Source organism: Clostridium frigidicarnis, from assembly GCF_900111985.1.
GTDB lineage: Bacteria > Bacillota > Clostridia > Clostridiales > Clostridiaceae > Clostridium_Z > Clostridium_Z frigidicarnis.
The window spans coordinates 1-52904 of record NZ_FOKI01000024.1 but is presented as its reverse complement, the minus strand read 5'-3'; the positions used below and the strand labels follow the sequence as shown (position 1 = coordinate 52904).

The following is a 52904-nucleotide window of genomic DNA, read 5'->3' as shown; positions in this document are numbered from 1 at the left end:
ATTCTGACCAAGGATGGCAATATCAAATGTTCAGTTATCAAAATATGTTGAAGAAGAAAGGCATTAGACAGAGTATGTCTCGTAAAGGTAACTGTCTCGATAACTCAGTTGTGGAAAATTTCTTTGGCTTACTGAAAACAGAATTGCTATATTTACAGGAATTCGATAACATAGAACATTTCATTAAAGAATTAGTAGCTTACATAGATTACTATAACAATAAACGAATCAAGAGCAAATTGAAAGGACTGAGTCCTGTCCAGTACAGGATCCAGTCCCTGGAAGTAGCGTAATTATACTTTGTCTAACTTTTTGGGTTCATTTCAAAAAAGAATTCCCTTAAGAAATATTATATTATTAAATATATTATCTTTTTCTTAATCTCAACATTTTAAAACTTAAATTGTTCTCTTTTCCTTTAAAAGTCCTTATTGTAAAAATATCATCAATTATTAAAGCTAACAATAAAATAGGACATACTATTAACCATAATGATTTTATTGGTAAGTAAAAATTATTTACTATATGTGTTTGGAGATATCTTACTCCAATAAAGGTTAAAAAAGTCCAATAAATAGAAAATTTTATACATACTATTCCCTGAAAATTGTGTTTTAATTTTGAATAATCCCAATAATCTTTATGAAAATTTTTTCTCATAATCACACCTGTTGTATATTCAACAAGAGTTGGAATTATAAAACATATTAAAATTAATGAATATGTATTTTGATTAGTTATATCTGAAATTGCTATTATAAATGACATGGCAATTCCATACATTGGCTTAAATGGATTGTTTAAAAATCCATCCTTTTGGAAATGTCCCTTAATATGATAACTATAAAGATTTTCGATTATCCATCCAATAAAGCCATATAGAAAAAAGTTAAATGTAAAATATAATATAAATTCCTTATTAAGCATAACTCCACCTCCCTGCCTATATAAATATCTTTACCATACTTAAGGAATTTATACTTATTTAAATACTTATCTATATGAATCTTTTTAAAGTTTATCTAGTGACTCCCATCTGTACCTCCCTTGCCTTAAGTATACAATGTTATACTTCCATAAATTAATTCATCTAACATTTAGATATTACAAAGAACATCACCTAAATAAAAATTCGTTGTATTTCTTATAAAAATAAAGAACTATAAAATTATGACATTTTATTTATCATAATTTCTAGGTACATATTTTAATGTGATCAAGAAAAAAGAGTATTCTCTTAAGCTTAAAGCCTAGAAAATACTCTTTTCTCATTTAATGTGTTTAGGATATTGTTTAGTTTTGTGATGCCCAGTCTGCTGGGTATGTTACATATATAAATCTTGCGTAATCTGGTACTGAGAATTGTATACTACTTCCCTTTGGAATTAATATTAATTCTCCTGCATCTGCTGATACTTTTCTACCATCTATGATTACGTCTAAGTGGCCTTCTATTACATAGTCTATTTCATCATAGTTTAAAGTCCAGTCAAAAGTTGTTTCTTTCATTTCCATAACTCCACAACCTAATCTTGGGCTTTCATTTAAATCAAATAAGTCTTTTGTATAAACAACATCTCTTGGATTTCCTGTGTCTAATCTATTTGACTCATCAACTTTAACTGTTGGAAGCTTAACTGATGTTATTCCGCTTATATCTTTATTTCTTACGAAATCAACTGAATCTGTAGCTCCTTGAATTTTTTCTTCTATTATTTTTCTTACTAATTGCTCTAAAACTTGTGGATCTAAGTTTTTCATATTACTTTGCCTCCTTAGCTTTTCCAAACATCTTATTAGCTATTATCATTGCAAGAATAACAGCTGCTATTCCACCTACTAGTTTACCAACTATCATAGGGAATATCATTTCCTTAGCAACTCCAGCAACATATCCTAAATGGTCTCCAAATACAAATGATGCTGACACTGCAAATGCAACGTTTATTATCTTACCTCTATCATCCATATCTTTCATCATTCCGAACATTGGTATTGAGTTAGCTAAACTTGCAACCATTCCAGCTGCTGAAACATCGTTCATTCCTAACAATTTACCAACACTCATTAATGGTTTCTTAAATACTTTAGTTATAACATAAACTAGTGGGAATGCTCCAGCAAGCACTAAAGCTATATCTCCAACTACTCCTATACCTTCTTCTATTGGTGCCATTCCTGGTATTACTACTAAACCTGTAAGTTTTTCTATTACAGCTGCACCAAGACCTATTGTTATTACTATTACTACAAATTTACCGAATATAGAGAAGCCTTTTACCATTTTATCAGGTATCTTAGCAAGTCCTAATCCTATTATTGCAGCAAATATTATTATTGGAACTAAGTTCTTTATTATAGTTAGTACTGGTAATCCTGCTATAAGGCCTCCAACAAATGCTCCTATTGGTATTGTTATTATACCAGCAAGTACACCTGTTGCTAAAAATCTTTGATCTTCTTTCTTTATTATTCCTAAAGCTACTGGAATAGTAAATACTATTGTAGGTCCCATCATTGCACCAAGAATTGTACCTGCAAATAATCCAACTTGTGGATCATTAGCTAATTGTTGAGCTAGTGGGAAACCACCCATATCACAAGCAAGTAATGTAGTTGCAAACATTGATGGATCCGCTCCTAATGCATTAAATACTGGAACTACAACTGGCTTTAATATGTTGGCTAAAACTGGAGCAAGACAGATAACTCCTACCATGGCTAATGCTAATGATCCCATTGCCATAAAACCTTCTTCAAACTGCTCACCTAGTCCAAACTTATTGTCTAAACATTTATCTATAGCACCTAGAACCATAAATACAACCATTATGTAAATGATTATGTCATTTATTCCCATTATTTCATCTCCTTTAATATTTTATTTTGTTAAACTGGAAATTATAAGTTCGTCTGGAGAAGGGATTATGGATGTACTTATTATCTTTTTACTATCTATAGCTTCTCTAGATAATTCCATTCCATACTCCACATCACTTACTTCTCCAGAAATTATATATAATAGCTTTCCTCCTATACCAAAGGCAAGCTGAAGTTTTAGAATCTCAACATTAGATCCCTTTAATGCTTTATCTAATGCCTTTAATCCAGTGCACACATTAGATGTTTCCATAACACCTATGGAACTCTTATTCTTTACTGTGCATTTAGTTTTAAGAGCTTTTATTATACTTTCATGTACTGCATTTATTACGAAACTATCTACTATACTTTTTTGTCCTAATTCTACACCATATTCTATAGCATCTTTTACAGAGTCTTCATTACCACTTATAATTACAAGAAATTTCCCAGGACATATGGTCTTAAAGAATAACAAGTCTACAGGAGATTTTTTCACAATTTTATCTCCTACTTCAATTCCTTGAGCTATGCTTCTAAATTCAAGTGAACCAATGCTTTTATTCATCATCAACCTCTATAGAATCTATTATACCGACAACAGCAGCATCTACTGGTATTGCCTTATCTCCTAAAGAAGTTCTTGCTGAAGCACCCTTAGTTATTAAAACTAAATCTCCGTTACCAGCTCCAACATTATCAGCTGCTACAAAAAATCCTTCTAACTCTTTTTCTTTATCCTTTAATAATCTTACTACTAGAAATTTCTGCCCATTAAGTTTTTCATCTTTTCTAGTAGACCATAATCTTCCCACTACTTTTCCTATAACCATAGTAATAATCCTCCTATACTCTTTTTACCTTTAGGTGATGAATTCTTACAAAATCATTTGCTAAAGGAGTTATTATGCTCTTTTTATCAATAATTACAGCTTTCATTCCGTTCATATATGGTTTTCTTAAATCCGATTCTGTTATAAGTTTTTTATTTCTTATTTCAAAGGTGGAGTTATTTTCTACTTCTACTTCTTCTTTTATAGTAACTACGTTATTTGGGGATATAACGTTAGAAACTGAATTACTTGAAATAGCACAAGGAGAACTTATTATATCTATACCATATTTTATAAGCTCTTTTTCAAAGTCAATGTATCTATTATATAAGGCTTTTGGGGATGTACTTTTATACTTTCTATACTCTAGTCCGTCTTCAAGAACGTAAACCTTTTTTCCTTCCATAAGCATTTTTATTATAAATGCTTCTGACTTTGAAACTCCTGTTAAAGCAGCAAGATTTCCAAGTCCCTTTAAACAAAGTTTTTCTATGATTATAACATCACATTTTTCTAAATTATTTTCATAATTAACAACATCATATTCATTGCCTAAAACTCTTTCATATCTTGTACTATCACTGCCGCCAAATACTACAGCAGTTTTCTTATTCTCATTTACATTGTTAGTTTCCTGTAATTTTTTGTACACTTCTTTTACTATTAAATCTACAAGAGTATCATAATTCATTATATTACCTCCTTTCCTAGAGGTCTATTTTACAATTGTTGCAAGAGTTCCTTTACTGAATCCACATGCATTAGCCTCATCATAGTCTATATGCATTGCAGTGTTAAACTTAGGGCTTACTCTTATTACAACATCATCAAATATTAATGGTCTTTGTCCAAAGACTTTAACCTTTACTATTTCCTTATCTTCAACATCAAACTTTTGTGCATCTTCTGGAGTTATATGTATATGTCTCTTTGCTGCTATAACCCCTTTATCTAATTTAACAGAATTCTTATCACTAGATATTGTAACTCCTGGAGTATTTATAATATCTCCACTTTCTTTAACTGGAGCTCTTAAACCTACTGATAATGCATCTGTTAAAGATACCTCAACTTGAGTTTCAGATCTTTCTGGTCCAAGTACAATAACATTTGACATAGATCCTTTTGGTCCTGTTACTGTAACTCTTTCTTTACATGCATATTGTCCTGGTTGAGATAAATCCTTTGCTTTTGTAAGCTGGTATCCTTCTCCAAAGAGCATATCTATATGTTTTCTACTTAAATGAACGTGTCTTCCTGAAGCTTCAACTTCTAAAAATACTTCGTTCTTAACTCTTCTTATTACTTCTTTTATTACATCTTCTAAGAAAAGATTATCCATTTTTGTCCTCCTCTGTGTTAACTGTACTTTCCTGTTCTATATTTAAACATCATTATCCAGAATACGGATGATAATCTATTCAATGCTCTTATTATATCTTCTCTTTCAACCTGTCCATATTCACCTTTGAAGGCTTCATATGAGGCAATTTCTGTTTCTCTTACAAGAGTTCTACAAGTATTTAGAGCAATAACTACCTCACCCATTGTATAATCTGGATAGAAGTGTCCCATACCAAAGTATTTTTCAGGGTGATGAGATTTTTCTCTTAATTCAGCTGCATTCATTCCTTGAAGAGATATTTCTTGAACTCTTTCATTAAGAACTTCACATCTTAATAGGTTCCTAACAAAGCTTAATATTTCTTCAAGATCATCTACAAGTTTCTTCTTCTCTAACTTATTACAAATTAGTTGAGTTTCTAAAATTTTGGCTTCAAGTGAATCAAACTTTCCTCTAAGAATTATTCTTTTATGGTCCTTGAAAACAAGTAAGTCTCCATATAAATGTGTCATATGTTCAGGTTTCTCATCTAACTGAGCCCCAAAGACTGTTTTATATTTATATTGCTTTTCTTTAAAAACAATTTGCTTTTCTGTTTCTTGCACCTTTGGTTCTTCTTCTTTAAGTTCATCCTTACTATCAACATACTTTAAGGATATGTTATTTTCTGTTAAAAAGGATTTTGCTGAAGGAGTTATTATCTGTCCCTTAACAACTTTGAATTCTTTAAATTCTTTAAAATCCTTTCCCTTCAATCGTTTTCTAACTTCACTTTCTGTTAAAACAGCCATATATTCACATCCCCTATTAGATGTATGAGATGTGCTGCATTAAAACAGCACACCCCTTTAAATCTAAGTTATATTATTCAGTTATAGTTGTCTTTGGTAATATTGCATCTACTTCAAAGTGTGGTCTTGGTATTACATGAACTGATACAAGTTCTCCAACTCTCTCAGCAGCAGCAGCTCCAGCATCTGTAGCAGCTTTAACAGCTCCAACATCTCCTCTTACCATAACTGTTACAAGTCCGCCTCCAACTTGCTCTTTTCCTACTAATTGAACATTTGCAGCCTTAACCATTGCGTCTGCTGCTTCTATAGCACCTACTAAACCTTTAGTTTCGATCATTCCTAATGCATTTGCGTTTGCCATTTTAAAATTCCTCCTAAGAATAAAATTATTTTTTATTTTTTATTTGTTTTGGATATACTTTTGGATTATGCTAATTTACATTTATTTAAAATTATTTTTGACAGCCTTATTTTTGAATATTATTAAATTTTATTGATTATTTTAATTCGCTTATTATTCTCTTAACTAATAAATTAATAAGCTCTTCTTTATCTTCTAAGCTTACAGAAGAAACTGCTGCTTCAGCCTTTGCTGTTCCTCTAATTTCTTCTATTTCTTTAAGACCATAAGCTACTATTTTAGTATTTAAAAGATTCATAGGTCCTATATTGTCAGAAGTTGAACTTCCTCCAACTGCTCCACAACCTAATGTTAATGCTGGCATTAAGTTTGTAGATGCTCCTATTCCACCAAGAGTTGATGGTGTGTTTACTGGTATTCTTGATACCGGCATTCTAAGAGCAAATTTCTTTATAACTTCTTCATCATTTGCATGAATTGAGAATGTATGTCCAGCACCTTCATTTAAAAGTATTGCTCTACATTTCTCACATGCAGCCTCTACATCTTTTTCACTATAGAAAGCTAAGATTGGAGCTAATTTTTCTCTTGAATATGGCACATTATGTCCAACTCTAGTCTCTTCTGCAATTAATACTCTTGCAGTAGATGGAACATTATTAAGACTTGCAAGTTTTGCTATTGCTTCAACACTCTTTCCAACTATTTGTGGATTCATTGAACCATTAGCTCTCATTATGAACTTTGAAAGCCTATTACTTTCTTCTGCATTTAAGAAGTAAGCACCCTGGTTTTTAAGTTCTGCTACAACTTTATCTTTCATAGACTCTTCAACAACTACTGATTGCTCTGATGCACAAATTGTTCCATTATCAAAAGTCTTTGAATCTAATATTCTTTTAACAGCTACTTGAACATTTGCACTCTTATCTATATATGCTGGTCCATTTCCTGGTCCAACTCCTATAGCAGGTGTTCCTGATGAGTAGGCTGCTTTAACCATTGCTGATCCACCAGTTGCAAGTATTATTGCTGTATCTTTATTTTTCATTAATTCATCAGTTCCTTGTATTGTTGGAACTGTCATACATCCTATTGCTCCATCTGGGCATCCAACACTTTTAGCAGCTTCAGATATTATTCTTACTGTTTCAAGTATTGCTTCCTTTGCATTTGGATGTGGTGAAAACACTATTGTGTTTGCTGATTTTAAAGAAATCATAGCTTTATATATAACTGTAGATGTTGGGTTTGTTGAAGGTATTAATCCAGCTACAACTCCCATTGGTACAGCTATTTTCATTGTTTTATTTTCTTTGTTTTCATCTATTATTCCAACAGTTTTTTCATCTTTTATAGTTTCATAAACCATTTTTGATGCGAAAACATTCTTTATTATCTTATCTTCCCATTTTCCAAAGCCTGTCTCTTCATTTGCCATTCTAGCAAGCTTTTCAGCATTATTATATGCTGCATCTGCTATAGCTTTAACTATTTTATCTATTTGTTCTTGAGACATTTCAGCTAATATGCTTTGAGCTTCCTTTGCCTTTTTTATAAGACTTCTAACTTCTTGAATTGACACTAAGTCTTTATCTAAAAGTTCCATTATTTTACACCTTCTTCATAATATTTAGTTATAATGTCTATTAAAACATCCTTCTTAGCAAACTTAATTTGTTTGTTTGTTATGTCTGGTATTTTAAGACTTCTAACTAATTTCCTAAGCTCTTCAACTTTCATAGAGCTATAGTCTTTTTTCTCTAGTTCATTTGATTTTATATTTTCTTCCTGACTTCCTTTATCACAAGTTACTTCCTCAGTTTCTCTTCTCTCTTCTTCAGTTGTAACTTCTGATTTTTTTTCTTTTGAATCTATATTATTTATACATTTTAAGTCATTGGTATCTTGTTTTAAGGTATCTTCTGTTTTGGTATTCATTTCAGGAATTATCTTTAAAACATCATCATGAACTCTTGCTATTACATGAACGTTTCTTAACAATCCAAGAGACTGAGTTGAGACTTCCGCCGCCTCAACCGCTGCTTTCACAGCTCCTACATCTCCTGTTACTTTAACCGTTACAATCCCAGCTGTTACTTTTTCAACTCCAAGCAATGTTACATTTGCAGCCTTTAGTGCAGTATCGGCAGCTTCTATAGCTGCAATATATCCATTTACTTCTATTAGTCCAAGTGCTTTACTCATCTAAGCCTAATCCTAATTAAAAGTTTATTGGGCTTTGTGCTACTGATTTAACTGCCTCTGCAAAAGCATCACATGCAGCCTTACATGCTGATTGAGAACCAGTAAGTAATCCGCCACCAAAGTTTGTTTCTGTTGGAGGTCCAAAGAATTCAACCATTTCAACATCTGCTGCCTTTAACGCTGCATCTAAAGCATACATAGCTTCTAATGGAGGAGCTACTAAGTAAGCTAGTGCCTCTCCCTCTTTTATTCCTGCTACTTTTGAAAGATAAGTTCCTGTTCTTGATACGCAATGTGCATAGTAACAGATTGAGTTATCTTCATTAGCACTTACAAAGTGAGATCCATTTTCCATGAAATCCATAGCTGCGTTTAATCCACTTCTAACTTCTGCTGGGCTTGGACCTGCTAGTATTCCTATAACTTCTCCTACAAGCTTTGTAGATGCATTAGCTGCTCCTGCATACATTGATTTAGCATATACAACATCAACTTCTGCTGATTTTGTTGCTTCATCTAATGCTGTATAAGTTACATCATCAGAATCTGCTGTTATAAGTCCTAAACTTTTATGATGTGGCTCAAGTTCAAGCTTTGCTGCCATTTCTGGACTTACATTTGATATTATCTTAACGCTTAGTACTGTTGGACGTAATGCTTCATTTATCACAATAAAATCCTCCTAGATTATATTTTTAAGTTTATACCAGAAGCTTTCTTTTCTAGCATTGTCTTTATTAATTCTGCTATATGAGCTCCTGCTTCAACTGCTGTTGTACCACCCTTATGGATGTTTGATATAACAGTTCTATTTGCTTCTGGCATGTTAACAGTTGGTTTGTATGCTATGTAAGCACTCATTGATTCAGCTGTAACAAGACCTGGTCTTTCTCCAACTAGAAGACATACAACCTCTGCACCTGTAGCTTCTGCTACAGCATCCATTGCAGGTACTCTACAATGTTTTACAAATAATGCTTCTCCAGTTTCTAATCCATACATTTTTAATCCTTGTTTTATTGATGGCATTATATCTTTTAAGTTAGCTTCTATAGCTGCTGAACTTAATCCGTCTCCTACCATTATTTGAACCTTAGGATTTCTTGCTAATTTATTTTTAATTAGCTCTGTTGTTTCTGCATCAAACTTTCTTCCAAGGTCTGGACGAGTTATATATTCATCCTTATCCTCACACATAGTGTTTACTGAAACAAGGTTATTCTCTTTTACAAATTCCTCTGATACATATGAGAATACTGAGTCTTGTGCTGCAGCATGGTCAGCTCTAACTCTTAAAGCTGTTATAGTCTTGTATCTTGTACCAGCTCTACCTATACCTATTCTTGCTGCAGTTTTTTCCTTCATTTTTAGGTATCCTTCTGCATCATGTGGGTTCTCCACTAAAAGTTGCTTCTTTAAATCTATTTCAGTGATGTCTTCTAAACATCCATCATTATCAATAACTGAACCTACACATTTTTCAACTGTGTTTTCTATAGTTTCTTTACTTACCGCTTTTCCAACCATTTCGCCTAATAGTTTTTCAACCATTGATTTTAATTCTTGTTCGTTCATTACAAAGTCCCTCCTATCCTAAGAATATTGATCCATCTCCAGCTTTCTCTGTTAACTTACCATCTTTACTGAATCCCATTTTTTCCATCCACTCATCAAATTCTTTTACTGGTTTTAAACCAAGTAATTCTCTTAATGTAGCAGTTTCATGATATCCTGTAGTTTGGTAGTTAAGCATTATGTCATCTCCATGAGGTATTCCCATAAAGTATGTGCAACCTGCTGCTGAAAGTAATACTGATAAATTTTCTATATCATTTTGGTCAGCTTTCATGTGGTTTGTATAACAAGCATCACATCCCATTGGAATTCCTGTTAATTTACCCATGAAGTGATCCTCAAGACCTGCTCTTATAACTTGCTTTGCATCATATAAGTATTCTGGTCCTATGAATCCAACAACTGTGTTTACTAAGAATGGATCAAATTTCTTTGCAAATCCATAACATCTAGCTTCCATTGTTACTTGGTCAACACCATGATGTGCTTCTGAAGATAACTCTGAACCTTGTCCAGTTTCAAAGTACATTACGTTTGGACCTGTAGCAGTTCCATGCTTTAATGCAAGTTGTCTAGCATCTTCTATTGTCTGAGCATTAAATCCAAAAGCTTCATTTCCTTTTTCAGATCCAGCTATAGATTGGAATATAAGGTCAGCTGGTGCTCCATTTTTTATAGCTTCCATTTGAGTTGTAACGTGTGCAAGTACACAAGTTTGAGTTGGGATTTCCCACTTTCTCTTAAACTCATCAAATTTCTTTAATACCTTTGTAACACTCTCAACAGAGTCATCAACTGGGTTTAATCCAAGTACAGCATCTCCTATACCATAAGTTAAACCTTCCATAAGTGATGCCATTATTCCATCTGGATCATCTGTTGGGTGGTTTGGTTGTAATCTTGCTGATAAAGTTCCTGTTTCTCCTATTGTAGTGTTACAATGAGCAGTGACCTTTATTTTCTTTGCTCCTGTTACTAAGTCAAGGTTTGACATTATCTTAGCAACTGCAGCTACCATTTCTGAAGTTAATCCTCTAGATATTCTTCTTATGTCAGCTCCTGTTGTTTTACTATCTAATATCCATTCTCTAAATTCAGACACAGTCCAGTTCTTGATTTCTCCATAAATTTTTTCATTTACAGAATCTTGGATTATTCTTGTTACCTCATCTATTTCATAAGGTACAGCTGGATTATTTCTAAGATCAGCTAAAGTTAAGTTTGCTAATACAACCTTTGCCGCAACTCTCTCCTCTGCGGATTCAGCTGCCACTCCTGCTAATTTATCTCCTGATTTTTCTTCGTTTGCCTTTGCCATTACGTCCATAACAGACTTAAATTGATAAGTGTGTTTAAATAATTTAGTTTTTAAAATCACGATAATCCTCCTTCCGGTTAGTTAAATACTAATGTTTTTATAACAACTGGTAATACTTTACCCTCTGCCACTGGCTTCCCTATATCAATGTAATCTCCATTTTCAACTTTAATTCCATCGATACATATTACATGTTTTTTCAATTTTAATAATGAATACATAGCTTGTCCTAAGACTTTTGCCATATCATTTTCAACTATTACTATAAGTGGAAGTTCATTTTTTATAAGCTCTTCCATACCTCTTACAAGTCCTTTAGCTACCTCTTGTATTTCTACAAAAGATGGATTTTTTTTACCACTAATAGCTATGGCAACCTTTTGAAGGTCATTTTCAAGCTTAAACCAGTTTAACTTCTCTTTTATAGATTTTTCTAAAACTTCTGCTCCATTAAATTCATCTTCAAGAGACAGTTTTAGAATAGGAAGATTTTTTATTGGAAATTCTTCCTTTGTATATGTTATTGTGCTTCCACTAATTTCTGTAGTATGAGAACCTGCCCCAACTACTGTAGCTCTAATCGTCTCTAAAGACCTTACAACCTCTAGCTTCTTGCACAAGTCTGACTTTCTTATAGCTTTTCCAAGAAGTATACCTACATCTCCATATTTGAATATGTCATCAACTTCTCCATCATAATAAACATAATCTGCAACCCCCCCTGAGAAGGATATACATTTTATTTCTTCATTTAATCCTATAGACTTATTTGTGACTATAAAATCAAAAATTTCATCTTTTGGTTTTAATCCAACACTTTGTTCTAAACACTTAACCATCTCATCTATAACTGGTGCAAGCATTTCTACTGTGGTTTTATGTCCAAGCTTTATATCAAGATTTTTTTCTTTAATAATTCTTTCTATTTTAGGAGAAATATATGTTACTTCTCTTGTTTCAGTATCTAACTTTATAAGTCGTCCACCTATGTCAAGACATCCTGTTTCTTTTAAATCTCCCCTTGTAAATAGTGCTATATTACTTGTTCCTCCACCAATATCAAGGTTTACAACACTGGTAGAATGTTCTTTTGAGTAAATATGAGCTCCAGCTCCCTTTGCTGAAATAATACTTTCAAGATCGGGGCCTGCTGTTGCAACAACAAAATCTCCTGCAAATCCACTTAGAGTGTGAAGAACATCATTTGCATTTTCTTTTCTTGCAGTTTCACCTGTAATGATTACTGCCCCTATTTTAATGTCTTCTTTGTTTATTCCTGATTTCTTATACTCCATATCAACTATTTCTTTAACCCTTTGGGCATTAATTTCCTTATTTGATAAAAGTGGTGTAAAGTGAACATCGCTTCTATAAATAATTTCCTTATCTACTATTGATATTCTTGGTACAGAAAAGCTTGAGGCCAAATTTTCAATTATTAACTTTGAAAATATAAGTTGAGTAGTGCTAGTTCCAATATCTATTCCAACACTTATTAATTCCTCTCTCACTATAATCACCTCCTAAATAAAAAGGCTTAAAGTTACAGCATGGTTATCTAGTAATTTCTTAACTAGATTTTTTCCATGAATCTATAACCTTAAGCCTCTTTGCTTAATTCAAGCTACTTCTCCGTAGCTCATAGTAGATATTAAATTTTTATTGGGAACTTAAATTGTACCTTTGTTCCTGTATTATTTGATATTATGTTTATATCTCCTCTTAGTTTATCTTTAATATAACTTTTAACTATTGATAATCCTAAGCTAGAGTTACTTTCCTTTGATGTATCGAATCCTTCACCATTATCTTCTACTGATATTATCTTATTTTCCTCATCTCCACTTATTGATATCTCTATTTTACCGCTTTTTAAATTTTTAAAAGCATGATCAAAACAGTTTTGTATAAGTTCATTTATAATTAATGAGATTGAAGTTATTCTATCAGTATCTAAGTAAAAATCTTCTCCATTAACTTCTATGTCAATTTTATGAGATATATTATTAAAATACCTTTTTGCATTATTAGCTACAGCATTTATAACATCCATTATATTAACTTCATCTTTTATTTCCTTTGATAAAAGTTCATGGGTAGCTGCAATTGCTAATATTCTATTAACACTTTCCTCTAATGTAACCTTTGCTTCTTCACTTTTACATCTTCTACTTTGTATTCTTAAAAGTGATGCAACCGTTTGAAGATTATTTTTTACCCTATGGTGTATTTCTCTTATTGCAACTGACTTTGAAATTATTTCAGCCTCTTTATTTTTTATTTCTGTTATATCTTTTATAATTTCTACCACACTTAAATCTTCTTCGTTAGTTAGTACTGTTTTTACTTTAAAGTAAAAATCTCCAACTTTAACTTCTCTTTTCAAAACCTTTTTACCATTACAATACCTTATTTGCTTATTTAAATTGTCAAATTTCTTATTATCTAATGACACTTTATCATAATGAGTTTCCTCTATGTCATTTTTTTTATCCAGCATTTTATATAGTATTGAAGCCTTGTTATTTTTTATTTTTAATTTACCTTCGTTGTCAAATATAAGAATAGCATCATCCAAATTATTGTTTACTATTTGATTTGAATTTATTAAATTCATTAATTTTTGAGATTCAGTATTTGTTTCTATTGATTTATTTAAACCTATCTTAAAATCTTCCTTTATCTCATTACTTATATCTTTTTCAACAATAAGAACTGCAATAACTTTGTTATCATTCTTTATAGGATGTATTTTTTGTTTTACAAATTTATATTCCTGAGTTAATGCTCTTATATCCTTTGAAGGAAGTCCTTTTTCTAAAGCTTTTAAAACCCCTGGTTCATTACTTCTTAATGCCTTCTTCCCTATTACAGAATCATGATAAACTGATTTTTTTGGTTTTGCTTCTGCAACAACGATAGCAACATTTCTACTTTTTGATAAAACATCTATAAAAACATCACTATTCTCAAAATCCGCCATAAAATCCAAGGATTTAGATATATCTATTATTTTACTTATATCATTATTTGAAAGACTTGTGTACTTTTTACAAAGCTCATTAATAGTGTATTTAGTCTTCATAGCCTATTATTATGGTCTTTGCAATGTCAACCATTGAACATCTTTTATCCATGCTTAATTTTCTTATGTTTTTATAAGAATCATCTTCACTTACATTAAGCTCTTTCATTAATATTCCTTTGGCCTTTTCTACAAGTTTTCTTTCATCTAATTTTAAGTTTGCCTTATCTAAATCTTTTCTAAGCTTTTTAAACTCATTTACCTTTGATAAACACATTTCTATAGTTGGTATAAATGATTTCTCATCTAACGGCTTTACTAAATATCCAAAAGCACCTACATTCTTTGCTTTTTCAATAAATCCTGAATCATTAAATGCTGTTAAAAGTAATATCCCACCCGCTAGACTTTCCATAGAAATTCTTTTACTTGCTTTAAGTCCATCTAACACTGGCATTTGAATATCCATTATTACTAAATCTGGGTTAAAACTTTTACAAACTTCAATTGCACTGAAGCCATCGGCTGCCTCACCTACTACGTCGTAGCCTTGCGCCTCTAAGATATCACGAATATCCATTCTAGTAATAGGTTCATCGTCGACTATTACGATTTTTTTATTCATAATGTTTTTTCCACCCCAATTTATTTCACTTTAAATATTGAAGTAATTCTTCTATACCTTCGCTCTTCAAAGTATTAACTTTAAATATTTTTGTAGCTCCAGCTAATTTTAGCCTCTCCTCAGCTTTTATAATGGATTGTTCATCATATGCTAAGTCTACTTTTGTTATTATACCAATTATGTCTTTAGGAAACATTGCTCCAAACCCTGGAGGAATGTAACCCTCTTCCTCTGTACAGTCATATACTAAAGCTATAACGTCCGCATCTGCTGCAGTAACAATTAAAGCTCTATATAAAGATCTATTTTCTATATATTCTCCTGGAGTATCTATAGAATTATCATAAAGTTCAATGGCTTGTGTTTTTCGGTACTGTAAATTCAATTTATTTAGGCTTTGACAAAGAGTTGTTTTTCCACACCCTGTCTTACCTATAAATATCGCTTTTTTCATAACTTAAGTCCTTGTTATTTTTGTTGATGAGAAACCTAAAATATTCTCAAGAACATTTAACACTTCTTTTATAGCCGATTCTACTGAACTTACATCACCTGTTAACACTAAAGAGCCACTAAATCTATCAATAAATCCAAGATTTACTCCTGCTGCTTTAGTAGCAACATCTGCACCTATTATTGCTGCTTCACTAGGAGTTATAGTTAATATTCCAATTGCATCTCTTTTTTCCATAACTAATCCTAATTTTTTGTAAATTTCTTCATTCGGGTTAGCTATTATATGAGCAAGAGTCACCTGTTTACCTGGTACATATTCTTGTATTACTCTTTGTTTAGTTTCATCCATTTAATTCACCCTACTTTACTATAAATTATAAGGTTTTCATACTGGTGCATAGTACCTTTTTTATCCTCAGTAACCTTATTTTTCATTGTCATTCATTAACAAATCAAAATTTATTTTTTTGCACATATACCTAATAAAAGCCCCTTAAAAATACATTAATATATCTTTAAGAAGCTTCTTTGCTTTCAAATCTCACACTCCATTGTGCTTAATTTAATTATATGATTAACCTCATATCTTGTCAATATTTTTGTTAAAGTTTTATGTTTTTATTCCATTATTATTTCTACAATCTTAATTACATCATTTTTAGTTGGGACTTTAGGATTAGTTTTTGTACATTTATCTAAAAGAGCTAACTCTCCTATTTCATCTTTTAAACTTTGTACATCTTTCGTATCAACACCGCATGACTTTAATGTTGTTGACATATTCATTTGTTTTTGCATTTTCTTTATTTCATTTATAAGGCTTCTAACTCCCATTCTAGGATTAGATGAAGGTAATCCTAATATTCTAGCAACATTACAATATCTCTTTGCTGCCTCTGAGAAATTAGTATTACTATATCCTGTTATATCCGCATTATATTCAATTACATGAGGTAATAATAATGCATTAGTTCTTCCATGAGGAATATGGAACTTTCCACCTAAAACATGAGCTATACCATGATTTAATCCTAAAGATGCTGCATTAAATGCTAGTCCAGCTAAGCAAGATGCATTATGCATTTTTTCTCTAGCCTTCATGTTCTCTCCATTTTCATAGGCTTCTAAAAGATTATTAAACACTAAAACTACAGCCTTTTCAGCTAAAGCATCTGAAAAATCAGTAGCATCAGTTGAAACATATGCTTCTAAAGCGTGAGTTAAAACATCCATACCAGTATCTGCTGTTATAACGTTTGGAACAGTTTTTACTAGTTCTGGATCTAGTATAGCAACATCTGGTAACAAATCATCTGAAACTAAAGGATATTTTGTTCCTTTTTTCTTATCAGTTATTACTGAAAAAGATGTTACTTCTGAACCAGTACCACTAGTTGTTGGTATTGCTATGAATTCCATTTTTTCTAAGGATACTATTTTCTTTGAAAAATCCATTATAGCTTTTGCTGCATCTATTGAAGATCCTCCGCCTAAAGCAATAAGAACCCCTGGATTAAACTTGCTTATTTCTTCTATTCCACGAACTACAAGCTCTATTGGTGGGTCTGGAACAATTTCACTAAACACTGTATATTCAACATCTTGTAGCATTTCTGTTACTTTATCTATAGCTCCTGATTTCACCATAAATGGATCAGTAACTATAAATACTCTTTTAGATTTTATTTCCTTTAAGTACTGAAGAGAACCCTCCCCAAAATAAATCCCTGTTTTTATCTTAAAACTTTCCATATCTTTCTCTCCTTTATTTTTTGAGTTGAAAGTGGAGAGTTGAAAGTTATGGCTGATTTTTCTACTAAAAATCCTAAATTAAAAATTTAATTCTTAGGTTTTTGAACACAATCAACAAAACATCCTTCACTCTCAACTTTCAATTTTTAACTATTGTAACGATAAAAACGCAAAAGCTCCATAGGTTCAAACCTATGGAGCTTCACTGCTCTTTCGCACTTCTTTGTGCTATTTTAAATATACTATTTTAGAAAAACATTGTCAACAATCATCTCCATTGATGATTATAAAAATATCTTCATTGATATCTTGTTGACTTTGTTTTTAGGGAAGAGTTTAAGTTATTCTTGAATATTTAATTATTCAAAGAAATAAAAAAACCACAGAACTCTTCTGTGGATAAAGTCGATTCAATAATTCTATATAAATATAGAAAATATTTCTTCTCTTCCCTCCGAAGATAGATCATGTTAGCTTAACTGCAAGTATCCTGGCTTTCACTTCATCCTTAAAACAACCTTCCCAAGGGCATATATCCTTAGTGGTATTTCTGCTTCTCGTCAGTGAATACAGTAGCGGGGGCTGCTGTGGCCTTTAACCACATTCCATAACAGCGTAGCTTTTAATTAAGTATTTAATTTACTTTCATCTTCATTATACTACATTGAACTAAAAAGTAAAGATTTATTTACTTCATTTCTTTTTCTAAAATATCCATTAATACAAAACTACGATAATTTTTTTCAGCATCTATCCATGCATCTCTTCTTATACCTATTTCTTTAAAACCGACTTTTTTATATAAATTTCTAGCTCTTGTGTTTTCAAATAAAGTATCTAATTCAATACGATGCAAGTTAAATTCCTTAAAAAGATATGTTAAAAACGTCCTTAATGTATCTTCACCATAACCTTTTCCTTGATAATCAACCTCGCAAATTTTTATTCCTATTGTACAACTTTTATTTTCTAAATCTAAATCATGAAAGACAAGTTCTCCTATTCTTTCTTCAGTATTTTTATCTAATACAATAAACATTCTTGATTTTCTATATTTATTCATGTCGTTCAATTGATTTTTTATGTTATCTTTAAGACCCTCAATATCTGTTTTAACTCCATTTGTAAACCCAACATGTTTCATTACCTCTCCATTACCCCACCATTTACATAATAAATCTGCATCACTTAAGCTTATTTTTCTTATTCTTACTTTATCTCCTTGTATCATCATTCAGCCTCCTTAAACTAAATTTTTTATTACATTTATCTGCCACTATAAACATATTACTACATTTCAAAAGTAAATTGTTAGATTTTTCAGAAAATTAACATTATATTTCAAATCTTAATTTAATTTAATTCATATTTGCTCCTCATTTATCAAATCATCAGATTATGTACTTGTCTATTTCTTTTCTCCAAAAACCTTATCCAATGCCTACCGTTACTAATTTCTAATCCCTCCTTTATTAAACCTGTATCAACTTCAATCACTCTTAACTCTTCCTTTACTTTCCCAAATCATAATATCTCTCCATACTATTTTTTATTCTATCATATAAAAATTTCATATCCATACAAGGAATTGTTACACTCATGTCAAGCTTTAGAAATGAAGAATAGAAATTTTAGAATGAAGGAGGTCTCAACCTATGGATATTGATATTCTAAAAAAAGCAAAACTTGGGGATGAAAATTCTTTAAATGATGTACTAATAAAATTGGACCCAATGGTTAATAAATTATGCAGGAACGTATTTATTAGAGGATATGAATTTGATGATCTTAAGAGTTTAGCTAAAATATCTATATTAAACGCTATAAAATCCTTTAATGTGGAGGGTAACTACCCTTTTGAACCTTATGTATACGTTGCTATAAAGAATAATATGAACAATGAAATAAGAAAAACTGTTAAACATAAAGATGTGCTAAGCCTTAATTTCAAACTTAATAATGAGGATATGGAGGCTATAGAATTATTATCTAATGATGAAACTTTAGAGGACTATGAAGATAGAAAATTCTTTGGTTTAAAATTAAATGAATACTTACAATCCTTAACTTCTAAAGATAAAGAACTTTTGGGTGGATTTCTTTTAAATAAAAGAGGCTTTATTAAAGATTACGCTCTTAAATATAACGAAGATTATTTTAGATGCAGACGAAGAAAAGAAAGACTTCTTAAATGTTTGATTAATCATTTAAGTGGTTAAAAATCACAATTTGTTCGAAGCAAAGCGAGTTTTCCTTTTGGAATTTAACTATATTTAAACATGAAAGTGGCTAAGGCGTAGTACATATCTGAATGAGCTGTATAATTGTTGGTATAAAAAATATCACTGACTATAAAAGTTGAGAATTGAGAGTTAAAAATTGAAAGTTGTATATAACTAGAAAATGTGCATATAAGCGTTAATAAACTATCTGGCGAACATTAAGTATTCTTATTATGAAAAAGCCTTGATTCCGTTAAAAATTCCAATTTGTTCGAAGCGAAGCAAGTTATTGGAATTTAGGAATCAAGGTTTTTTTATAATTTAGAATACTATGTGCAACCAGCTAGTTTATGTTGCTTATATGCACATTTTCTTTTTCATTACTTTATTAAGTTTTTTCCTGTCATTTCAGAAGGTACTTCAACACCCATAACACTTAACATTGTAAGAGCTATATCAGAAAGTTTACCTTCTTCCATATCTTTAGCATCTTTAGCCACATATAAGAATGGTACTGGTTCTGATGTATGAGAAGTCATAGGCTTTCCTGTTGAATAATCTATCATTTGCTCTGCATTTCCATGGTCAGCAGTTATAAATACAGATCCTTCTTTTTCAAGAACTTTTTCAACTACTTTTCCAAGGCATTCATCTACAGCTTCTATTGCTTTCTTAGCTGCTTCAAATACTCCTGTATGTCCAACCATATCTGGGTTAGCATAGTTTACTATTACTACATCATACTTGTCTGACTCTAATCTATTTATTAATTCATCAGTAAGCTCATATGCGCTCATCTCTGGTTTAAGATCATAAGTTGCAACCTTTGGAGATTGTATTAATGCTCTATCTTCTCCTTCATATGGAGCTTCTACTCCTCCATTAAAGAAGAATGTTACGTGAGCATATTTTTCTGTTTCAGCTATTCTTAATTGAGTTTTACCTATTTTAGATAGATATTCTCCTAAAGTATTATTATAATTACTTGGTTTATAAGCTACATATACCTTCTCTATTGTCTTATCATATTGAGTCATTGTTATAAATGTAAGATCTAATTTTTCTCTTTTAAATCCATCAAATACCTCATCATTTATAGCTCTAGTTATTTCTCTTGCTCTATCTGGTCTAAAGTTAAAGAATATAACTGAATCCCCATTAGATATTTTAGCTACTTGGTTACCATCTTTCATTATTACACATGGTAAAACAAACTCGTCTGTTTTATTATCATGGTAAGATGCTTCCATTGCTTCTACTGCACTGTTTGCAGTTTCACCTTTAGCTAAAGCCATTGCATTATATGCAAGTTCTACTCTTTCCCATCTCTTATCTCTATCCATAGCATAGTATCTACCTGAAACAGTTGCTATTTCACCTACTCCTATTTCTTTCATGTAGTTTTCTATTTCTACAATGAAATCTTTTCCTGATGATGGTGCAACATCTCTACCATCCATGAAAGGATGAACATATACTTTAGTTAATCCCTTTTTCTTTGCCATATCTAAAAGACCTTTTAAATGATCTATATGAGAGTGAACCCCCCCATCAGATAATAACCCTAAAAGATGTAGTGCAGTTCCTTTTTCCTTAGCACTATCCATAGCTAAATTTAAAGTTTCATTCTTAAAGAAGTTACCTTCTTCTATTTCTTTAGTTATTCTAGTAAGCTCTTGGTATATTACTCTTCCAGCACCTATATTTAAATGTCCAACTTCAGAGTTACCCATTTGTCCCTTTGGAAGTCCAACTTCTAACCCACTTGCAGCAAGCTGTGTGTGTGGATAATTATTAAAATATTTATCATAGTTAGGTTTTTTAGCTGCACGTACAGCGTTTCCATCGACCTTATCACTTATTCCAAATCCATCTAATATCATTAGCATTACAGGCTTTTTACTCATCAATCTTCCTCCTGAAAACCAAAATCCTTATTTTTTATATTAAGTCTTAATTTTTACTTTTCTTATTTAAATAATACTATGTAAGTATTAAAAAAAACAATGTCTACAAACAGCTATTTATTAGTAAAAGAGAAGGTGAAAAACATTTTCACCTTTTGATCTCTCCTTCTTTATTTGAGTTACTAACTCTCTCTAAAGTTGCTTGCTTTACATTGTTAAATTATTTACCAAAGTTTACTATTCCAGCAAAATCCTTAGCTAAAAGACTAGCTCCTCCAACTAAAGCTCCATCTATATCAGACATTCCCATTTGCTCTTTTATTGTATTTGGTTTAACTGATCCACCGTATTGTATTCTTACCTTATCAGCTACTTCTTTTCCGTATAATTCTTCAACAACATTTCTTATAGCAGCTATTGTTTCGTTAGCTTGCTCAGATGTAGCAGTTTTTCCTGTTCCTATAGCCCATATTGGCTCATAAGCTATAACTGTTTTTTCCATTTGCTCTTTAGTTAATCCCATAACATCAAGTTTAACTTGAACAGCTAAAACTTCATTTGTCACATTAGCTTCTCTTTGTTCTAGTGTTTCTCCTATACAAAGTATTGGAAGTAAATTATGAGCGAAAGCAGCTTTCATTTTCTTATTTACTGTACAATCTGTTTCATTGAAGTATTGTCTTCTTTCACTATGTCCTAATACAACACAGTCAACTCCCATAGCTTCAAGCATTCCTGGAGCAACTTCTCCTGTGAAAGCTCCTTTTTCTTCAAAGTGCATGTTTTGAGCACCTATCATTATGTTACTTCCTTTAGCAGCTTTTATAGCAGCATCTAAAGCTACAAATGGTACACAAAGCGCTACTTCACAAGTTGCTTCAGTTACAAGTGGTTTTAATTCCTCTATAGTTTTAACTGCCTCATCAACAGTATAGTGCATTTTCCAGTTTCCAGCTATTATTGGTTTTCTCATTATATAACACTCCTTATATTTTAATTGATCATTAACCATTGGATTATCTTTGTCTTCAATAGACAATTGTCAATTAACATTTTATATTTTAATTTTAGTGGTAAGTTTATAGTTAAAACTCTTCTTAAGACTAATCTAAATTTTTGCATTATTAAACACAATTAGTAAATATATATACTATTTATTATTTAATGCAGATATTCCTGGTAAATCTTTTCCTTCTAAAAACTCAAGAGAAGCTCCACCACCAGTTGATATATGAGTCATCTTATCTCCGAATCCTAATATATTAACAGCTGCAGCACTGTCTCCTCCACCTATTATTGTAGTTGCAGAAGAATTAGCCATAGCTTTAGCTACTTCTATTGTTCCTTTTGCAAAGTTTTCAAATTCAAATACTCCCATTGGTCCGTTCCAGATAACTGTTTTAGCTTCTTTAACAGCATCAGCATACATTTTTGCAGTCTTTGGTCCTATATCTAACCCCATATGACCTTCTGGTATGTTCTGATCTTCTGTTATTATTGGAGTTGCATCAGCACTGAATTTATTTCCAACTATATTATCTACAGGAAGTAATAATTTAACGCCTTTAACCTTAGCCTTCTCCATCATTTCTTTAGCATACTCTACTTTATCAGCTTCAAGAAGTGAAGTTCCTATTGTATATCCTTGAGCTTTTAGGAATGTATAAGCCATTCCTCCACCTATTATTAAAGTATCAACTTTATCAAGTAAGTTATTTATTACATTTATCTTATCAGAAACTTTAGCTCCTCCTAAGATAGCAACAAATGGTTTTACTGGATTTTCAACAGCATCACCTAAGAACTTAAGCTCTTTTTGAATTAAATATCCACAAGCAGCTTCTTCTACAAAGTTTGTTACTCCAACTGTTGAACAGTGAGCTCTATGAGCAGTTCCAAATGCATCATTTACATATACATCAGCAAGTGAAGCTAAATCTTTTGAGAATGTCTCTTCATTTTTACCTTCTTCTTTTCTGAATCTAGTATTTTCAAGAAGAACTACATCCCCTTCATTCATTTCAGTTACAGCTTTTTTAGCATTTTCTCCAACAACAATATCATCCGCTGCAAAAATTACTTCTTTTCCTAACATTTCAGATAACCTTCTAGCTACTGGTGCTAAACTTAATGTTGCATCTGGTCCCTTAGCTTTTCCAAGATGTGAGCAAAGTATAACTTTAGCTCCATTTTCTACTAAGTATTTTATTGTTGGCATAGCTCCAACTAGTCTATTTTCATCTGTTATTTTTCCGTCCTTTAGTGGCACATTAAAGTCGCATCTTACTAATACTTTTTTACCCTTAACTTGTAAATCTTCTACTGTTTTCTTATTGAAATTCATTTTATCCACCTCTTCAAATTATATTGATGGTATTACTTTAAATTATTAACCCTAATACCGTTTAACACCATGATATTATAACATATAAATCTAAATTATTTTAACTATGACAGTGGCATAGTTTATAGTGACAAGTTTAGAAATCTTCCTCAGAAGATTTCATCCTTAACTTATAACTTTTCACTTGCAATTTGTCACTATAAGTTATACTCAGATTTAAGACTTCTTTAGCCTTAGATTTTATTAACCTTTTAGACTTTTAAATTTTATATAATGACATAATCTTATATTAAAAGGTCTGGCCTTATAGTCTCAGATAACTACAAAACCAGACCTATACATGCCTTTTTAATGTATTAACTTATAAAATTACTTTGTTACGAAGTACTTTAAAGTTCTTATTAATTGAGAAGTGTAAGACATTTCATTGTCATACCAAGAAGCAACTTTTACTAATTGCTCTCCATTAACTTCCATAACTTTAGTTTGAGTTGCATCAAATAATGATCCAAAGCTCATTCCTATTACATCTGAAGAAACTATTTCGTCTTCAGTGTATCCAAATGATTCGTTAGCTGCTGCTTCCATAGCTTTGTTTATTTCTTCAACTGATGTTTTCTTTCCTAAAGTACATACTACTTCAGTTAATGAACCAGTTATAACTGGAACTCTTTGAGCTCCTCCATCTAACTTACCAGCTAATTCAGGTATTACTAAACCTATAGCTTTAGCTGCTCCAGTTGAGTTTGGAACTATGTTTCCTGCTGCTGCTCTACCTCTTCTTAAATCACCTTTTTTGTGTGGTGCGTCTAATGTGTTTTGGTCATTAGTGTAAGCATGGATTGTAGTCATAAATCCTTTAGTTAATCCAAACTTATCATTTAATACTTTAGCCATTGGTGCTAAACAGTTTGTTGTACAAGATGCTCCAGATACAACTGTCTCTGTTCCGTCTAATACATCATGATTTACGTTAAATACAACTGTTTTTAAATCTCCAGTAGCTGGTGCTGATATAACAACCTTTTTAGCTCCTGCTTGTATATGAGCTTCTGCTTTTTCTTTAGAAGCGAAGAATCCAGTACATTCTAGTACTACATCTACTCCTAATTGTCCCCATGGTAAGTTAGCTGGGTTAGCTTCTGCTGTTACCTTTATTTCTTTTCCGTTAACTATGAAAGCGCCCTCTTTAACTTCTATTTTACCATTGAATCTTCCTTGAGCTGAGTCATATTTGAATAAGTGTGCTAATGTTTTAGAATCTGTTAAGTCGTTTATAGCAACTACCTCAAATTCTGGGTTCTCTATCATCTTTCTTAATGCTAATCTTCCTATTCTACCAAATCCATTAATTGCAACTTTTACCATTTAACATTACCTCCAAAATACCTTTTTATATAAATATATATTCATTAAGAATATTTATACACATGTTTAATATTGTTAATAAGAGCTAACTTTATTTACTAAATATTTTCTAATATTTTTCTTGCAGCTCCCTCATCAGTAATTAAAATACCTTGAGTACTTTTAATCTGTGTTGATACAATAGCGTCAGATTTATTTTGTCCTCCTGCTACAGCTATTATACTTTTTATATTTTTAGTATCTTCTCTTGAAACACATACTGTGGATGTAGCATAAACTACATTCCCATCTTTATCAAAGTAGCATCCATAAGCTTCTCCAATGGCTCCAAGATTAAGTATCTCATTAACTTTTTCTTCAGATAATCCTCTTTTATAGCACATTTTTTCTGCTTTTCCAATACCATATACAAGAATATCTGCATTTTTAATATTATCAATTACATCTTTAATTTCTGTTTCATTTAATATAGTATTTAAAGCTTTATCACTTAGATTATCTGGTATGTGAAGCATTTTATAATTACACTTTAGTTTATTAGCTAAACTAGCTGCTAAGGTATTTGCTTGAGATTCAACATTTCTACCCATTCCACCTCTAGCAGGAACTACTAATACTTCTGGCATACTATTAATTTTAGGGAAATTATCTATTATTTCCTTAATGGTGCTTCCACCAGCTAAAGCTATTATACTATCATTTTTCAAAATAGATTTTATATAATTTGCAGCAGCTCTTCCCATTTCTTTTCTTACTGATTCATCATCATCAGCATCTCCTGGTACAACTACTACATCATGTAGCCCTAAATATTCTTTAAGAGCTAATTCAACTTCTGTAAGACCTTTAATCTCATGAATAAAGTTTTTTAATTCCTCTAAAACTTCTTCACCCTCATCTGTTACCGTCATTCCTGGAGTGTTTACTTCAATTAAGTTTTGCGCTTTTAGAAAATTCACTTCTGTTCTTACAATTCTTTCTCCCATATTAAGCCTATTGGCAAGTATTCTTCTACCTATGGGTTCATTGTAATATATATTTTTCAATATATTATATCTCTTTTCTAAAAGTTCTAATAACTCTGGAACTAGCTTTTGTTGTAACTTTAAAATTTCATTCACCTCAAACACTCCTTTGGTCTTTTCACGTCCCAGTAAAAACTTTTATGTCCCACAACTTCATTATAAGTTATTTTTAGGAATTTTAAAATAGGTTTTTTCATAAAATTTCATTAAATTACTAAAATATCTCCCTCGTACTTAAAATTAGTACCTTTTTCGCACAAAATACAAAGCCCACAACATTTATATTTTACATAAATATCGTGGGCTTTATTCTTATAATCTTTTTCTTTTACTAGAAGATTTTATACCAATTTCCTCTCTATACTTAGCTACTGTCCTTCTTGATATGTTCATGTCTTTTTTATTTAATTCATCACATATAACCTGATCTGAAAGTGGTTTTTTCTTATCTTCTTTATCTATTAATAATTTAATTTCATTTTTTATATTAACTACAGATACATCCTCTTCTAATACGTTAGTTACTCCTTGAGTAAAGAAATCCTTTATTCTAATTGTACCTCTAGGTATATATACATATTTATCTCTTATTGCCCTACTTACAGTAGATTCATGGACTTCAAGTTCATCTGCAATTTCTTTCAATGTCATAGGTTTTAAATAATTCATTCCATTATCTAAAAAATCTTTTTGCTTTTCAATAATTTTTTCTAAAACTCTATAAATAGTACTTTTCCTTTGTTCAACACTTTTTATTAAAAACATTGCACCATTCATTTTGTTTTTCACATAATCAACTGCATTTTTATCATTTTCATTATTGATTATTTCTTTATAAAGGTTATTTATTGATAGTTTAGGTGTTATTGATTCATTCATAACTATTACATAGTCATCATTAATTTTTTTTATATACGCATCTGGTGATATATATTTTACTTTCTCGCCTGTATAAAAGCCTCTTGATGGCTTAGGCTCTAAAGTTTTTATCATATCTCCATATCCTTGAGCTTCCTTAGGTGTGATTTTAAGATCCCTTGCTATAACCTGATATTTGTTATCAGCAATATTTTGTAAATGGTTTTCTACCATTTTAAATATTTTTTCATTTTTCATCTCTTTTTTCTCTAACTGAATCTTTAAACATTCCCTTAAGTCTCTCGCTCCAATACCATCTGGTTCTAATCCTTGTATAATTGTTAATGCTTTTTGTAAATCCTTAACATCCGCAGATATTTCTTTTGCCATTTCTTCTATTGACATTGGTAAATATCCCCTAGCATCTATGTTTTCTATTATGTACTTACATAAAATTTCTAAGTAATCATTTTCATTTAATTCAATTATCTGCTGTTCTAAATATTCTTCAAGAGAGGTTGGGTTGCTTATAAATGTGAAAGGCGATACTTCATCATTATCATAATTTCCTAAACTTTGAGACCCATAATTATCAAACTCAAAATATTTAATAAGTTCCTTGTAATCAATTCTATCTTGTATTGTACTCTCTTCATTTTCTTCATTGTTTTTTGCTTCTAGTACAGGATTTTCCTGAAGTTCCTTGTCTATATACTCTTGAAGCTCTATTCCTGACATTTGCAAAAGTTTTATAGATAATTGCATTTTTTGTGTCATTATAAGTTTTTGTTCTTGGGTAAGATTAAGCATAAAATCCATTTTCATAGTCTATTCACCTCTCTTCAACCAACTGCTTTCACTATATAGTTTATATTATATAACAGAAAAACTCAATGAATAAAATTACATTTTAAAAGTGGCTATACCATTTCTTAACTGATAAGTAAAAAGTAACAAGTGGCAAGTTATAGTTTAAAATCACAGATTTTCTTTAAAATATCTTTAATAATGAATTTAATAATTTTATGATTTCTTACACATAACAACAGTGGATGCACTACATTTTAATTTAAAATTGAGAATTGTAGTTCAAAGTCACAGCCTTGTAAATGTAAATTGGAAAACTAAGCAGGATTAAAAATTTCTATACAATAAAAAGGTATGAACTTAAGATTTCACCTTACTTTCATACCTTTTCTTTCATGTGACTAATACTAAACTCGGATTACTATCTTTGACCTTTTTTGTATGGAATTCCATCTGCAGCTGGTGCCTTTGTTCTACCAACAAACCCAGCTAAGACAAGCATTGTTAATACGTACGGGAATGCTGCATAAAATTCTTGAGGAATTCCAAGACCCCATCCCTTTGCATATAATTGTAAAGCTTCTGCAAAACCAAATAATAAACAGGCAACCATTGCTCCTTTTGGTTTCCAGTTACCAAATATTAATGCTGCAAGAGCTATAAATCCTCTACCACTAACCATATTTTCTCTATAAAGATTCATTATACCTATGGATAAAGTAGCTCCACCAAGTCCACCTAAAACACCTGATAATAAGACAGATAAATATCTTATTTTATATACACTTATTCCTAAAGTATCTGCTGCTTTTGGATGTTCTCCAACTGCTCTTATTCTCATTCCTAATGGTGTCTTAAATAATAAGAAACTAACAGCTATAACTAATATAGCAGCGATCCATACAAACCAGTTAAGTTCTGAAAGTATTGGTCCTAAAAGAGGTATTTTTGCAAAAAACTCTTTTGGGTAATTTAGTGATGCAACTGTTGCTGTTTGAGATGGTGTTCCAAATATTTTAAACACAAAGAATCCCACTAATGCACTTGAGAAAACATTTATACCAACACCTGATACAACTTGATCTGCTTGCAAATGTATACTTAAATATGCATGTATTGCTGCGAAGAAAACTCCCCCACCTATAGCAAACAATATACCAATCCAAGGATTGCCAGTTACATAAGAGCCTAGCACTGCAAAAAAAGCTCCTGCTGTCATTATTCCTTCTAACGCTATGTTTACAACTCCTGATCTCTCAGATAGTATTCCACCAAGACTTGCAAAAATTAGAGGCGTAGCTAGATTTAATGTAGCTGTTATTATTCCAAATAAACCAACACAAAATGCGTTATTTAAAAGTACATCATTCATTTATAGTAGCCCCCTTTTTCTTTTTCTCAGATATCCACTTGAACATATATTCTGCAGCTATAAATAAAATTACTACACCTTGTATTAAATAAGATATAGTTTTTGGTATTCCGAATAACATTAATGTACCTGAGCTTAAATTTAAGGCTCCAAATAATATAGCAGAGAATATAACTCCTATTGGATGACTCTTAGCAACTAAGGCTACTGCTATTCCGTCCATTCCAAACCCAGGGAATCCAAATAATTGCATAGCTTGATGTTGAACTCCTGCAACATGTATAGCTCCACCAATACCAGCAACTGCTCCTGATATAGCCATAGCAAGAACTATATTTTTATTGATATTTATTCCTCCATATTCTGCCGCATGTGGACTTGTTCCAACAGCTCTTAACTCATATCCTGTAGTTGTTTTCCAAAGTAAAATAAATACCAAAATAACTAAAGCTATAGCTATAAAAATTCCTGTATTTAATCTATATTGATCGCCTAAAAATCTAGTAAGTTGAGCATTTTCTTGTATTATTGGTGTTGCAACTGTTCCCTCAACTTTAAATTTTTGATATACAAAATAATTTGAAAGATGCATTGCAATAAAGTTCATCATTATAGTATTAACAACTTCATTTGTACCAACTTTAGCTTTTAAGTATCCTGGTATAGCCGCCCATATAGCACCAGCTAAAGCTCCCGTTGCGATTATAAGAAGTATATGAATAAAACTTGGTATTCCTGGGATTATTCCTACTAAAGATGCAACAAGCATACCAATTATAAATTGACCTTCAACACCTATGTTAAATAATCCTGTTTTAAAAGCTATTGCATGAGCTACTCCAGTAAATATAAGTGGTGTAGCAAATACAAAAGTCTCTATTAACTGACTCTTTTCCCCAAAACTTCCTCTCCAAATAGAACCAAAAAGTAGGGATGCTGAGGCTATTAATCCATTACCACTAGATATTGCTACAAATATAACCGAAACTATTAATCCTACTAATATAGCAGCAAAAGACATTACAAAACTTTTTGTAACCTTTGAAGCTTTACTGTTATTCATGGCTTTCTCCTCCTTTACCCTCTTCTTTGTTTAAAGTTCCTCCTGCCATAAGTATTCCAAGTTTTTGCTCAGTGGCATCTTTTCTATCTAATACATCTACAATCTCTCCATCATAAATAACTGCTATTCTATCAGCAAGTGCAAGAACTTCATCTAATTCTAATGATACAAGAAGAACTCCACGTCCTTTATCTCTTTCTTCAACAAGTCTTCTATGAATATACTCTATAGCTCCAACATCTACTCCTCTTGTAGGTTGAGCTGCTATTATAAGTTCTGGATCTTTATCTATTTCTCTAGCTATTATCATTTTTTGTTGGTTACCACCAGACAAAGCAGATGCATTAACATCTTCATTTGGTGTTCTAACATCATAATTTTTTATTAAGCTTTTAGCATGTTCTCTTATTTTTCCATAATTCATCATTATACCATTGGCAAATGGTTTTTTATAATGACTGCCCAAAATAGAGTTTTCAACTAATGAGAAATCAAGAACGAGTCCTCTTTTATGTCTATCTTCAGCAATATGACCTAATCCAGATTCAATTATATCTCTTGGAGATTTTCCAGTTACATCATTTCCATTTAATATAATTGTCCCACTCTCAGTTTTTCTAAGACCTGTTATTCCTTCTATAAACTCAGTTTGTCCATTTCCATCAACACCAGCTAATGCAACTATTTCTCCTCTTCTAACTTGAAGACTTACCCCTTTTACTACTGGTAATTTCCTGTTATCTAACACACTTAAATTCTCTATACTTAAAACAGTCTTACCTGCTTTACATTCATCCTTATCAACTACTAAGTTAACTTTTCTACCAACCATTTTTTCAGCTAGTTCATCTATACTAGTATCCTTAGTTTTAACAATATCTATTTTTTTACCTCGTCTTATTATTGTAACTCTATCGCTCATTTTCATAACTTCTTTAAGTTTATGAGTTATAAGTATTATAGACTTTCCTTCATTAACTAAATTTCTTAAAATTTCACTTAATTCTTCTATTTCTTGAGGAGTTAAAACTGCAGTAGGCTCGTCTAATATAAGAATATTTGCTCCTCTATACAATGCCTTTAAGATTTCTACCTTTTGTTGTTGTCCAACAGTCATATCCTCTATGACAGCCTTTGGATCAATATTAAATCCATATTTTTTTGACAATTCTTCTGTATCCTTTATAGCTTTTTTCATATCTATTTTTAGTCCATTTTTTGGTTCATGTCCCAATACCATATTTTGAGCAACTGTAAAATTATGAACAAGCATAAAGTGTTGGTGAACCATTCCTATTCCTAGGCCTATAGCTTCTTTAGGATTTTTTATATTAACTTTTTGTCCCTTTACAAAAATATCTCCAGCTTCCTGTTGATATAGTCCATATAAAATATTCATAAGCGTAGTTTTTCCTGCACCATTTTCCCCCAACAGAACATGGATTTCTCCCTTGTTTAAGTCAAAATCTACGTTATCATTTGCTATAATTCCTGGAAAAACCTTAGTAACACCTTTCATTTCAATAACCTTTTCCATAGATTTTCTCCTTCCTAACTTCAAATATAGGCTAGATGCAGACCATCTAGCCTATAAAAACTTAAACTATTTTATTTCTACTGGTTGGAATTCTAAAAGTTCTGCTCTTGTTCCTGGAACTGCTATTTTATCATCCTTTATTAATTGCTCAGCTTTTTTAGTTAAATCTTGAGCTTCCTTAGTAACATTCTCATGTAATGTTGGCGCTATACCAACTCCACCTTCTTTAATACCTAAAACTTGAGTTTCTCCACCCTTAAAGTTTCCATCTTGTACTTGTTTTATTACATTCTTAACTGCAACATCAACTTTCTTTTCCATAGAGAATAATATTACATCTTTGTAGCCTTTTGAAGATGCCGCAACAGCTTGATCTGAGTCAACACCTATTGCAAATTTTCCCATTTCTTCAGCTGCTTTAAATACTCCTAAACCAACTCCACCAGCAGCATGCATTACTATGTCTGCTCCATCTTGGTAAAGTTTTTTAGCAGCTGTAACACCCTTTTGTTGGTCATCAAATGAATCAACATATGTTACAAATTTTCCTGGTTGAGTTTCACTTACTGCCATTAATCCTTTAGCTGCTTCTGGATTAACTGATGCTACACCAGCAACAAATCCAGCTTCAAATCTATTTATAACCTCTCCTTCTTTTCCTCCAACAAATCCTATTTTATTAGTTTTAGTTAACTTTCCAGCCATAACTCCAGCTAAGAAAGAACCTTCTTGTTCTTTAAAGAATATTGATTGTACATTTGGGTTTTTAACCTCTGTATCAACAACTACAAACTTCTTATCAGCTGCTTGTTTAGATACATTGTCCATTGCTTGTTGCATCATAAATCCTGCCCCAACTGTTAAATCAGCTTGAGAAGACATTGTTTTTAAGTTTGGCTCATAAACATCAACTGATTTTGATTCTATAGCGTTTAACTTTTGAATTCCTAATTCACCTTCAGCCTGCTCAATACCTCTATTAGCTGATTCATTGAAGGAACCATCATTAACCCCTCCTTGGTCTGTTACTAAACCAACCTTTAGTTTAGTTCCTGAAGCTCCAGAGTTGCTTGAGCTATTACTGCTTCCTCCACATCCCACAAACATTGTAGCCGCTACAGCAACTGCTGATAGAGTTGCTATCACCTTTCTTCTATTCATAAAAATTACCTCCTAATATCCCTTTTAATTTTATATTTTTAATATTTAATTTTAAGCCATTATTATGACTTTTTTGATTAAATAAAAAATTAACTTTTCTTATGAAATCTTTTACAAATATAATATAAAAAAAATATTTCATATTATATTAACAATAGAAGTATATTATAAATCGCAACTTAATATACATATATAATTTTACTATGATATATATTAATATAATCTTTTATTATTAATATTCGTATTTTTATCCATGTAAACTTTTTCATTTTGTTTACATAAAATTTGCAAAATTAAATATTTTCTAGATAAAATGGTGTTTTTCTATATTTTACCTTTGAATTATTTTCTTTAAATGTAGCATTATGTTTTTTAATTTTCTTATGAATTTTCACTTTTAAACGAATGTTTTTTATGATTTTTATTTTAAAGTTCGATTTTTTGCCGAATTTCGTCTATATTTTACTATATATAAATTAACTCCACATGTAGATTATATCATAAAGTCGAAAAATGTGAATATATTTTCGAAAAAAATTATAAATTATTGGATATATATTTTATAGCTTTTCTAATTTTTAACATTATACTTTTCATACAATATTTATTCATATTCATAAAAAAATGGCGAATTACTAAGTTAATAGTAATTCGTCATTGTTTTATGATTTATATCCTGATTTAACTAAAACTTCTTCTGCTTTACTACCCTCATTTTCTGGTACAAGTACTATTGGACCTGTGCATCCCATTCCACTTTCTGAATATATTCCCTCTTTCCAAAGAGCTTTACATGCATCATCTAACTCTAATATATCTATTCCAGCTATAGAGTAAGTTACAACTTTCTTTGGAGGCATTTTTATTTCTTCATTAGAAGATTTTGCTTTCTCCTTTGTGTTATTAGCTATTATTTCTTTAAATCCAGCTTTATTAGCCTTTTTAAATTCACATGTAGCTATTTCTAAAACCTTATTTTCTGCGCATGTAGCACAGAATCTTAAAGCTTCACAAATTAAAGGAGCTCCTGATGCCCTTGAAACTATATTCACAAGTTTATCATAGTTTTCTCCTATTCCTGGTCCATAACCTGCCCCTACAGTTTCATAACTTCCACCTGTTGTGAATGATGACATCATTTTTACAAGTAAGTTTCCTGTTAAAGAGTCACATACCATAACATCTGGTGTTCCTGCTAAAAGGTCATTTCCTCTCATAACTGCTCCACCATCAGCTCTTAAAGATTCAGTAAATTCAAGTTCATAACCTGCCTCTTTAACCTCTTTAAGTATTTTCTCAACTTTTCTTGCACCCTCTATATTAAGAATACCTACCGTAGGATTTTTTATTCCTATTGCTTTTGCTGCTGCTATTCCTGATATAGCATTTAGAGCCATACCTTCAACTCTATTAGTAGATGTTGTACCTGTAGTTGTTGCAAGTATCATTTCACAACCTTTACCTGGCGTTGTAACCTTTCCTACAGTTGAAACTCCTATTGGAAAATCAAAATGTTGTGTAACGCAACCCTGTATATAACCACTTTCTAGAAGTTCAACCATTTTCTTATGTCCTTCTTCAGATGTCTCAACTACAAATTGTTCAAAATCACACTCTACTTTTGAACCAATTAAAACTATCTCAAAATTACCATATCTACTCTTAGCAAGCTTTGCAGCTTTAATCATTTCTTCTACACCATGCTCTGAACCTAGTATAGTTAATCCTATTTTAACCTTTTTTTTAAAACTTCCAGATTCTATTCCATCTGCTATATCATTAAAAACCTCTGCAATCATGTTTTTAACATTATTTTGTTCCATTTATATCACGCTCCTTAATTCTTCATTAAGTAAGCTGCAAAATCCTTCATTGCATCTGCAACCATAGACTTAACTTCTTCTTTAGACACACCAGCTTCCTCTGGTTGAAGGCCTTTATTCTTCTCAACAACTATAGAAACTCCATCAAACAAGTTAGTCATTCTTCCTAAGAATAAACTACCCTTACCAACGATCATAAAGTTATCAAGTTTTCCTTCTAATATAGAGTCTCTTCCATGACCAACTATTGGTACACCTGAAGGTATATGTCCTTGAGTTGGTGCAAATCCTGGATATCCATGTTCTTTAACAAAATTCGGAAGTTCTTTTCTATCTAATTGACCTTTTTTAACTGCTAATGCTCCTATCATTTTATAGTTTTGAGTTGGAACATCACCTGCACCTGCCGGCTCAGTTATATCTGGAGTTTGAAGTTCTGGTGCAAATTTATTTATGTCAGTTATTTTAAATCCAGCATTTTCTAATGGTTCAAGAACTAAAGCCTCTAATACTGCTTGTGGTGAAGCTCCATGTCCTATAGTATGTCTACCTATTACATCAGTTCTTAACACTGGGTTAACTCCATCATTTCCACCTACTAATATAGCAAAACCACCTAAACAATCTTCTAATATTGGAAGATTCTTTTCAACATGGTTTTTACCATTCATTCCAAGTTTAGCTGTAGCTCCACCAGCAACAACTAATACACTTTTGTATATTCCTGATTTAACTAAAGCAGATGCTGTAATTAATGAATGAGTAGGTCCTGCACAGAAGCCCCTCATATCTGCACCTGTAGCATTTTTAAGTCCAGCGATTTCACCTATGGATTTAGCTATATTACCGCCACCTCTTTGGTTCATATCACCAACTGCTTCTTCTGAACATTCTATAATATATTCTATGTCTTCTGGCTTAACGTCTCCATCCTTTAACAGATTCATTGCTGCAACTACCCCTGAAGCCTTAACTGCTAAGTTTTCAAGCAATACATGAGCTGAAAGATTTTTGTCGTACTCATGGGCTCTTTTAACACAACCAATTAACTCATTGTTTTCATATAGTTCAACTGCTATGTTTGTATCAATTAATTTTTTTATTTCTTCTATACTAAATCCCTTTTTAAGATCTTGAACTCTTCCTTTTAATATTGGATGATTTTCAAATTTACCTCTAACTTTTTCTGTGAAATTTTCTTCTAATAAAACTAAATCAAATGCATCTGATAATTTCATCATTCCATAAAACTCATCTTGAGGCATTATTTCACCATACTTACCAAATCTTGATGCACCTTCTACCTTCTCCCCATGCCAAGGTCTTTTTCTTGTTGAAAGTTCATCTGGTGTCATATTACCTATATATGTTTGATTTGGAGCATAATCTACTACATCTTCAAAGCTTCTTAAGTGCTCTGGAAGTTTTTTTAGGTATTCTGAGTCCTTTACTGCCTCTCTCTCAACTGTTTGAGTTGTACCATCATGTATGACCATATCAGGTGTATTAACTAAAATATATGATGCTTTTTTTATTACTGGAAAATCCATTGTATAACCCCCATTCCTTTTTATTGGAATTTTATTTTATTTTAAAAATAATAATTAAATACTAAGTATTACCCACTTAATACTTAATTATTATTTCTAAACAAGCCCCCTAAGGAGGCCTATTTAGAATTAACTATGACCTATATTATTTATCAAATACAGTTTGTCCATCAACTTCAGTTTCTAAAGCTTTTAATGCTTTTTCAACTAAATGATATCTTAATTCAAACTCATCCTTAGCTTCTAAAGCTGGATTTCCAAGTGGATGAGGAATAGCTATTGTTGGAACTATTCTGTTTGCTCCAACTGTTAGAGATATTGGAACAACTGTACACATGTGTACAACTGGCAATACTCTTTCTATTTCTTTAACTAACGTTGCTCCGCAACGAGTACAAGTTCCTCATGTAGAAGTTAAGATAACTGCCTCTACACCATCTGCCACTAATTTTTTAGCTATTTCTTCACCAAATTTCTTTGATGATGCAACAGCTGTTCCATTACCAACAGTTGAATAGAAGTATTTGTGTAAGGATCCTATCTTTCCTTCTTTCTCCATTTTTCTTAAAACATCCACTGGTAGTACTCTATCTGAATCAGTGTTTGCATAAGTTGGATCATATCCACCATGAGCTGTTTCGTAAGTTTCTGAAGTTAAATCCATAACTCCTTCTATATCATACTCACCATACTTAGATGCTGAAGATGATTCTATATGATCTGGATTTCCCTTTGGAACTGTACCACCAGAAGTTACTAGAGCCACCTTAACTTTAGTAATATCCTTAACAGCTGGTTGTGGATCTACTCTATCAAATACAGGCATTTTAAACTCTGTTTCAAATTCTTCCCCACTTAACTTTTTAACAAGCATGTCAACGGCTCTTTTAGATCCTCTTTCACTTGCAAAGTAATTCTTTCTTATACCTCTTTCAATATATCCTTCTTCTTTTGGTCCAAGTATTTCTTCTCCATTACCAAGCTTTTTAGCAAGTTTTGCTATTGCTGGCAATGCAGTTCTCATACCTGCTGCACTATTTCTTGTCTCTACAATGTATAAGTTTTTCTTATACATATCTGCTCCTGGATTTTCTATATACATAGCTGTTAATACAGGAATATTTAATTGTTCTTGTACTTCTTTAGCTATTGTTCCACAAGCAACACCGTATCTACCTGCGTTGAAAGCTGGTCCTGCTATGAACAAATCTGGTTTATATTTTTTAACCATTTCTATTACTTCAGATTTAGCTTCATCCAAATTTTCATTGAAATAAGAGTCTCCACATATTACAGTAGCAACTATTTCTGCTTCTCCCTTTAAAAGCTTAGCAAGTCCCATTCCTGGTCCTACAAAACCTTCTCTAACTTCTGGCTTTACATGAGCCATTTCCTCTCCACCTATATTTGCGAAGAATTGATTTATATAATGTACTATACGTATCACTTAGTTCCCCCCCTTATTTTAGGTAATTGATTTTTGTTATTCCTTTTGATCTCTTATAGCCTTAACTTCTGCTATTATACTATCAACATCTAAAACCATTTCCATCATTCCACATTGTTCATCATAGATAGTAGCATCACATTCATCTTTTATTTCAGGTTCAACAACATGATATACATCTAAGTTTAATGTAACACCTGCTAATGGTCCTGCATAAGTTGGGTCTCCTAAAACAACTGTTTCAGCAGATAATCCTGAAGCTTCTGCCTCTGCTCCACCTAAAACTACAACTACATTATTTGCACCATACTTATCAGTTAAATCTTTTACTCTTTGTTGGATCTCCAGATCCATAGCTCCCGCAGCTGTTCAAACAAAGCACTCTGTTGATGCAAATACTACTTCAGCTCCTGCACTATTAACACAAGCCTCAATAGCTGGTCCTGGTATTCCATCTCTATCTCCTATAGCAATAACCTTTTTTCCTTGTAACATAAAACTCTACCTTCCTTTCTAAAAAGCAAATATTCTTATCTATTGCACCTTTGATCTTTTAATTATATTATGGGGTAATATAATACGATCTTTTATTCTGTTCTTTAATTTAGTATCCCTTAGCTGTTAAATAGTTAAATCCAACCTCTGAAGTTGCTCCAGTAATAACTTGTATTTCAGCATTTATTGAACCATCTTCTCTTAATGATCCAAGATATCCTCCTGCTATAATGTTAGCAACTTCTGGATGTCCTATAACTTTTTTCATTGGAGGTAATGTTATAACTTCATTAGCATTTCCGCCTGTAACTACTGCATCTCCTACTGGGCTTGAATCAGCTAAAGATTGAGAACTTCCATCTTGTCCAGCATATTCATCTGTAACAAGTACAGTCTTTATACCTTTTGCAGTTATTTTATTACAGTTCATTACTAAGTCAGCATCTGGGTTACCAAATCCTTCTTCTGATATAATAACAGCATCTGCACCTAAGAACTCAACTAATTTAGCTGTCATATTTGAACTTCTTTCTTTATCTGCTAGATATACATTCTCATTTGTTACTATACAACCTAAGAAGTTATAGTCTTTACCATGTCTTGAATATAAATCTTCTATTATTGGTTGATTCATATGAACATAACTTGGGTTTTTATCACATGCAGAAACACAGTTTCCTGAAACTATAGCTCCATCAAATGCTTCTGTTGGATAAATAAACGTTGGTATTATCTTCTTAGCATCTACACCATATACATAAGTATCATGAAGTAATCCTTGAGTTTGAAGCATATAAACATATACTACCTTTGGTAAATCTGGGTATTGTTTTACTTGCTCAAGTAATGGCAATGTTTCAAATGTTTTAACCTCATCTGGTTCAACATCTATACCAGCTTTTCCAAGATAAGTTGCTGCTTTAAAACCTATCATTCTAAGAGCTTCTTCATGATCATGTTGTAGTACCCCTTCTTTAGGTTCAACAACTATAACTAGATTATTTGTTTTTGAGAATGGAGTGTATTTTGCTCCTTCTCCTGTCATATCTATGATACCCTCTTGGAAACCAACAATTTTACCAGTAGTAACAACTGCAGCTCCTTTTAATACGTGGGTTCTACCTGAACCAACCATATCAACTTTGCTTATAAATCCTGGGAATATTCCACCTTGACCTTCAACTTTTACTCTAGGTTCAATTACATCCTTTACAGGAATTATTCTTACTTCTTCACCTGGTCTTGCAAGTTCAAAGTTAATACTTTCAATTCTTTCATCACCAGATACCTCATTTAATAACTCTTCTTTATTAACATAAAGAACACTATTTTCGACTTTTGTTTCAGCACCAAACTGAATATCCTTTATAAATATATTTCCAACTTCTAGACGCAAAGCGTTCACCTCCTAAAATTTTAGAGAAAATTTCTATGTTATTTCGAAAGACCATATTGGTCTTTCGAAATAATTGCAATACTATAGAGTGTCACAAAATCCTTTTATGAAGTTTTCAACATCATCTAATGAACTTATTTTATCTGGAGTTATAGTAGCTACTTTTTCTCCACCTTTATAGATTATCATTGTTGGTAATCCTAAAACTCTTTGAGATATTGCAAGTCTTCTTGCAGCTCCTATATTTAATGAAGCGAATTTTATTTTATCTGCATACTTTTCTTCTAATCCATGTACTCCTGGCATTAATTCTTTACAAATTTCACATTTATCTCCCCAGAAATCCACAAATACAGGTTTCTCACTTTGTACCACTTCTGCTTCGAAGTTGTCTTTATTTAATTCTAACATTTATAAAACCCCCCTATTATATTTATATTATGAATATTTTGAATAAAAATATTATAATCTAACTTTTTAACATTCTGACAATTATTTTTGTGTTGCCTGAATATCAAATTCAGGCATAGCTATTTTATACTTCAAATACTTCTTCTATATATTTTTCAGCACTTGTAGCAGCTATAGCTCCATCTGCAGCTGCAGTTATAACTTGTCTTAAAGATTTTTCTCTTATATCTCCTGCTGCAAATACTCCTGGGATATCACACTTCATATCTTCATCAGTTATGATATCTCCTCTATCATTGATTTTTACTTTATCTTTAAACAACTCAGATATTGGTAAATATCCAGTAAATACAAAGCATCCATCAACTCTAAAATCACTTAATTGTCCAGTTTTAACATTTTTAAGAACTAATCCTTCTAATATTTCATCACCCTTAGCTTCATCTACAACTGTATCTAATATAAAGTCTATCTTAGGATGTTTTTGTGCTTTTTCTACTAAGTATTTAGCAGCTCTAAATCCTTCTCTTCTATGAATTATAGTTACTTTATCTGCAAACTTTGTTAAATATAATGCTTCAGTTATAGCTGAGTCTCCTCCTCCTATAACTGCAACTTCTAATTCTGTAAAGAAATCTGCATCACAAGTTGCACAATAAGAAACTCCTTTACCTCTTAATTCCATTTCATTTTTGAATCCAGCAAGTCTTGGATATGCCCCAGTAGCTATTATTAATGTTTTTGCTTGAAATTCGCCTTTTTTGCATTTTACTTTTTTTATTTTTTCATTTAATTCTACTTCTAAAACTTCATCTTTGACAAATTCAACTCCAAAGCCCTCAGCTTGCTTTCTCATTCTTTCTATTAAAGATGGGCCTGTACAGTCTTCAACTGATCCTGGGTAGTTTTCTAATTCTTCAGTAGTGGCTGCTTGTCCACCAAATTTACCTCTCTCGATTAATAATGTTGACATTTTACCTCTTGATGCATATAATCCTGCAGACAATCCTGCTGGTCCGCCACCAATTATGATAGTATCATATATTTTTGACATGATCCTTCCCCCTACTTTCTATTAATTTTTTTACTTTTCATATATTATAACAGAAAACTGTTATTAATTAATAGCATTTTTAATTAAATCATAATCAATTAGTTTAAAATCATCTAGTATATTTTGTGGCCAATTAGGCACATTAAAATCATTTATAAATTTAAGTGTAGTTGCAATAGCCCCTTCAATTATATTTAACGAATCCATATCTAAATTTTCTTTATTTTTTGTTATAAGCACTGTTCTATATGGAGTCTCATTTGGTTTTACACTGCTCATTAGTGGATGGGTAAGTATTCTATGTCCACTATGTATAGAGTCTCTAACCGTTTTCAAAAGAGCTACAACATCTATATCTATATATCTAACTTCATAATCCTTACTAAATTTTTCATAACTTAAAGGATTATTAGTTATAACTATGCAAGGTTCTCTCATATCCACAATCCTTTCTGCAAGTTTTAATTCTATTGTTAAAAGAAATACAATTATAGTCAAAAAACAGAGTCTAAAGCTTTTGCATTGCCTTAGACTCTGTCATATAACCTGAGAGCGTTACTCCTTCGGTGCACTATGCTTTCCAGAGATGTGTCCATCTTAGATACTTTTGCCTGAGATATTCATAATATATCGGCATATATTATTTGTTCCTTCGGCTACCACTCTTAAAGTGGTTATCTCCCTAAAACTTCATCCACAAGTATTTAATTCCTTTTTCAACTTCATTATATACCAGCTAAATGAAAAATGCCATACAATTTTCTGAATCTTCTTATTCTTATTACAAATAGTATGCATTAGAAAATCTTATAATTCAACGAATTGTTACTTAATTCGTTCTTTTCTTAATAAAATAATATAATTATAATTCCATTAAATTAATAATCACCTATAAAGAATACTCCACAAGCGTTGGGGCCTGCATGTGTACCGACAATACATCCAACCTCACACTCTACTATATCAAATTTCTTATCTAAGAGTTTTTGTTTTAATATGTCATATCCATCTTCGCTTTCTGCATTTAATAATATGACAGGTGTTCCTTCTTTCACTTGTATTTCATCAATATAATCTACTATAGCTCTTAGTGCTTTTTTGCTGCCTCTAATTTTCTCTGTTACAGCCATTTCCCCATCTCTTACACAAAGCATAAGTTTTATCCCTAACATATTTCCTAAAAAACCTGCTGTCTTTGATAATCTTCCACCTTTAATTAAATGATCTAAAGAATTAAATACAAGTTTACTTCTTATATTGGGTTTTGCAAGTTCTATCTCTTCTTTTATTTCTTTTATATTTAGCCCCCTGTCTTTAAGTAAAGATGCTAATAAAACTAAGCATCCAAGACCTGATGTCACCGTGTATCCATCTATTATTTCAATGTCTTCTGTTTCAAGCATGTCCCTAGCTATGCATGCAGATTGATAAGTCCCGCTCATCTTGGTAGAAAGATGTAAGGAAATTATTTTATAACCTTCATCTAAGTATTTTTTGTAAATATCTAAAAACCTCATAGGATTTATTTGTGAAGTAACTGGAAACATTCCAGTTTCATCTATCTTCTTTAATAATCCTTTAAAATCCATGTCAACTCCATCGAGATAGCTTTCCTCTTTGAAATTCACAACTAATGGTATTACTTCTATGTCATATTTTTTTATGATTTCTTTATTTAAATCACATGTACTATCTGCTATAATTTTTATTTTTTCCATACCTATCCCCCTCGGCTATTTCATATTTGGAAATCCAAATTGCCTTAATGCCTCGTAAGCAAAAATAGACACTGTATTTGATAAATTTAGAGAACGACTACTTGTTTCTAACATAGGTATTCTTATAGCACCTTCATGCTCTGATTGTCTAACATAATCTGGTAAGCCAGAAGATTCTCTTCCAAATATTATGAAATCGCCTTGTTTAAATACTACCTCTGAATAAAGTTTAGATCCTTTTGTTGTAGCAAGAAAAAATCTGCCATCCTTATATTTATTGGCAAAATCTTCATAACTTTCGTGTATTTCCAAATCTAAATATTGCCAGTAATCTAATCCAGCTCTCCTTAAGTGCTTTTCATCTAAACTAAACCCTAATGGCTTTATTAAATGCAGCTTAGACTTTGTAAGTACACAAGTTCTTGCTATGTTTCCTGTATTTTGAGGTATTTCTGGTTGAAATAATACTATATTTAAATTCATTTTTCTCCTCCATAATCTAATATAATTATATTGTAATCTAAAATGTATATAGAATAGTATATTCCCTTTCACCGATTTAGTAAACATACAGGAAATTATTTATATTTCCAATTTTATTTACTTAGGCACATTCAAATAAATAACTAGTCAGTATGCTAGTTTATTTTGTGAACTACTTCTTCCTTGGGTTCTACTAATAGCACAACTATTAGCAGAACCCAAGTCATTGTATTTCACAAAATATCCGTCCCATCTTTGACTTGTTATTTATTTTCATACGCCTTAGAATTTAGTATGAATTTTTTTATAACTTTAGCAACCCCATCATTGATGTTTGTATCTGTAATATATTGAGCTACTTTTTTTATTTCATCACATCCATTTTCCATAGCAATTCCAAGTCCTGCATACTTTATCATGGAAATATCATTCTCATTATCACCTATACATATAATCTCATCTTTACTAATATTATAATACTTGGCTAAAGTCTCCACTGCCCTTCCTTTAGAAACTTCTCTATTCATTATTTCGAAATTATTACTCATAGAACTTACAACTTCTAGTTGTTCGACCTTTTTAAGTTTATCCTTTGCATATTTTAATGCTTTGCTATTTTTATCCTCTATAACAATTGCCTTTACTATTTCATGTTTATATTTTTCAAAAATTTCATCCCATTGATCTTCTTTTATAATATCTATATGTATTTTCTCTTCTTTAGGAAGATGCTTGTTAAAATCCATATAAATTTTTGCTGAATGCATTTCTTTTTCTCCCATAACCCTATTTGGGGTATGAAAATATGGATTTAAATTATATTCTTTACAAACTTTTAGTATTTCTTGTAATGAATTTTTATCTATCGTTTTCTTGTATATTACTTTATCTCTATCTTTTTCTCTTATAAAAGCACCATTTGAAGATATAACAGGAGCATTTATTCCTAACAAATTAGCAAAATAAAATGCTGAACTATGCAACCTGCCTGTACAAACTGCAATTTTAACTCCTTTGTCATGTGCTTTTTTTATTACTTCTATACTTTCTCTAGATATTTCATGATTTCCATTCAATAAAGTTCCATCCATATCTGTACACATCAACTTATATTTCATTATTAAATCACTCCATCCTTTGTATTTTTAGTTTTAGGCACCTGAAAGAAAACAACAAGTCAAATATGCAATGTATATTTTGGGTTAGACAAGTAGGTAATATTAGTTCATAGCGGGCGATTGGCTAATAGTACTGACTTATTATTTTTTTGAATGTGCCTTAATCTGTAAAATTTAATAGATTTAATATAATAATTTAATTATATCAAATAATATAAATTATCTAAAATGCTATTATCTCATATTTATTGGGTTAAATCGTATATCCTTGCTTTAACAAACTTCATCTTAAATTAATAGACTTTATCTTATAATAAAATATATTTATATAATAAATAGTTTATTACATTAACTCTTAATTTTAAATAATCATCTATGAACTTTAAATATTCATGTCCATCTATGCTAATTTTCTTATTTCCATAAATTATCTTATAACTTTCCTTAACAAGGGGTAACAATTTATTTTTAAGTTCTTCATCATCTAACGATTGTACAAACTCTAAATCTGTTAAATTGTTTTGTTTACATATGTTTATAACTTTAAGTCTTTTTATGTAGTACACATAAATTTTAGTTGCACTATTACTTTTAACTATCTTTTTTATATTAACAAATGAAATAATAACCCTTATGATTAAACCTATTAATACTATTAATACTATTAAAATTATAATTAATGCAGTTGTTTGTAATGCTACATTAAAATTTATACTCCATTTTTCATTTCTATTTTCATAAATTTTAATATTGTCCTCTTTTTCCTTTAATTCTTTCTTTGAATTCCCCTGAACTTCTTCTTTATTCTCTATATTTGTATTTGGTAAGTTCTCAGTGACTTGAACCTGATTATCATTTGGCAATATACTTCTTGGTGTAGGGCTACAGTCTATTGTCGTCCATAGTTCTTCATTAGGATCTATAAGTACTTCTACCCATGCATGGGCATCTTTGTTAGTAACATCATATTTACCTAATTCTACTGGTGTATTAGAAACTTTAAATCCTTCAACATATCTTGCAGGCACACATGCTATCCTGCACATTATGGTCAAAGCTGATGCAAAATAAACACAGTATCCTTCTTTTTCTTCAAATAAAAAATAGTCCACAAAATCCTTATCAAGTGGAACTTCTGACACATCTAGTGAGTATTTATAATTCTTATTTAAATACTCAACTATTTTTTCCACCTTTTCTTTATTAGATTTAACATTTGATACAATATCCAGAGTTAAATCTAAAGTATTTTTTGTTATCTTGGAAATATCTAAATAAGCTGAGGTAATCTCTGATCTATGATTATTTTTAGATGATTCTATTATTTTTTCATGTATAGGTTCTTCCCTATAATATTCTACTGTATATGGATTACGATTATCTGTTTTCGAAAAAAAAGTTCCATATCTTATGCTATATAAAACACTATTTTCACTTTCAACATTTAAAGTATATATTGGAGCAACCAGAGCTTTAATATTATTACTTATAGGAACTATTTTTATTTCTTCTTTTTTTATAATATCTCCATAATTAGAGTATTTATTTTCGTCAACTATTTTTCCATTATTGTTTTCTATTGCTGTAAGATTCTTATTAAGTATTTCCCATGAATGTCCTGTGTAAAATTCCTTAACACTACCTCTTAAATACAAATCTCCACTATAGCTATAAACTTCCATAATCTTTTCATCTGATATTTTTAATTTTCCTCCAAGCTTTTTAGTGGAATCACTATATCCTGATTGCTTAATATTATAAGCTTCATCTATTATATATTTTTCTGAATCTGTTTTTCCATGAAGTTTTTCATTAACATATTTGTTTATTTGCTCATAATATATTCCTTTTTTTTCAATTGGCAAAATTGCTATTATTATAAGTACAACTAAGGCATATATCAAAGTTTTAAACGTTATCAATTTGTAATTAATATTCAATTCAAATTTTCTTTTTTTATAATCCAATATAATTTCTTTTAATTTTCCAAATAAAATTAGTATTACACAATTTAATACAAACAAATATTTCACTTGAAAAACTTCATTTTTAAATCCTATATAGTAAAAAGTCATCATTATAAAAAAATTCAATGCCACTATAATGTATTCTAAGTTCATTTTAATTAATGCCAATGTTAATAATGTTGCTGTAGGAATTGCTATTGCAAATATATATCTAAAATCCTCATATGTAGTTGATTTATTAATGTTTATTTGTGTCTCTATAATATATATCTTATTAATTATTGTTTCTTTTACAAAATTTGTTATGTCACCATGAAATATTATAATTACTAATATAAATATAAATATAAAGCTACTTAATCTTTTATTATAATTTTTTGATAAAGCTTTAGATAAGCATAAAAATATAACGCCACCTGTTAAACACATAAAAAATATTTCCCAGTAATTAGTATCAGTTATATTATAAACTTTTATTAGAATAGTTATTATAACGATTAAATTAATAGCAGAAAGAACTACATTAAGTAAGGTTTCTTTACATGCTTTCATACAAGTGTTCCTCCTTAAATATTTCTTCTATACTAAATAAATCAACAGAAAATTCATTTGAAATTTCTGTTAAATTGTCTTCACAATAACAGAAATATATAGTTATTCTACATTGACTCTCAGGTTTTATTATAATATTTTGCACTAAATCTCTTGTAAGTTTTGATATAAAAATAATTTGTCCTGACCTTAACGGGTGTGAAATAAAAATATCTTTAATATCTTTACTTCCTATGCTATCTTTAAGCATTATGCTGTAATATAAATGTTGAAAATCTCTTTCATGCCTCACTTCATAATTTTCCAAATATTCACCATTCAAATACACATTACAAGTTATATTTTCTCTTTGTAAATATCTAATTATAGATAATGCACTTTCTATAAGTTTTTCCTCCATATAACCTTGAGGATCAATATCATAATTTTTTCTATTCATATCAATTATTATTGAAAATTGATTATCATTTATACTTTCAAACTTTTTAACATAAAGCTCATTAATTTTAGCACTAACTTTCCAATTTATATCTTTAATTCTATCTCCTACACAATATTTTTTCATTTCTTTTATTAAGTAATTGTCCTCTTTTGTGTTATGTCCTAAAGCTTCACCTTCATCCATATTTTGCAAAATGACCTTGCTACTATTTTCTATATTAAACAGCTTAGGCTTAACTATTATTTTATCTTCTGTATCAATAGTTCTATATATTGTAATTATTCCAAAGAAGTCCTTAATTTCTACATTAAATCTACTGATTTCATAAAAACCTCTTCTATAAAAAGTAAAATTATTTTTTAATACCTTTTCTTCTTTTTCATGTAACATAATTGTAAATGCCAAATTTTTTTTTGGTTTACTTCCTTTAATATTAGAACTATACATTGATAGATACGGAATATAAATATTAGAATTATTTTTTATAACAACTCTAATATTTATATTTTCATTGGTATATAGTTCTCTATCTTCTATAATAACTTTAATATCTATTTTTTTATAATATGTGTAAGAAAATACTATTGATAAAATTAACATTACTGCAAACATATAAAAAAATATATTTGCTATACCATCGCCTTGTATATATGAAATAATAAAAGACATCATAAAAATTATCATAAACTTAAAATCAACTTTTATTTTAAACATGATTTTCTATCCTTGGAGGTTTTACTGATGCTTTAATTTCCTGTAATATATCTTCTCTAGAATACTTTTCTGATTTTGATCTTAAACTTAATTTTATTCTATGTGCTAGTACCAAATTTAAGTTGTTTTTAACATCTTCTGGTATAACATAGTCCCTTCCATCCATAAATGCACTTGCCTGGGCAATTCTAAGTAATGCTAAAGCTCCTCTTGTGCTAACCCCTAATGCTAATTTACTAGTATTCCTAGTTTTATCCACTATGTTGATAATATATTGATTTATTTCTTTACTTACATAAACCTCTTTTACCTTTTCTTGTATTGTTAGTATATCCTCTCTACTAACAATAGTCTTTAATTCATTTAAAGGATTACTACTCCTATATAATTCTAATATCCTTATTTCATTTTCATTACTGGGATATCCTATATTAATGTTTATCATAAACCTATCTAATTGAGCTTCTGGTAATTCGTAAGTCCCTGAATGTTCTACTGTATTCTCAGTAGCCAAAACAAAAAATGGTTTTTCCATATTGTAAGTTGTATCTCCCTCTGTAACATGATACTCTTCCATAACCTCTAGAAGTGCTGACTGTGTTTTAGGAGACGTTCTATTTATTTCATCACATAATAACACATTTGTAAAAACTGGTCCCCTCTTAAATTCAAACTCCATTGATTTTTGATTATATACAGATATACCTGTTATATCTGAAGGTAAAACATCTGGAGTAAATTGTACTCTATTAAATGTTAAATCCATAGATTTAGCTAAAGCTTTTACCAATGTGGTTTTTCCAACTCCTGGTACATCTTCTACTAGGACGTGCCCATCCGCAATTATAGCACTTATCATTTGCCTTATAACCGTTCCTTTACCAATTATAACCATTTCTATGTTTGATATTATGCTATTTATTAAATCCTGTTCTCTCATAAAAATGCCTCTTTTCTATTAATATATCAATTCCAATATATACTCTCAATATATCCTCATTCTATGTATATCCCTTTTAAGTGACAGGTTGAAATTGATTTTTCTACAAAACTCTAAATTCTTAAATTTAATTCTAAGTCTTTCTAAACAACGCGAAGAAAAACCTACTCCACTATCAATTCTCAACTAAAAAAATTATATATTCTATGCTAAATAAAAAAACAAATATGCTTATACCATTTCATTAATCTTAACATATTTGTTATATTGTTACAATATACCTGTTGTATTGTTAGACTCTTCAAAAAAAATTGCACACAAAAATCGTTATAGCACTTTTATGTAACAAGTTAATGTTTAAAACCACAGTTTTTCTAAAAAAGTTTTTTTTATTTGAGAAATCTTTTTAAGAAGATTTCATCCTTAACTCGTCACTTTTCACTTTCAACTTGTCACTGATTAAAGTTTTTAATTTTAGTTTTTATCAGTGTTTTAGAATTAAAATTTTTTATACTTATATATAAAAACAAAAGCCTTATTTATGATTAATCACAAATAAGACTTTTTATTAACACATTATTTTTATCTATTGGGCTGGTTTACCTTGCTCGCCATTTCCTTGTGGTACTGATGGCTCCGGAACCGGTTCTGGAGTAGGCGTTGGCTCTGGTGTCGGAGCTGGAGCTGGAGCTGGCTCTGGTGTTGGTGTTGGCACCTCTGCTTTCTTAGTTCCTTTTTTTGTAATACCATTAACTGCCTGATAAGTATCTGTTGATATTAGTTGAGTATCAACTAAATTTCCACCCTCATAGACTTTTCTATATGTTTTCACTCTATATCCTGTAGAAGGATTTTGTTCTACAACTGTTTGACCTTCTGGAATAGATGAATCATCTACAGTACTAGTTGTAGGCTGAAGAGTTTCTACAATTTCACTGTATATTTCATAAGTTTTATTGCTTGCTGAAGCATCCCCATATATATTAAAAGATACATTTCGACCATAGGTTACACCCTCTATATATATAGGAAAATCAAATGTATTTTTAAATTTATAATCTAGGCTATCCCAAGCAACTGTTGCATCAAATCCTTTAGTCATATATCCAACAGGAAGAGAATGGTTTATTCTTTCTACAGAATTTAATCCCGATCTTAAAATTGCTTGATATAAAGTAGATGACACTTGGCATATTCCTCCACCTATACCATTTTCAACTTTATTACCTATAATTACACCTGCATTTTTATATCCTCTTTCTGCACTTCTTTCTCCAACTACTCCATTGTAACTAAAAACTTCTCCTGGCATTAATATAGTTCCATCAATTGCTTTTGTTGCAAGTTCTACATTAAATGCTCTTCCTTCTGACGATGTTCCATAACTTGTTGAATAAGAAGAAATTTTACCATTTACTTTCTTTAATGCCTCAGCTGTTACTTTAGGCTTGTCTTCATTTACAACAGCATCAACAACAATATTTTCATCTATCTTACCATTTATGCTATCTAAAATTCCTTTTTCTAAATTCTCTGAATCCAATTTGTATCCTGCTACTTCATCAGTAATAGCGAATCCACTTGAGACATCTAGTTTAGCATCTTGTGGCTTTTTATTCACCTCATTTGCAATAGAATTTACAAATTCTTTTACATATTCAGGATTGTGAGTAAATTCTAACTCTAGATCTTCTTTATTCTTACTTTTTATAAGTTTATATTGCTCTCCCAGTTTCTTGTTTTTTCCAAAATCGAAAGCTTTATCTACTGTATCTTCAATATTATATTCTGCATTCAATTTAGAATAATCCATAGAATAATCTTTATCTTTAACTTTTACTGTTATTTTTTTATTTACTATTGCATCTTTAAATTTTTCATTTAATTCATTAGTTGCTTCTTCTTTAGTCATTCCCGACAGATTAACACCTTGTACATAAACATTTGGATAAACCTTATCATTCCATTTATTAACCTGTGTAGTCATATATTTACTGTATCCAAAGAATGCCACTCCCATAACTACGATAACTGATACAACTATAATAGCTATTAACTGTGTCCTTGAATTAAGGATTTTTTTAGTGCCATTTAGTGCCATTTAGGGTATCTCCTTTCCTTTAGCTTACTCTATTATAATATAAATAAAGAAAATTTATAAATTATATATTTTTTCATTTTATTACAAATTCATTTATATTATGTAGTTTTTCAATAAAATCTCCTATTATACATTAAGTTTACTTCGAATTGCTAGTAATTCTTAACTAATAACCTTTTAATTTTGTTACACAACCTATATATTGTATTTCTAGCTTGTCATTTCTAACCTAACAACCTTCTCTCCTGTAATTATATATTTTTTATTTTTCTTTAAAGTTACATAAATATTAATTTAAAATAAATTTAAATTAACCACTTTTACTTATTAGATTATACACTAAATCATTAATAATGTTTACTCTTTATTAATTAAAAGAATATTTTCAATTATTAGTTTTGTTCATTGTACTAATTGGTAATTAATACTATAATATATTTAAGTTTAATTTTAAGGGGGTTTTTTAATTGACAACTTATAATACTAATAATTTAAAAAAATATTTAACTAACATCTTAGATATACATAGCCCTTCTGGTTATACAGATAAAGCTATGGAGTATTTTGAAGAAGAATTAGCTAAGCTTGGTGCAACTTACAATAGAACAAATAAAGGTGCACTAATAGTTACTATAGAGGGTGAAAACAAAGAGGATGTTAGAACTCTTTCTGCTCATGTTGATACTTTAGGAGCTATGATAAAAACTATAAAAGATAATGGAACTTTAGAGTTAAGCCAAGTTGGTGGCTATATGATGAATACTCTTGAGGGTGAAAATTGCATAATCGAGACAATTGAAGGTACTCATTATACTGGAACAGTTCAAACGATAAAACCATCTGTTCACATAAGCGGAGGAGAAGCTAGGGAACTAAAAAGAGAGCCTAGCACTATGGAAGTTGTAATAGATGAAAAAGTTTCTTCTAAAGAAGATTTAGAGAAACTTGGAATATGCGTTGGAGATTATGTATTCATAGAAACTAGAAGCAGAATAACAGATAGTGGATTTATAAAAAGTAGATATTTAGATGATAAGGCTAGTGCAGCTATCCTTCTATATACTATTGAATATATACTAGCTAACAAAATACAATTACCATATACTACATGTTTCTTCATAAGTAACTATGAAGAAGTTGGACATGGAGCAGCTTATATACCTGAAAATACAAAAGAATTTGTATCTGTAGATATGGGTGCCCCTGGACTTACTCAAAATTCTTCTGAATTTGCAGTTTGTATATGTGCAAAAGACTCATCTGGTCCTTATGATTACGAATTAAAAAAGAAATTTGTTGATATTTGCAAGAAAAATAATATAGATTATAAAATAGATATATATCCATATTATGGTTCAGATGCTTCTTGTGCGCGAGCTGCTGGTCATGACATAAGATGTGGCTTAATAGGACCTGGAGTATTCGCATCTCATGGATATGAAAGAACTCATATGGATGCTATGATAGCTACTTTAGATTTAGTAGTAAAATATATTTCAAATAAATAATACTTTTATGTAAGTGACAAATTAAGAGTGACAAGTGACAACCCTATAGGCCCCCTAATTAGAATGGACAATGTTTACTCAAACAAAGTAAAATAGTTTTAAGATGATTAGGAGGTCTAAGGGATGGAGAAAAAAATATTTACAAGAAAGTTTTCAGAAGATCAAAGAGTTTCATTTGTTAAGGAAGTTTTAGAATCAGGAAGCAATATTTTAATTGCTAAAAGGTACGACTTAAATCCCCAATTATTAAGTAGATGGGTTAATAATTATCGTCGTTATTCTCAAACATTAGAGCCAAAAGAGCCTAAGAATAATGAAATAATACCTAATTATAAGAAAGAATATAAAAAAGCTATTGAAAAGATTA

The 52904-nt window shown here is 30.7% G+C and carries 50 protein-coding genes and 2 riboswitches; of the genes, 4 read left to right on the top strand and 46 right to left on the bottom strand.

What is annotated here, in order from left to right; all coding sequences use genetic code 11:
- Positions 1 to 293 (top strand): IS3 family transposase (locus tag BM119_RS13510; RefSeq protein ID WP_143087286.1); only part of this gene is annotated, 293 nt, incomplete at its 5' end.
- Between the two features lie 73 nt (positions 294 to 366).
- Here BM119_RS13510 and BM119_RS13505 read toward each other — a convergent pair.
- The 21 genes from BM119_RS13505 to BM119_RS13405 all read right to left on the bottom strand — a co-directional run bounded on the left by BM119_RS13505 (position 367) and on the right by BM119_RS13405 (position 18385).
- Complete coding sequence (locus tag BM119_RS13505) at positions 367 to 927, bottom strand: putative ABC transporter permease (RefSeq protein ID WP_090042249.1); 561 nt, start codon at positions 925 to 927, stop codon at positions 367 to 369.
- 366 nt (positions 928 to 1293) lie between these two features.
- Positions 1294 to 1761 carry a cupin domain-containing protein gene (locus BM119_RS13500; RefSeq protein ID WP_090042247.1) on the bottom strand — a complete coding sequence of 156 codons (468 nt, stop codon included), beginning with the start codon at positions 1759 to 1761 and terminating at the stop codon, positions 1294 to 1296.
- Between the two features lies 1 nt (position 1762).
- Complete coding sequence (eutH, locus tag BM119_RS13495) at positions 1763 to 2860, bottom strand: ethanolamine utilization protein EutH (protein WP_090042246.1); 1098 nt, start codon at positions 2858 to 2860, stop codon at positions 1763 to 1765.
- Positions 2861 to 2881: 21 nt separating this feature from the next.
- Positions 2882 to 3430: a BMC domain-containing protein gene (locus BM119_RS13490; protein ID WP_090042245.1), complete on the bottom strand. Its 549-nt coding sequence runs from the start codon at positions 3428 to 3430 to the stop codon at positions 2882 to 2884.
- Positions 3423 to 3695, bottom strand: coding sequence for a EutN/CcmL family microcompartment protein (locus BM119_RS13485; RefSeq protein WP_090042243.1), 273 nt, complete (start codon positions 3693 to 3695; stop codon positions 3423 to 3425). Before BM119_RS13485 ends, BM119_RS13490 begins: the two co-directional genes overlap by 8 nt.
- Before the next feature lie 13 nt (positions 3696 to 3708).
- Positions 3709 to 4386 (bottom strand): TIGR02536 family ethanolamine utilization protein, encoded by a 678-nt coding sequence (locus BM119_RS13480; RefSeq protein WP_090042242.1) that lies wholly within the window; start codon positions 4384 to 4386, stop codon positions 3709 to 3711.
- Positions 4387 to 4410: 24 nt separating this feature from the next.
- Positions 4411 to 5037: an ethanolamine utilization phosphate acetyltransferase EutD gene (gene eutD, locus BM119_RS13475; protein WP_090042240.1), complete on the bottom strand. Its 627-nt coding sequence runs from the start codon at positions 5035 to 5037 to the stop codon at positions 4411 to 4413.
- A 17-nt stretch (positions 5038 to 5054) separates the two neighbouring features.
- On the bottom strand, positions 5055 to 5831 hold the full coding sequence (locus BM119_RS13470; protein ID WP_090042238.1) for a cobalamin adenosyltransferase: 777 nt from the start codon (positions 5829 to 5831) through the stop codon (positions 5055 to 5057).
- A 73-nt stretch (positions 5832 to 5904) separates the two neighbouring features.
- Positions 5905 to 6195, bottom strand: coding sequence for an ethanolamine utilization microcompartment protein EutM (gene eutM / locus BM119_RS13465; RefSeq protein WP_090042236.1), 291 nt, complete (start codon positions 6193 to 6195; stop codon positions 5905 to 5907).
- 136 nt (positions 6196 to 6331) lie between these two features.
- Positions 6332 to 7804: an acetaldehyde dehydrogenase (acetylating) gene (locus tag BM119_RS13460; protein ID WP_090042234.1), complete on the bottom strand. Its 1473-nt coding sequence runs from the start codon at positions 7802 to 7804 to the stop codon at positions 6332 to 6334.
- Positions 7804 to 8403: a BMC domain-containing protein gene (locus BM119_RS20440; RefSeq protein WP_090042233.1), complete on the bottom strand. Its 600-nt coding sequence runs from the start codon at positions 8401 to 8403 to the stop codon at positions 7804 to 7806. Before BM119_RS20440 ends, BM119_RS13460 begins: the two co-directional genes overlap by 1 nt.
- A 16-nt stretch (positions 8404 to 8419) precedes the next feature.
- Positions 8420 to 9073 carry an ethanolamine utilization microcompartment protein EutL gene (eutL, locus tag BM119_RS13450; RefSeq protein ID WP_090042231.1) on the bottom strand — a complete coding sequence of 218 codons (654 nt, stop codon included), beginning with the start codon at positions 9071 to 9073 and terminating at the stop codon, positions 8420 to 8422.
- Positions 9074 to 9090: 17 nt separating this feature from the next.
- Positions 9091 to 9978, bottom strand: coding sequence for an ethanolamine ammonia-lyase subunit EutC (eutC, locus tag BM119_RS13445; RefSeq protein ID WP_090042230.1), 888 nt, complete (start codon positions 9976 to 9978; stop codon positions 9091 to 9093).
- 13 nt (positions 9979 to 9991) lie between these two features.
- Positions 9992 to 11356: an ethanolamine ammonia-lyase subunit EutB gene (locus tag BM119_RS13440; protein WP_090042228.1), complete on the bottom strand. Its 1365-nt coding sequence runs from the start codon at positions 11354 to 11356 to the stop codon at positions 9992 to 9994.
- A 17-nt stretch (positions 11357 to 11373) separates the two neighbouring features.
- The gene (gene eutA / locus BM119_RS13435) at positions 11374 to 12807 is read right to left on the bottom strand and encodes an ethanolamine ammonia-lyase reactivating factor EutA (protein ID WP_090042226.1); all 1434 of its coding nucleotides are present in this window, start codon (positions 12805 to 12807) and stop codon (positions 11374 to 11376) included.
- Between the two features lie 140 nt (positions 12808 to 12947).
- Complete coding sequence (locus BM119_RS13430; protein ID WP_090042224.1) at positions 12948 to 14381, bottom strand: sensor histidine kinase; 1434 nt, start codon at positions 14379 to 14381, stop codon at positions 12948 to 12950.
- Positions 14371 to 14946, bottom strand: coding sequence for an ANTAR domain-containing response regulator (locus BM119_RS13425; RefSeq protein ID WP_090042222.1), 576 nt, complete (start codon positions 14944 to 14946; stop codon positions 14371 to 14373). The genes BM119_RS13430 and BM119_RS13425 overlap by 11 nt, the downstream gene beginning before the upstream one ends.
- Before the next feature lie 25 nt (positions 14947 to 14971).
- The gene (locus BM119_RS13420; RefSeq protein WP_090042221.1) at positions 14972 to 15400 is read right to left on the bottom strand and encodes a EutP/PduV family microcompartment system protein; all 429 of its coding nucleotides are present in this window, start codon (positions 15398 to 15400) and stop codon (positions 14972 to 14974) included.
- 3 nt (positions 15401 to 15403) lie between these two features.
- The gene (locus BM119_RS13415; RefSeq protein WP_090042219.1) at positions 15404 to 15751 is read right to left on the bottom strand and encodes a BMC domain-containing protein; all 348 of its coding nucleotides are present in this window, start codon (positions 15749 to 15751) and stop codon (positions 15404 to 15406) included.
- Between the two features lie 269 nt (positions 15752 to 16020).
- A complete protein-coding gene (locus tag BM119_RS13410) occupies positions 16021 to 17154 on the bottom strand; it encodes a 1-propanol dehydrogenase PduQ (RefSeq protein ID WP_090042218.1) in 1134 nt (377 codons plus the stop codon).
- A 463-nt stretch (positions 17155 to 17617) separates the two neighbouring features.
- Positions 17618 to 17836: riboswitch (cobalamin riboswitch) on the bottom strand.
- Between the two features lie 6 nt (positions 17837 to 17842).
- Positions 17843 to 18385: a GNAT family N-acetyltransferase gene (locus tag BM119_RS13405; RefSeq protein WP_090042216.1), complete on the bottom strand. Its 543-nt coding sequence runs from the start codon at positions 18383 to 18385 to the stop codon at positions 17843 to 17845.
- Between the two features lie 424 nt (positions 18386 to 18809).
- Here BM119_RS13405 and BM119_RS13400 point away from each other — a divergent pair, with 424 nt between their 5' ends.
- Positions 18810 to 19373, top strand: coding sequence for a sigma-70 family RNA polymerase sigma factor (locus BM119_RS13400; RefSeq protein ID WP_090042215.1), 564 nt, complete (start codon positions 18810 to 18812; stop codon positions 19371 to 19373).
- A gap of 383 nt (positions 19374 to 19756) precedes the next feature.
- On the opposite strand, the gene gpmI is transcribed toward BM119_RS13400, so the two are convergent.
- From gpmI to BM119_RS13275, 25 genes are all read right to left on the bottom strand, one after another.
- A complete protein-coding gene (gpmI, locus tag BM119_RS13395; RefSeq protein ID WP_090042213.1) occupies positions 19757 to 21283 on the bottom strand; it encodes a 2,3-bisphosphoglycerate-independent phosphoglycerate mutase in 1527 nt (508 codons plus the stop codon).
- Positions 21284 to 21503: 220 nt separating this feature from the next.
- Entirely contained in the window at positions 21504 to 22256 is a 753-nt protein-coding gene (tpiA, locus tag BM119_RS13390; RefSeq protein ID WP_090042212.1) for a triose-phosphate isomerase, read from the bottom strand.
- Positions 22257 to 22433: 177 nt separating this feature from the next.
- Positions 22434 to 23627 (bottom strand): phosphoglycerate kinase, encoded by a 1194-nt coding sequence (locus BM119_RS13385; RefSeq protein WP_090042210.1) that lies wholly within the window; start codon positions 23625 to 23627, stop codon positions 22434 to 22436.
- Positions 23628 to 23996: 369 nt separating this feature from the next.
- On the bottom strand, positions 23997 to 24995 hold the full coding sequence (gene gap / locus BM119_RS13380) for a type I glyceraldehyde-3-phosphate dehydrogenase (RefSeq protein WP_090042208.1): 999 nt from the start codon (positions 24993 to 24995) through the stop codon (positions 23997 to 23999).
- A 98-nt stretch (positions 24996 to 25093) separates the two neighbouring features.
- Entirely contained in the window at positions 25094 to 26116 is a 1023-nt protein-coding gene (locus tag BM119_RS13375; RefSeq protein ID WP_090042207.1) for a sugar-binding transcriptional regulator, read from the bottom strand.
- A 216-nt stretch (positions 26117 to 26332) separates the two neighbouring features.
- Positions 26333 to 27697, bottom strand: coding sequence for an RNA polymerase factor sigma-54 (rpoN, locus tag BM119_RS13370; protein ID WP_177199423.1), 1365 nt, complete (start codon positions 27695 to 27697; stop codon positions 26333 to 26335).
- A gap of 409 nt (positions 27698 to 28106) precedes the next feature.
- Complete coding sequence (locus BM119_RS13365) at positions 28107 to 29057, bottom strand: ABC transporter permease (RefSeq protein ID WP_090042204.1); 951 nt, start codon at positions 29055 to 29057, stop codon at positions 28107 to 28109.
- On the bottom strand, positions 29050 to 30120 hold the full coding sequence (locus tag BM119_RS13360) for an ABC transporter permease (protein ID WP_090042202.1): 1071 nt from the start codon (positions 30118 to 30120) through the stop codon (positions 29050 to 29052). The genes BM119_RS13365 and BM119_RS13360 overlap by 8 nt, the downstream gene beginning before the upstream one ends.
- Positions 30113 to 31657, bottom strand: a complete 1545-nt coding sequence (locus tag BM119_RS13355; RefSeq protein WP_090042201.1) for an ABC transporter ATP-binding protein — start codon at positions 31655 to 31657, stop codon at positions 30113 to 30115. The genes BM119_RS13360 and BM119_RS13355 overlap by 8 nt, the downstream gene beginning before the upstream one ends.
- A gap of 66 nt (positions 31658 to 31723) precedes the next feature.
- Positions 31724 to 32818: a BMP family lipoprotein gene (locus BM119_RS13350; protein WP_090042199.1), complete on the bottom strand. Its 1095-nt coding sequence runs from the start codon at positions 32816 to 32818 to the stop codon at positions 31724 to 31726.
- Positions 32819 to 33480: 662 nt separating this feature from the next.
- Positions 33481 to 34641: a glycine/sarcosine/betaine reductase complex component C subunit alpha gene (gene grdD, locus BM119_RS13345; RefSeq protein ID WP_090042198.1), complete on the bottom strand. Its 1161-nt coding sequence runs from the start codon at positions 34639 to 34641 to the stop codon at positions 33481 to 33483.
- A 14-nt stretch (positions 34642 to 34655) separates the two neighbouring features.
- Positions 34656 to 36191 (bottom strand): glycine/sarcosine/betaine reductase complex component C subunit beta, encoded by a 1536-nt coding sequence (gene grdC, locus BM119_RS13340; RefSeq protein ID WP_090042197.1) that lies wholly within the window; start codon positions 36189 to 36191, stop codon positions 34656 to 34658.
- 145 nt (positions 36192 to 36336) lie between these two features.
- The gene (gene grdB / locus BM119_RS13335; RefSeq protein ID WP_090042195.1) at positions 36337 to 37638 is read right to left on the bottom strand and encodes a glycine reductase complex selenoprotein B; all 1302 of its coding nucleotides are present in this window, start codon (positions 37636 to 37638) and stop codon (positions 36337 to 36339) included.
- Between the two features lie 36 nt (positions 37639 to 37674).
- The gene (gene grdA, locus BM119_RS13330; RefSeq protein WP_090042193.1) at positions 37675 to 38133 is read right to left on the bottom strand and encodes a glycine/sarcosine/betaine reductase complex selenoprotein A; all 459 of its coding nucleotides are present in this window, start codon (positions 38131 to 38133) and stop codon (positions 37675 to 37677) included.
- Positions 38134 to 38242: 109 nt separating this feature from the next.
- A complete protein-coding gene (locus tag BM119_RS13325) occupies positions 38243 to 39529 on the bottom strand; it encodes a glycine/sarcosine/betaine reductase component B subunit (protein WP_090042192.1) in 1287 nt (428 codons plus the stop codon).
- 81 nt (positions 39530 to 39610) lie between these two features.
- Complete coding sequence (locus BM119_RS13320; RefSeq protein ID WP_090042190.1) at positions 39611 to 39940, bottom strand: thioredoxin family protein; 330 nt, start codon at positions 39938 to 39940, stop codon at positions 39611 to 39613.
- A gap of 124 nt (positions 39941 to 40064) precedes the next feature.
- Complete coding sequence (trxB, locus tag BM119_RS13315) at positions 40065 to 40994, bottom strand: thioredoxin-disulfide reductase (protein WP_090042188.1); 930 nt, start codon at positions 40992 to 40994, stop codon at positions 40065 to 40067.
- A 63-nt stretch (positions 40995 to 41057) separates the two neighbouring features.
- Positions 41058 to 41432 carry a GrdX family protein gene (locus tag BM119_RS13310; RefSeq protein WP_090042187.1) on the bottom strand — a complete coding sequence of 125 codons (375 nt, stop codon included), beginning with the start codon at positions 41430 to 41432 and terminating at the stop codon, positions 41058 to 41060.
- A 151-nt stretch (positions 41433 to 41583) separates the two neighbouring features.
- A riboswitch (glycine riboswitch) is annotated at positions 41584 to 41688 on the bottom strand.
- A gap of 184 nt (positions 41689 to 41872) precedes the next feature.
- Positions 41873 to 42712: a DegV family protein gene (locus BM119_RS13305; protein WP_090042185.1), complete on the bottom strand. Its 840-nt coding sequence runs from the start codon at positions 42710 to 42712 to the stop codon at positions 41873 to 41875.
- Positions 42713 to 42727: 15 nt separating this feature from the next.
- Positions 42728 to 43195 (bottom strand): tRNA (uridine(34)/cytosine(34)/5-carboxymethylaminomethyluridine(34)-2'-O)-methyltransferase TrmL, encoded by a 468-nt coding sequence (gene trmL, locus BM119_RS13300; protein WP_090042184.1) that lies wholly within the window; start codon positions 43193 to 43195, stop codon positions 42728 to 42730.
- A 263-nt stretch (positions 43196 to 43458) separates the two neighbouring features.
- On the bottom strand, positions 43459 to 44313 hold the full coding sequence (locus BM119_RS13295) for a Cof-type HAD-IIB family hydrolase (RefSeq protein ID WP_090042183.1): 855 nt from the start codon (positions 44311 to 44313) through the stop codon (positions 43459 to 43461).
- A 308-nt stretch (positions 44314 to 44621) separates the two neighbouring features.
- Positions 44622 to 46832, bottom strand: coding sequence for a transglutaminase-like domain-containing protein (locus tag BM119_RS13290; protein ID WP_090042181.1), 2211 nt, complete (start codon positions 46830 to 46832; stop codon positions 44622 to 44624).
- The gene (locus tag BM119_RS13285; RefSeq protein WP_090042180.1) at positions 46819 to 47988 is read right to left on the bottom strand and encodes a DUF58 domain-containing protein; all 1170 of its coding nucleotides are present in this window, start codon (positions 47986 to 47988) and stop codon (positions 46819 to 46821) included. The genes BM119_RS13290 and BM119_RS13285 overlap by 14 nt, the downstream gene beginning before the upstream one ends.
- Entirely contained in the window at positions 47981 to 48928 is a 948-nt protein-coding gene (locus tag BM119_RS13280; protein WP_090042177.1) for an AAA family ATPase, read from the bottom strand. Before BM119_RS13280 ends, BM119_RS13285 begins: the two co-directional genes overlap by 8 nt.
- A gap of 586 nt (positions 48929 to 49514) precedes the next feature.
- Positions 49515 to 51029 carry a VanW family protein gene (locus BM119_RS13275; protein ID WP_090042176.1) on the bottom strand — a complete coding sequence of 505 codons (1515 nt, stop codon included), beginning with the start codon at positions 51027 to 51029 and terminating at the stop codon, positions 49515 to 49517.
- A gap of 467 nt (positions 51030 to 51496) precedes the next feature.
- On the opposite strand from BM119_RS13275, the gene BM119_RS13270 reads away from it, so the two are divergent.
- Positions 51497 to 52537 carry a M42 family metallopeptidase gene (locus tag BM119_RS13270; RefSeq protein WP_242948429.1) on the top strand — a complete coding sequence of 347 codons (1041 nt, stop codon included), beginning with the start codon at positions 51497 to 51499 and terminating at the stop codon, positions 52535 to 52537.
- A gap of 123 nt (positions 52538 to 52660) precedes the next feature.
- Positions 52661 to 52904, top strand: a 244-nt coding sequence (locus BM119_RS13265) for a transposase (protein ID WP_143087326.1), incomplete at its 3' end; no start/stop codon positions are given.

What these genes read in the sequence shown, in the direction of transcription:
- BM119_RS13410 (WP_090042218.1), bottom strand. Translation starts at nt 17,154, where the DNA reads ATGGAAAGTTTTAAGATAAAAACAGGGATTTATTTTGGGGAGGGTTCT.
- eutD (WP_090042240.1), bottom strand. Translation starts at nt 5,037, where the DNA reads ATGGATAATCTTTTCTTAGAAGATGTAATAAAAGAAGTAATAAGAAGA.
- BM119_RS13405 (WP_090042216.1), bottom strand. Translation starts at nt 18,385, where the DNA reads ATGATACAAGGAGATAAAGTAAGAATAAGAAAAATAAGCTTAAGTGAT.
- BM119_RS13460 (WP_090042234.1), bottom strand. Translation starts at nt 7,804, where the DNA reads ATGGAACTTTTAGATAAAGACTTAGTGTCAATTCAAGAAGTTAGAAGT.
- BM119_RS13485 (WP_090042243.1), bottom strand. Translation starts at nt 3,695, where the DNA reads ATGGTTATAGGAAAAGTAGTGGGAAGATTATGGTCTACTAGAAAAGAT.
- eutM (WP_090042236.1), bottom strand. Translation starts at nt 6,195, where the DNA reads ATGGCAAACGCAAATGCATTAGGAATGATCGAAACTAAAGGTTTAGTA.
- BM119_RS13355 (WP_090042201.1), bottom strand. Translation starts at nt 31,657, where the DNA reads ATGGAAAAGGTTATTGAAATGAAAGGTGTTACTAAGGTTTTTCCAGGA.
- BM119_RS13400 (WP_090042215.1), top strand. Translation starts at nt 18,810, where the DNA reads ATGGATATTGATATTCTAAAAAAAGCAAAACTTGGGGATGAAAATTCT.
- BM119_RS13365 (WP_090042204.1), bottom strand. Translation starts at nt 29,057, where the DNA reads ATGAATGATGTACTTTTAAATAACGCATTTTGTGTTGGTTTATTTGGA.
- BM119_RS13415 (WP_090042219.1), bottom strand. Translation starts at nt 15,751, where the DNA reads ATGGATGAAACTAAACAAAGAGTAATACAAGAATATGTACCAGGTAAA.
- BM119_RS13385 (WP_090042210.1), bottom strand. Translation starts at nt 23,627, where the DNA reads ATGAATTTCAATAAGAAAACAGTAGAAGATTTACAAGTTAAGGGTAAA.
- BM119_RS13490 (WP_090042245.1), bottom strand. Translation starts at nt 3,430, where the DNA reads ATGAATAAAAGCATTGGTTCACTTGAATTTAGAAGCATAGCTCAAGGA.
- BM119_RS13280 (WP_090042177.1), bottom strand. Translation starts at nt 48,928, where the DNA reads ATGAGAGAACAGGATTTAATAAATAGCATAATATCAAACATAGAAATG.
- tpiA (WP_090042212.1), bottom strand. Translation starts at nt 22,256, where the DNA reads ATGAGAAAACCAATAATAGCTGGAAACTGGAAAATGCACTATACTGTT.
- trmL (WP_090042184.1), bottom strand. Translation starts at nt 43,195, where the DNA reads ATGAATTTAAATATAGTATTATTTCAACCAGAAATACCTCAAAATACA.
- gap (WP_090042208.1), bottom strand. Translation starts at nt 24,995, where the DNA reads ATGGTAAAAGTTGCAATTAATGGATTTGGTAGAATAGGAAGATTAGCA.
- BM119_RS13275 (WP_090042176.1), bottom strand. Translation starts at nt 51,029, where the DNA reads ATGGCACTAAATGGCACTAAAAAAATCCTTAATTCAAGGACACAGTTA.
- BM119_RS13420 (WP_090042221.1), bottom strand. Translation starts at nt 15,400, where the DNA reads ATGAAAAAAGCGATATTTATAGGTAAGACAGGGTGTGGAAAAACAACT.
- BM119_RS13430 (WP_090042224.1), bottom strand. Translation starts at nt 14,381, where the DNA reads ATGAAGACTAAATACACTATTAATGAGCTTTGTAAAAAGTACACAAGT.
- grdC (WP_090042197.1), bottom strand. Translation starts at nt 36,191, where the DNA reads ATGGATTTTCCAGTAATAAAAAAAGCATCATATATTTTAGTTAATACA.
- BM119_RS13505 (WP_090042249.1), bottom strand. Translation starts at nt 927, where the DNA reads ATGCTTAATAAGGAATTTATATTATATTTTACATTTAACTTTTTTCTA.
- BM119_RS13360 (WP_090042202.1), bottom strand. Translation starts at nt 30,120, where the DNA reads ATGAATAACAGTAAAGCTTCAAAGGTTACAAAAAGTTTTGTAATGTCT.
- grdD (WP_090042198.1), bottom strand. Translation starts at nt 34,641, where the DNA reads ATGGAACAAAATAATGTTAAAAACATGATTGCAGAGGTTTTTAATGAT.
- BM119_RS20440 (WP_090042233.1), bottom strand. Translation starts at nt 8,403, where the DNA reads ATGAGTAAAGCACTTGGACTAATAGAAGTAAATGGATATATTGCAGCT.
- BM119_RS13350 (WP_090042199.1), bottom strand. Translation starts at nt 32,818, where the DNA reads ATGAATAGAAGAAAGGTGATAGCAACTCTATCAGCAGTTGCTGTAGCG.
- BM119_RS13480 (WP_090042242.1), bottom strand. Translation starts at nt 4,386, where the DNA reads ATGAATTATGATACTCTTGTAGATTTAATAGTAAAAGAAGTGTACAAA.
- trxB (WP_090042188.1), bottom strand. Translation starts at nt 40,994, where the DNA reads ATGTCAAAAATATATGATACTATCATAATTGGTGGCGGACCAGCAGGA.
- BM119_RS13320 (WP_090042190.1), bottom strand. Translation starts at nt 39,940, where the DNA reads ATGTTAGAATTAAATAAAGACAACTTCGAAGCAGAAGTGGTACAAAGT.
- BM119_RS13470 (WP_090042238.1), bottom strand. Translation starts at nt 5,831, where the DNA reads ATGGCTGTTTTAACAGAAAGTGAAGTTAGAAAACGATTGAAGGGAAAG.
- BM119_RS13285 (WP_090042180.1), bottom strand. Translation starts at nt 47,988, where the DNA reads ATGTTTAAAATAAAAGTTGATTTTAAGTTTATGATAATTTTTATGATG.
- BM119_RS13425 (WP_090042222.1), bottom strand. Translation starts at nt 14,946, where the DNA reads ATGAATAAAAAAATCGTAATAGTCGACGATGAACCTATTACTAGAATG.
- BM119_RS13310 (WP_090042187.1), bottom strand. Translation starts at nt 41,432, where the DNA reads ATGAGAGAACCTTGCATAGTTATAACTAATAATCCTTTAAGTTATGAA.
- gpmI (WP_090042213.1), bottom strand. Translation starts at nt 21,283, where the DNA reads ATGAGTAAAAAGCCTGTAATGCTAATGATATTAGATGGATTTGGAATA.
- eutC (WP_090042230.1), bottom strand. Translation starts at nt 9,978, where the DNA reads ATGAACGAACAAGAATTAAAATCAATGGTTGAAAAACTATTAGGCGAA.
- BM119_RS13295 (WP_090042183.1), bottom strand. Translation starts at nt 44,313, where the DNA reads ATGAAATATAAGTTGATGTGTACAGATATGGATGGAACTTTATTGAAT.
- BM119_RS13500 (WP_090042247.1), bottom strand. Translation starts at nt 1,761, where the DNA reads ATGAAAAACTTAGATCCACAAGTTTTAGAGCAATTAGTAAGAAAAATA.
- BM119_RS13290 (WP_090042181.1), bottom strand. Translation starts at nt 46,832, where the DNA reads ATGAAAGCATGTAAAGAAACCTTACTTAATGTAGTTCTTTCTGCTATT.
- eutH (WP_090042246.1), bottom strand. Translation starts at nt 2,860, where the DNA reads ATGGGAATAAATGACATAATCATTTACATAATGGTTGTATTTATGGTT.
- BM119_RS13305 (WP_090042185.1), bottom strand. Translation starts at nt 42,712, where the DNA reads ATGGAAAAAATAAAAATTATAGCAGATAGTACATGTGATTTAAATAAA.
- rpoN (WP_177199423.1), bottom strand. Translation starts at nt 27,697, where the DNA reads ATGGATTTTATGCTTAATCTTACCCAAGAACAAAAACTTATAATGACA.